The following is a 57086-nucleotide window of genomic DNA, read 5'->3' on the forward strand; positions in this document are numbered from 1 at the left end:
GGGTCCGGGGCGCAGCCCCACGGGGTCCGGGGCGCAGCCCGGGGTCCGGGGCGCAGCCCCACGGGGTCCGGGGCGCAGCCCGGTACCCCGCCCAGCCCGTCCGGCGCTTGAGGACCGGGGTCCGGGCAGCGCCCGGGGAACGGTGGAAGGGCGGGTAGGGGAACTCCGCCCCGCAGGGCAACCCACCACCCGGTACCTGCCGCCCGCGCTCGGGAATCTGCCCGCGGGTGGGGGCCGCGGCGCGGAGCCGTCCCCTACCCGCCCTTCCACCGTTCCCCGGGGCTGCGCCCCGGACCCCCGGGGCCCACCCCAGACCAGTTCCGGTCTCACCGGGCCGGCGCCGGGCGGGCTCCGCCCCGTGGCACGGCCGGGAGGCTCCGGTCAGCGGCCGGTCAGCGCCGGGTCAGCGGCCGGTCAGCGCCGGGTCAGCGGCCGGTCAGCGCCGGGTCAGCGCCAGCAGATCGCGCGCGGGGCCCGCCGGGCGTGCGCCGGCGGGCCAGACCGCGCGGAGTTCGCGCTCCAGGCCCGCACCGAGCACCGGTACGGACACCAGCCGGCGCCCCGCCATCTCGTCGCCGACCGCCAGTTCCGACAGCACGCACGGCCCGGCCCCGCTCACCGCCGCCGCCTTCACCGCGGTGGTGGAGGCCAGTTCCAGCAGCGGCTCCGCCAGCCCCCCGCACCCGGCCAGCGCCGCGTCGAGGACCTGCCGGGTCCCCGACCCGCGTTCCCGCAGGATCAGCGGCGTCGCCGCCAGCTCCGCCGGCTCCACCCCGCGCGTGCGCCGGGCCCAGGGGTGCCCGGGGGCCACCGCCACCACGAGGCGGTCCTGGGCGATGACCACCGAGTCCAGGCCGTCCGGCACGGTGAGCCCCTCCACGAAGCCGAGGTCCGCCTCGTGGGCGAGCACCCGCTCCGCCACCGCCGCCGAGTTCCCCGCGTGCAGCGACACCGCCGTGTCCGGGCGCTGCCCGCGCAGGGCGATCAGCCAGCCGGGCAGCAGGTACTCCGCGATGGTCATGCTGGCCGCGACCCGCAGCCGGGAGTCGCGGCGGCCCCGTAGCGCCTGCGCGCCCGCGTCGAAGGCCTCGGCCGCCTCCACCACCCGCCGGGCCCAGTCCGTGACCAGCGCGCCCTCCGCGGTCAGCGTCGACCCGCGCGGGGAGCGGTCCACGAGTGCGACCCCGAGCCGGGTCTCCATCGCCCGGATCCGGCTGCTGGCAGCGGGCTGGGCGATCCCGAGCCGTCGTGCCGCAGCGCTCAGACTGCCCACACGTGCGACCGCGAGCAGCAGTTCCATGGCCCCCAGGTCCGGAACCCGGTGCGCCAGCGGAACCTGCCCCTCGACCCACTCCTCATGACCGCTCCCATTACCCATAACCTCAGTTTATGTCCTCATAGGACAACACCCTCTGCCGTCCGGCCCCGCCCGGCGGGACGCTGGACCCATGGCCACCACCCTCGTACGCCCCGTCCCCACCACCCCCGGGACCCTCGCCACCGCGGCGGCCCACAAGGCCCCCTCCCTGCAGCACCTCGGCCCCAACTGGTACGCCTCCGTCATGGGCACGGCGATCATCGCCAATGCCGGCGCGACCCTCCCGTACCAGCTCCCCGGCCAGCGCGTGGTCTGCCAGATCTTCTGGGTGCTGGCCGCCACCGCCCTCGCGGTCCTGCTGACCGCCCGCGCCGGACACTGGCTCCACCACCGCGACCAGGCCCGCGCCCACCTCCTGGACCCCGCCGTGGCCCCCTTCTACGGCTGCCTCTCGATGGCCCTGCTGGCCGTCGGCGGCGGCGCGCTCATCGTCGGCAAGGACCTCATCGGCCTGCCCGCCGCCATCGCCGTGGACACCGTCCTGTTCACCGCGGGCACCGCGATCGGCCTCCTCGCGGCCGTGGCCGTCCCCTACCTGATGGTGGTCCGCCACAAGGTCGAGGCCCACCAGGCCACCCCCGTCTGGCTGCTCCCCGTGGTCGCCCCCATGGTCTCCGCCGCGCTGGGCCCCCTGCTCATCCCCCACCTCCCCGCCGGCCAGGCCCGCGAGGCCATGCTGCTCGGCTGCTACGCGATGTTCGGCCTCAGCCTGCTCGCCACCCTGCTGCTGCTCCCCCTGATCCTCGGCCGGCTGATCGTCAGCGGCCCCCTGCCCCTGGTCCTCACCCCGACCCTGTTCCTGGTCCTGGGCCCCCTCGGCCAGTCGACCACCGCGGTGAACTCCCTCGCGGACATGGCACCCCGGTCGATGGCGGGCCCCTACACCGGCGCCTTCTCCGCCTTCGCGGTCGTCTACGGGGTCCCCGTGATGGGATTCGCCCTGCTGTGGCTGGCGCTGGCCGCGGCGATGCTGCTGCGGGCCGCCCGGGGCGGCATGGGGTTCGCCATGACCTGGTGGGCACTGACCTTCCCCGTCGGCACCTGTGTCACCGGAGCCGCCGGCCTGGCCCGCCACACCGGCCTCGCCGCCTTCTCCTGGCTGGCCGCGGCCCTCTTCCTGGCCCTGCTGACCGCCTGGCTCCTGGCCGCCGCGCACACCCTGCACGGCCTCTGGTCCGGCCGCCTGCTGGCCGCGCCCCGCTAGGTCGCCGCCCGCAGGGCCGCCCCCAGCACCTGAGGGGCCGCCACCAGCGAGGGCCCGTACCAGGTCAGGTGGCGGCCGTCGACGAACGCCGCCGGGATGCCGGGGAAGGCCTCGGGGCCGTCCCCGGGCCCGAAGCGGTACGGCTCGTCCGGGAACACCACCAGATCGCAGCCCGCGGCGGCCGGGCCGGGCGCCCCGATCCGCGGGTAGCGCTCCGCGTGCCCGGCGCAGACGTTGCGCACACCGAGGCGGGCCAGCAGGTCCCCCGCGAAGGTGTCGCGGCCCAGCACCATCCAGGGCCGGCGCCAGACCGGCACGAGGGCCGTCCGCGGCGCTCCGGCCGGCTCCGCGCGGGCCCACGCCGCCTCCGCGTCCGCCAGCCACCCCGGCCGCTCCAGCCCCATGGCCCCCACGAGCACCCGGTCCAGTTCGGCGAAGGCCTGCGGGAGGTCCCGTACCTCGGTGACCAGCACCTCCAGCCCGGCCTCCCGCAGCGCCGCCAGGTCCGGGGCCCGGTTCTCCTCCTCGTTGGCGAGGACCAGATCCGGGCGCAGCTCCGCGATGGCCCGTACGTCGGGGTTCTTCGTCCCCCCGATGCGCGCCACCTCGCCCAGGCCGGCCGGATGCGTGCACCAGTCGGTCACCCCGACGAGCGCACCGGGCGCGCTCACGGCCACCGCCTCGGTCAGGGACGGCACCAGCGAGACGACCCGCACGTCCCCCATCGCGGTCAGTGTCCCGGCGAGGGCGGCTCGGAGGTCGCGTGGATGTGCTCGCCGACCGCGACGATCAGGATCCGGGTGTCCTCGGTGACCGCCCGCCAGCGGTGGCGCACCCCGCCGGACAGGAACAGCGCGTCGCCGTTCTCCAGCCGGTACGCCCGCCCCTCGGCCTCCACCTGGCAGGCGCCCGAGACCACGTACATCAGCTCGTCGTTGCGGTGCTGGTACTCGCGGCCCGCGTCCTGGTCGCCGGTGAACTCCAGCGCGTGCAACTGGTGGTGCCCGCGCACGAGGGGCCGTACGCCGGGAACGGGCGTCAGCGCGGAATCGTCGCCCGCCCGTACGAGGTCCACGGTGCGCGCGGTGTCGGAGGCGGCCAGCAGATCGACGGCCGTGGTCCCCAGCGCGTCGGCGACCCGCTCCAGGGAGCGCATGCTGGGCCGGGCCCGCTCGTTCTCTATCTGGCTCAGGAAGGGGACCGACAGCCCGCTGCGCGCGGACACCGCCGCGAGGGTGAGCTGCAGGGCCCTGCGTCTCTTGCGCACGGCCACGCCCACGCGCAGCGGTTCCTTGGACTCCTTGTCGCGTTCCCGCTCCTTGTCGTCCGCGCCGGTCGTCGCTCCGCGTCCGTTCTTGCCGTCGGTGCCGTCCCTGTCGTCCATGGCGGGGCTGCCCTCCCCTTGTCCCGGTCGGTCCGTCGCACATCGCGCGTCACACATCGCGCACCACACATCGCCCATCGGTGTGCTGTAAGCACCTTACGCAGCAACCGGCCCCGGTTTCGCGCTCACGAGCAGAGCAGGCCGTACCTGCGCCACTTTCCGTTTGCCCTCGGTGCATCATCGTGACCGTGACGACGACACGACGCCTGATGCTCCTGGACACCGCTTCCCTCTACTACCGCGCGTACTTCGGCGTGCCGGATTCCGTGAAGGCCCCCGACGGCACTCCGGTCAACGCCGTCCGCGGCCTGCTCGACTTCATCGGCCGCCTCGTGCAGGACCACCGGCCCGACGACCTGGTCGCCTGCATGGACGCCGACTGGCGTCCCCACTGGCGGGTGGAACTGATCCCGTCCTACAAGGCCCACCGGGTCGCGCAGGAGACCGCGAGCGGCCCGGACGTCGAGGAGACCCCGGACACCCTGGCCCCGCAGGTCCCGATCATCGAGGCGGCGCTGGACGCCTTCGGCATCGCCCGGGTGGGGGTCGCCGGGTACGAGGCCGACGACGTGATCGGCACCCTGACCGGCCGCGCCACCGGCCCGGTGGACATCGTCACGGGCGACCGCGACCTGTACCAGCTGGTCGACGACGCGAAGCGGCGCCGGGTGCTGTACCCGCTCAAGGGCGTGGGCACCCTCCAGGTGACCGACGAGGCCTGGCTCCGCGAGAAGTACGGGGTGGACGGCCCCGGATACGCCGACCTGGCACTGCTGCGCGGGGACCCGAGCGACGGCCTGCCGGGCGTCCCCGGCATCGGCGAGAAGACGGCGGCGAAGCTGCTGGACGCCTACGGGGACCTGGCCGGGATCATCGCCGCGATCGAGGACCCGAAGTCGAAGCTGACCCCCACCCAGCGCAAGCGGCTGGACGAATCCCGGCCCTATCTGGCGGTGGCACCGAAGGTGGTCCAGGTCGCCTCGGACGTTCCGCTTCCGGCGTTCGACCCGGCGCTCCCGGCCGTTCCCGCGCAGCCGGATCTGGTCGCGGCGCTCGCGCAGAGGTGGGGCCTGAGTGGAGCCGTTGAACGTCTGGGCAGCGCACTTCGCCCCTGAGGTGCTAACTTAGGTAATCCTAAGCTTCACGGAGTCAGGGTCGGAGAGTCAGGGAGACGTCGTGGCAGAAGGACGAGCCCGCAAGGTCGGCACCGCAGTGGTCGTGCGGACCGAGCGGTTGAGTCCGCACATGGTGCGGATCGTGCTGGGCGGTGCGGGTCTGGCCGGATTCGGCGCGGGCAGTTACACCGACCACTACGTGAAACTGCTCTTCGCACCGGACGGGGTCACCTACGCCACCCCCTGGGACCTGGAACGGATCAAGGCGGTCCACCCCCGCGAGGAGTGGCCGCGCCAGCGCGCGTACACGGTGCGCGCCTGGGATCCGGCCCACCTGGAACTGACCCTCGACTTCGTGGTCCACGGCGACGAGGGCCTGGCCGGCCCCTGGGCCGCCCGCGTCCAGCCGGGTGAACTCGTACGCTTCCTCGGCCCGGGCGGGGCCTACGCCCCGGACCCGGCCGCCGGCTGGCACCTGCTGGTCGGCGACGAGAGCGCCCTGCCGGCGATCGCCGCGGCGATGGAACGGATGCCCGCCGGAGCCCGGGTGCACGCGCTCGTGGAGGTCGAGGGCCCGCACGACGAGCTGAGGATCGCCACCCCCGACGGCGTCGTCCCGGTCTGGATCCACCGCGGCTCCCGCCCGATCGGTGAAGCCCTGACCGAGGCCGTCCAGGCCCTGGCCTTCCCCTCCGCCGACGTCCACGCGTTCGTGCACGGCGAGGCCGGCTTCGTCAGATCCCTGCGCCACCACCTGCGCATCGAGCGCGGCATCCCGCGCGAGCGCCTGTCGATCTCCGGCTACTGGCGCCAGGGCGTGACGGACGAGGGCTGGCGCGCGATCAAGCGCGACTGGAACGCACAAGTGGAAGCCGAACAGGAACGCCCCCTGGCGGCCGCCGCCTCCTGACCGGCCGGCGAGCGGCTCCCGGCCCACCCCGGGAGCCGAGCCCCGGCGCGGGAGCCCTACACCGGCCCGGGAGCCCGGCCCGGGAGCCCGACACCGGCCCGGGAGCCCAGCCCCGACCCAGGAGCCCGGCCCGGGAGCCCGACACCCGCCCGGGAGCCCGACACCGGCCCGCGGAAGAGCTGCCGGGCGGGATCACCCGTTCGGCGGCACAATGGGCCCATGCGTACGCTCCGCGCATTCACGGCGGCCGGAGCAGCCGTTCTCCTGGCCTCGGCCGGGACCGCGACCGCCGCGCCGAGTCCGCCGCCCGCGCCCACCGCCCAGCTCACCGACGCCCAGGTCGACACGGCCGTGCGGGGCCTCGACGCCACCGTCGCCGGGATGATGCGCCGCACCGGGGTTCCCGGTGTCTCCGTCGCCGTCGTCCACGGCGACAAGGTCGTCTACCTCAAGGGCTTCGGCGTGCGCCGCGTCGGCGACCCGGCCGCCGTGGGCCCCGACACCGTCTTCCAGGTCGCCTCGCTCTCCAAGCCGATCACCTCCACCGTCGCCGCCGGGGTCCTCCAGGAGCCCGCCGACTTCGACCGGCACACCGATCTCCCCGGCTTCGCCTTCAAGGACCCGTGGGTCACCTCGCACGTCACCGCCGCCGACCTGCTCTCCCACCGCAGCGGTCTGCCCGACCACGCCGGCGACCTCCTCGAAGACCTCGGCTACGACCAGGCGTACATCCTCGACCACCTGCGCCTGGCCCCCCTGAGCCCCTTCCGCGCGAGCTACGCCTACACCAACTACGGGTTCACCGCCGCCGCCGAGGCCCTCGCCCGCTCCCGCGGCGTCACCTGGCAGAAGCTCAGCGCCGACACCCTCTTCAAGCCCGCCGGCATGACGCACACGAGCACCGAGTTCCAGGCCTTCGCCGACGCCCCCGACCACGCCGCGACCCACGTCAAGAACCCGGACGGCACCTGGAGCCCGCGATACGTCCGCGATCCCGACGCCCAGGCCCCGGCCGGCGGGGTCAGCAGCACCGCCCGCGACATGTCCCGCTGGCTGCGGCTCCAGCTCTCCGGCGGCACCCTCGACGGCAAGCGGATCATCCCCGCCGACACCCTCGCCCGCACCCACCTCCCCGAGATCGTCGCGCAGCCGCCCGCCTCGCCCACCGCCCGCACCGGCTTCTACGGGCTGGGCTGGAACGTCAACTACGACGACGCGGGCCGCCTGCGCCTGAGCCACTCCGGCGCCTTCGAACTCGGCGCCAACACCAGCGTCAGCATGCTCCCGCTGGAGCGGCTCGGCATCGTGGTCCTCACCAACGGCGCCCCCGTCGGCCTCCCCGACGCGGTCGCCGCCGAGTTCTTCGACACCGCCGAACACGGCAAGGCGACCACCGACTGGCTGTCCCTGATCGGCGGCCTCTACGACCGGATCAACGCGGAGGGCCGCTCCCCCACCGACTACGCCCACCCGCCCACCGGGGCCGCGCCGGCCGGCGAGGACTCCGCGTACACCGGCACCTACCGGAACCCCTACTACGGCAAGGCCACCGTGGCCGCCACCGGCACGGGCGGGCTGACCCTGTCCCTCGGCCCGGAGCCGATGGTCTTCCCCCTCACCCACTACGACGGGGACACCTTCAGCTACGAGACCGCCGGGGAGAACGCCGTCGGCCGCACCGGAGTGTTCTTCTCCCCCGCCGACCACACGGTCCGCATCGAGTACCTGGACGCCGACCACCTGGGCACCTTCACCGGCGGCTAGGCCGTCCTTCCCGGATCCTGCCGGGCCCGGGCCGCATAGCCTGTACCCGGTGAAGCGCAGATCCCACATCCCCGACGCGCCCCTGCCCCAGGTCTCCGGCATCGACCCGGTCCGCATGCGGCTGCCCCCCGACCCGGACGGGACCTGGCCGGACCTCGGCTCCTACCTCACGGCACGCTACGAGGGCACGCGCGGCGCCGAGTCCATGGCCCGCCTGCTGCGCGACGGCCGGGTGCTGGGCCCGGGCGGCCGGGTGCTGCGGCCCGAGGACCCGTACGAGCCCGGCGGCTTCCTGTGGTTCCACCGGGACATGCCGCCCGAGCCCGTGGTGCCCTTCCCCATCGGGGTCGTGTACCGCGACGAGCACCTGCTGGTGGCCGACAAGCCGCACTTCCTGGCCACCACCCCGCGCGGCAGCCACGTCTTCCAGACGGCCCTGGCCCGGCTCCGGGTGGAGCTCGGCCTGCCCGAGCTGAGCCCGGCGCACCGGCTGGACCGGATGACCGCAGGGCTGGTGCTGTTCAGCATCCGCCCCGAGGACCGGGGCGCCTACCAGCTGATGTTCCAGGAGCGGCGGATCCGCAAGGAGTACGAGGCGCTCGCGCCCCACGACCCGGCGGTGGAGTTCCCCCGGACCCTGCGCAGCCACATCGAGAAGGTCCGCGGGGTGATGGCGGCGACGGAGGTCGAGGGCGCCGAGCCCAACGCCGAGACCCTGGCCGAACTCCTCGGGGTCAAGGGCGGCACCGGGCGCTACCGGCTGACCCCGCACACTGGCCGCACCCACCAGCTGCGGGTCCACATGAACAGCCTGGGCCTGCCGATCCTGGGCGACCCGGTCTACCCGGTGGTCCGCGATCCCGCGCCCGACGACTACCGCCGTCCGCTCCAGCTCCTGGCCCGCACCCTGGAGTTCACCGACCCCGTCACCGGGCTCGCGCACCGCATCGAGAGCGCCCGCACCCTGCGGGCCTGGGGGGACCGGCCCGGCTGGGAAACGGGATCCGGGGACGGACACTGAAGGGACGGGCGGTCTAGCGGCCGACGTCCGCGATGCGCAGCGCCGCATCGGCGGTGGCCTCCGCGAAGGCGGCCACCGGGCGCCCCGGATCGGAGCGGTGGATCAGCATCACGCCTTCGATGAGCCCGAAGACGAGGTCGTTGCGGAGCACCAGTCCGGCCTTGTCGCCGGCGAGTTCGGCCCCGGCCCGGGTCCCGTCGAGCAACTCCCGGTAGATGCCCTTGAGTTCCTGACGCATCCGGCGGAAACGGGCGAAGCGCGCACCGGCGACCTCCGGCAACAGGTAGAGCGCGCCCAGGTTGTACGGCCCGCCGCACAGCAGCATCACGTCCGAGCGGCACAGTTCCCAGAGCCGGCGGCCGGCCGGCCGGTCCGCTTCCCCGGCCAGCCTGCGGGCCAGCTCCAGGGAGGGCGCGACCGTGGACTCCAGGAGTTCGGCGAGGAGTTCCTCCTTGCCGCCGAAGTAGTGGTACATCGTGGCCTGGCGCATTCCGGCCCGTTCGGCCACGGCCCGGGTGGTCGTGGCCGCGTACCCCTTCACCGTGAACAATTCGGCCGCCGCGTAGAGGAGTTCCTCGCGCGGCGGCCGCCCGCTCGCCGGTCTCAGCTGATCGGCGCGTGGCCGACCGACCCGTCTCGGCCCGTCATCCGTTCCACCAGTCATGGCCCGATTTTCCCACGGGACACGCCGAAGCGATCATGGCAAGAGGTGAGATCCGGCCATGACCGCTTCTGGAGGAACCTACGAATCCGGCTATCCCACCGAGCTGTAGGCCACCACACCTCGCAGCAGCGCGTCCACCGCCTTGCGCGCATTGCGGGCCACGGTGCTGCCACCCCCCGAGGAGCCCGAGGAGCCCGAAGACGCCGCAGCCGAGGAAGAGGGCGCCGCGGCGGCCACCTGCCCCAGCACGTCGATGACCTGCTTGCACCAGCGCACGAAGTCACCGGCCGGCATCTCCGCCTCGCGCAGCACCTCGTCCAGGCTCTTGTCGGAGGCCCACTGGTACACCGCCCACGCGAAGCCGAGGTCCGGCTCGCGCTGGCCCACGCCCTCCGCCTGGTTGATGCCGTGCTCCTCCTCCAGCGCGTCGAGCCGGCCCCAGATGCGGACCATCTCGCCGAGCGCGGCCTTCGCCGCACCGCCCGGCACCTTCGGCGCGACCGCGTCGTCGGACTGCCGCGCCTCGAAGACCAGCGCCGAGATGCAGGCGGCCAGTTCGGCCGGGCTCAGCCCCTCCCAGACACCGGCCCGCAGGCACTCGGACGCCAGCAGGTCGAGCTCTCCGTAGAGCCGCGCCAGCCGCCGCCCGTGCGGGGTCACCTCGTCCTCGCGCAGGTAGTCCAGATCCGTCAGCAGCGCGTGGATCCGGTCGAAGGTGCGGGCGATGGTGTTCGTCCGGCCCTCGATGCGCTGCTCCAGCTGCCGCGTGTCCCGCTGCAGCCGGTGGTAGCGCTCCGCCCAGCGGGCGTGGTCCTCGCGCTCGTCGCAGCCGTGGCACGGATGCGCCCGCAGCGCGGTGCGCAGCCGCGTGATCTCCCGGTCGTCGGCCGCGGCCGCCCGGCCCCGGGGGGCCCGGCCCGGCCTGAAGTCACCGGCCTTGGTCCTCAGTTGCGAGGCCAGGTCCCGACGGGACTGAGGGGAGCGGGCGTTGAAGGTCTTGGGGATCCGCATCCGGTCGAGGGGCTCCACGGGCACCGGGAAGTCGATCGCGGCGAGCCGCTTGACCTGCCGCTCCGCGGTGAGCACCAGCGGGCGCGGGCCCTCTGTGTACTCGTGCCCCCGGTGCCCGTTGGACCGCCCGGCCGGCACGCCCGGGTCCAGCACCAGGGCGAGCCCGGCGAACTTGCCCGTCGGCACGTGGATGATGTCGCCCGGCTTCAGCTTCTCCAGCGAGGTCGCCGCCTGCGCCCGCCGCTGGGCGGCGCCCTGCTTGGCCAGGTCGTTCTCGCGGTCCTTGAGGTCACGGCGCAGCCGCGCGTACTCCTCGAAGTTCCCCAGGTGGCAGGTCATGCCCTCCCGGTAGCCGTCCAGGCCCTCCTCGTTGCGCTGCACCTGCCGGGAGATCCCGACGACCGAGCGGTCGGCCTGGAACTGCGCGAAGGAGGTCTCCAGCAGCTCGCGCGAACGGTGCCGCCCGAACTGCTGGACCAGGTTGACGGCCATGTTGTACGAGGGCTTGAAGCTGGAACGCAGCGGATACGTACGGGTACCCGCGAGCCCGGCCAGGCCCGCCGGGTCCATGCCCCGCTGCCACAGCACCACCGCGTGGCCCTCGACATCGATGCCGCGCCGCCCGGCCCGCCCCGTCAACTGCGTGTACTCGCCCGGGGTGATGTCGGCGTGCTGCTCGCCGTTCCACTTGACGAGTTTCTCCAGGATGACCGTGCGCGCCGGCATGTTGATGCCCAGCGCCAGGGTCTCGGTGGCGAAGACGGCCTTCACCAGGCCCCGTACGAACAGCTCCTCGACGACCTCTTTGAAGGTGGGCAGCATGCCCGCGTGGTGCGCGGCGATGCCCCGCTCCAGGCCTTCGAGCCATTCGTAGTAGCCCAGGACGTGCAGGTCCTCGGTGGGGATGGAAGCGGTCCGCTCCTCCACGATCTCGCGGACCTTCAGGCGCGCGGTGTCGTCGTTGAGCCGCAGCCCCGCGTACAGGCACTGCTGGACGGCGGCCTCGCAGCCGGCCCGGCTGAAGATGAAGTTGATGGCGGGCAGCAGCCCGTCGCCGTCGAGCCGTGCGATGACCTCGGGACGCGAGGGGGTCCAGATCCGGCCGCGGGAGCGCCGCTCGCGCTCGCGGTCGGCCTCGCGGACCATCTTCCCGCGCCGCCGGTCCTTCGGGTTGTACCGGCTGCTGTTCTCCTCGCGCGCCATCCGCAGCAGATCGGGGTTGACCTCGCGGCGCGCGGAGCCGCGGCCGCCGTGGTCGGACCCCTCCTCGAAGAGGTCGTAGATCCGCCGGCCGGCCATGACGTGCTGCCACAGCGGTACGGGCCGCTCCTCGGAGACGATCACCTGGGTGTCGCCGCGCACGGTGTCGAGCCAGTCGCCGAACTCCTCGGCGTTGGAGACGGTGGCGGAGAGCGAGACCAGGGTCACCGACGCGGGGAGGTGAATGATCACTTCCTCCCAGACGGCTCCGCGGAACCGGTCGGAGAGGTAGTGCACCTCGTCCATCACCACGTGGCCCAGCCCGTTCAGCGCCTGCGAGCCCGCGTACAGCATGTTGCGGAGCACCTCGGTGGTCATGACCACGATCGGCGCGTCGGAGTTGACGCTGTTGTCGCCCGTGAGCAGACCGACCTTGTCGGCGCCGTAGCGCTTGGCGAGGTCGGCGTACTTCTGGTTCGACAGGGCCTTGATGGGCGTGGTGTAGAAGCACTTGCGGCCCTGCTGGAGGGCCAGGTGCACGGCGAACTCGCCGACGATCGTCTTGCCCGAGCCGGTCGGGGCGGCCACCAGGACGCCCTTGCCGGCCTCCAGTGCCTTGCAGGCCTCGATCTGGTAGGGATCCAGGTCGAATTCGTACATCTCACGGAAGGGCGCCAGGGCCGAGGCCTCTTCGGCGGCGCGGATCCGGGCAGCGGCGTACCGCTCGGCGGGAGAAAGTTCTTCGGTCATCTTGTCTTCGAGCCTACCCGTCGCCCCTGACAACAGTCGCGATCTTTTGCGCGGTCCCCCACCGGGCCCAAACCGGGCCCGCACCGGGCCCGGACCGCCTACGCCAGGAGCCGCAGGGCCGCCGGGACGCACTCGGCGCTCACCGGGAGCGGCCCCAGCGGCTCGCCGTCCGCGTAGGCCGTGATCCCGGCGGCCTCCAGGGTCACCTTCGAGGCCCGGTGGACGGTGACCTTCGGATGGTCGAGGTGGGTGCCCTTGTAGACGCGGGGAAAGACCTTCAGCAGGGTGGTGCGGCTGCAGTCGCCGACGACCGTGACGTCGAAGAGCCCGTCGTCGGGCACGGCGTCCGCGCAGATCCGCATGCCGCCGCCGTAGGAGGAGCCGTTGCCCACCGCCACCAGCGTGGCCTCGGTCTCCAGGACCGGGCCCCCGTCCAGGGTGATCCGGTACGGGAAGGGCCGGAAGGCGGCCAGTTCCAGGGCCATCGCCAGGTCGTACTTGAACCGCCCGGCCGGCAGCCGCATCCGGTTGCCCCGGTCGTTGACCCGCGAATCGAAACCGGAGCACAGCACGGTCCCGTACCAGGTGCCCCCGGTTCCGGCCCCGACGCCGGCCCCGCCCACCCGGCCGAGGTCGATCTCCCGGATCCGGCCCTCCTTGAGCGCCTCGGCGGCCAGCCGGCCCGCCCGCGCGGGTTCCCGTACGGGCAGTCCCATCGCGCGCGCGAAATCGTTCCCGGTGCCCACCGCGACCACCCCGAGCGGCACCTCGGTGCCCGCGAGCGCCTGCAGCGCGAGGGAGACCAGCCCGTCGCCGCCGACCGCGATCACCGCCCCGGTGCCCTCGCGCACGGCGGCCCGCAGCCGGGACAGGGCGTCGGCCCCGTCACCGCCGACGACGCTGCGCACCGAGAAACCGGCGTCGCGAAGCGCGGAAGCGGCCGGCTGCGCGGCGTGCGCGGCCCGGCCGCTTCCGGCGGTGGGATTGACGAAGAGGGTGATCTCGGCGCTCACCCGCGGGAATGTACCCGGCGGGGGCTCCCGCGTCGATCAGGTGGCGTCGTCGTAGCCGTTGATCCGCTGGCGTCCGCCGTCGGCCTGCCCGGGCAGGGCGCCCGGAGCCGCGACCGGTTCGACCGCACCCACCGCGGCGGGGGTCAGGTCCACCGCGGAGGCCTCGTCGTCGTCCAGGCCCGCGTCCGGGTTGTTCCGGAGGCGGCGGCGGTCGTTGAGGTAGCAGACCAGCAGCGCGATGAAGTACAGGGCGACGATCGGCGCGGCCAGCGCCAGCATCGTCAGCGGGTCACCGGTGGGCGTCGCGAACGCCGCGAAGATCGTGATGCCCAGCACCATCGCCCGCCACCAGCTCGCGAGCCGCTTCGCGGTCAGCACCCCGGTGACGTTGAGCAGGATCAGCAGCAGCGGCAGCTCGAAGGCCAGGCCGAAGACCACGATCATGCGCGTGATCAGGTCGAGGTAGTCGTCGACCGGCAGCAGGTTGCTCGCGTTCTCGGGGGTGAACTCCAGCAGGATCACCGCGGTCTGCGGCAGCACCATGTACGCGAGGACCGCACCGGCGCCGAACAGCGGTGCGCCGACCGCCACGAAGCCCACGGCGTACTTGCGCTCGTGGTTGTGCAGCCCCGGGGCCACGAAGGCCCACAGCTGGTACAGCCACACCGGCGCGGAGAGCACCACACCGGCGGTGAGGGAGACCTTCAGGGCGATGGAGAACGGCGCGATGAGGCCGTTGACCGTCATGGCGGCGCAGGGCTTCCCGTTGCGCTGCGCGACCACGCCGTTGGCACAGCCGACGGAGTCCAGGATCGGCTTCATCATGAAGTCGATGAGGTCCTTGTAGAAGAACGCGGCCACGATCGTGATCACGAGGATTCCAAGGACGGCCTTCAGCAGCCGGTTTCTCAGCTCACGCAGGTGCTCGACAAGAGGCATCCGCCCTTCGGCGTCCTTGGCCTTCTTGTCCTGCTTCTCCTGCTTGCGGGCAGACTTGAGCAACCCACGTCCCTTGTCTCGTTGCAGTTGACTGGTGCGAGCGCGGCCGGCGGACCGGCCGCCGTCAGCCCTGCGTGGTGTGGTTGGGCTCGTTCACGGGGCGGGCGCTGGTGACGTCACCGGGCGAAGCCTGGATCGTGCGCGGAGCCGCGGTCTGCTGCTGGGGCGCCGGGTCGGCGACGGAAGCGGCGGTGGCGGCGTCCTCCGCCTCCCCCTCCTTCTTCATCGCCTTCGCCTCGCTCTTGAGGATGCGGGCGGACTTGCCGAGCGAGCGGGCCATGTCGGGAAGCTTCTTGGCACCGAACAGCAGGAAGATCACGGCGACGATCAGGAGGATCTCGAGGGGCTTCAGGTTGCCGATCATGTGTGTCTTCCTTCTCACCGAAACGGCTGGTTGTGGTAGTCAAGACGGCTCTGACCGAGATCGGTGAGCCGTTCTGACATGGATCGTAACCCCCGGGGGTTAACGGCAGGCAATGCCCTGGGGTATCACCGCTTGCGTGGTCAGACAGTACGACGGTTGACCTGCGATGGCTATGGCCGCACGGAACGCCCGGCCCTGGCCAGCCCCGCGGCGGCCTTTTCCAGGTCCGCGGAGGCGTCCGCGATGCGCCGCCCGGCGTCCGCGACCTGGGCGGAGAGCCGGCGCACCTCCACGAAGACCCGCACGGCGAGCACGGCGAGGACGGCGAGCCCGAGGAAGCTCAGAGCGATTGCGAACATCGGCCACAGCATGTGACGAGCCTAGGCCACCGCGCGCCTCATACGCTGCGCAGGGTGCTCACGCCGCCACCGGTCAGCAGCTCCACGATCCGCTCACCGGCCGGTTTGCGGACCGCGGCCGCGCACTCGGGGCAGGTGAAGGAGTAGAAGGTCGTACGCCGGCTGCCGCCGATGGCCAGCCGCAGGGCGCCCGCGTCCAGCTCGAAGCGGGCCCGGCAGTCGGGGCAGGACGCCTTGAACGCGATCGACACCGCGCGGATCCCCCCTCGGCCCCTCAGCCCTGTTCCCCGTCGGCGCCGCTCCCGGCCGCCACGTCCGCGGCCGCCACGTCCGCGGGCGCGACGTCCGCCGGCGCCACCTCCCCGGCCGCCCCGCCCTCATAGGCGGCGAGTGCCTCGCGCGCCGCCCGGCGGGCGCTGTCCGCCAGCTCCACGGGGGCCACGATCCGCCCCTCCCGGCCCAGCCGCAGCGCCAGGCGGCGCAGCGAGCCCGGGTCAGGGGTGCGCAGCGTGATCCGCAGACCCCCTTCGGGCAGCTCCTCCGCACTGTCGTGCGGGTAGTACTCCGCCACCCAGCGCCCGCCGGGACCGACCTCGATCACGACCTCCGGGTCCTCGGCCGCCGGCTGCACCAGCCCCTCGGACAGATCGCGGGGCTCAATGGCCGGCGGATCGGCCCGCTCGTCGAGCAGCCGGATCTCCGCCACCCGGTCCAGCCGGAAGGTCCGTCGGGCCTCCGAGAGGTGGCACCACCCCTCCATGTAGGTGTGCCCCACGGCGAACAGCCTGATCGGGTCCACCGTGCGCTCGGTCAGCTCGTCGCGCGCGGGCGAGTAGTAGCGCAGCCACAGGCGGCGCCGCTCCGCGATGGCCCGGTCCACGTCGGCGAAGACCCCGCCCTCGGACTCGAAGGTCACCGACAGCCGGGAACTCGCACCGGCCACCTCGCCCGCGGCCGCCTCCAGCTTCGCGGTGGCCCGCAGCAGGGCCTGGCGGTCCCCCTCGCGCAGCCCCGGCAGCGTGGCCACGGCCCGGGCGGCCACCAGCAGCGCCGTCGCCTCGTCCGCGGCCAGCCGCAGCGGCTCCGCGGTGGACTCCCCCGAGGCGTCGGGGTTGCGCCACCAGATGCGCTCCCCGTCGGTGTCGATGTCGAGCAGGTCCCCGCCCCGGAAGCTGGTCCCGCACATGGGCAGCACGTCGAGGTCCGAGATCAGCTCGTCCTCGGTGATCCCGAAGGCCCGGGCCACGTCCGCGACGTGCGCACCCGGGCGCTCGCGCAGGTACGTCACCAGGGACAGCATCCGGCGCGTCTGGTCGATGGCGTTGGCAGCCATGCTGGTACGTCTCCCCCTCAGGGCGTTGCTCACTGATCTTCCCCGGTCCACCCGGCCCACCGGTCCGCACCGCTCCCGCGCACCCGCGCGCGGGACGGGTCAGCCCTTGGCCACGGCCCGCAGCCGGTCCACCACGTCCGCCCGCAGGTCGGCCGGCTCCAGCACCACCACATCGGGGCCGAACTCCACCAGCCAGGCGTCCAGCCCGTGCCCGTACGGGATCTCCAGCTCGTCCCAGCCCTCGCCGCCGGCCCCCTCGCGCACCGCCGCGGCCTTGGCCCGCAGCGGATAGCCCGCCCCCGCCCGCAGCCGGATCACCGCGGAGCGCTCCGCGCTCTCCCCGGCCCAGCTCGCCACGGTCTCCCGCACCGTCACCACGTCCGGGACCTCGGCGGTGTACCTGGCGGCCCGCGAGCGGACCTTGCCCGTGATCCGGGAGAGCCGGAACACCCGCTCCGCCCCGCGGTCGCGGTCGAAGCCCGCCAGGTACCAGTGGCCGCGCCAGCACTCCAGCGCCCACGGCTCGACCTGCCGGGTCTCGGGACGCGCCGCGGTGGACTTGCGGTAGTCGAAGACCACCGGCCGCCGGTCGCGGCAGGCCAGCATCAGCGGCTCGAAGGCCGCCTCGTGCACCGGGATCCGCGGTTCGATGGCACTGTGCTGGCCCTCGTACGGATCCGAGGCCTCCGGCATGCCGCCGGCGCGCAGCTTCTGCAGCGCCCCACTGGCCGCACCGGCCAGCCGGGCCTGCTGCCACACCTTGGCCGCGAGCCCCAGGGCCGCGGCCTCCTCGGCGTCCAGCGCCACGGGCGGCAGCCGGTTCGAGTCACGACGGGCCAGATAGCCGGTGTCGCCCTCCAGGTTCTCCACGGTCTCGATGACCAGCCCGAGCTCCCGCAGATCGTCCTTGTCCCGCTCGAACATGCGGTTGAAGGACTCGTCGTTCCCGGCTTCCATGTAGGCCTCGATGGAACCGCGCAGTTCCCGCTTGCTGAGCGGCCGGCGCGTCCCCAGCAGACACAGCGCCAGATTCATCAGCCGCTCGGCCTTGGCAATCGCCATCGACGCCCATCCGCCCTTCCAGACCTTCGAGTCGTGTCCCCGGTACACCCTCGTGACCGCTGACCGTACCGCCCCGGCGGCCCGGGGCAAAAGCGAGGGCCCCCGCCTTCACGGCAGGGGCCCCGCACGCCTCACGGCGCCGCTTCACAGCAGGACGATCAGGCGCCCATCAGGTCGCACACGAAGATCAGCGTCTCGCCCGGCTTGATCGCGCCACCGGCGCCACGGTCGCCGTAGGCCAGGTGGGCCGGGATGACCAGCTTGCGGCGGCCGCCGACCTTCATGCCCTGGATGCCCGTGTCCCAGCCGGAGATGACCTGGCCGACACCGAGCTGGAACTGCAGCGGCGCGCCGCGGCCCCAGGAGGCGTCGAACTCCTCACCGGTCGAGTAGGCCACGCCCACGTAGTGGACGGAGACCCGGGAACCGGCCTTGGCCTCGGCGCCCTCGCCCTCCCAGATGTCCTCGATCACAAGGTCCGCCGGGACCGGGAAATCGGGGAAGTCGATCTCGGGCTTCTCGAGCTTGTCGCTCACGGAACTGCTCCTCAAAACTTACGAACAGGGGTACAACCTGGACAGTCTTACACCACGGCGAGGATGTCGAGGCTGAAGACCAGCGTCGAATTGGCCGGGATGGTCTCACCCTGCTGCTTGTCGCCGAAACCCTGGTCCGGCGGGATGACCAGCAGGATGCGGCTACCGGCCTTCTTGCCGACGATCCCGTCCTTCAACCCCTTGACCTGCAGCTCCGCCAGCGGCCACGTCACGGACGTCCCGGAGGCGTACGTGCTCTCGAAGGTCTTGTCGTCCTTCCACGTCTTGCCGTGGAACTTGACCACCACGCTGTCGGTGTCCTTCACGACCGCGCCGTCGCCCTCCAGGACGTAGTTCGACACGAGCTTCGCCGGCGGCGTGCCGTCCTTCGGAAGGGTCACGGCGACTTCCTTGCCGTCCGTGTTCGTCCCCACCTTCGGCAGCGCCGCGTCCGTCTGCGGAACCTCCTTGCCCGTGGCCGAAGCCGGGATGGAGGTGCCCTTGACGATGTCCACGACGAAGACCAGCGTGGCGTTCGGCTTGATCTTCTCGCCCGAGCCCTGGTCGCCGTAACCGAGGTCCGGCGGGATCACGAGCTCCAGCCGGCTGCCGACCTTCTTGCCCAGCAGACCCTGGTCCCAGCCCTTGATGACCTGGCCCTCGCCGACGGTCACGTCGAACGGCTTGCCCTTGCCGAAGCTCTGGTCGAACGGCTCCTTGCCGTCCCAGACCTGGCCGAGGTAGTTGACCTGGGCGATGTCGCCCTTCTTCAGCGCCGGGCCGTCACCCTCGCTGATGGTCACCACCTTCAGTTCCTTCGGCGGGGTCCCCTTCCCCGTCGACAGGGTGGGGGTCTCCCCGAACTTGGCACCCTTCGTGATCGCGGGCGCCCCGTTCTTCATCTCGGCGGAGGTGGAGTCGGAGCCGCTGTCGCCACAGGCCGCTGTCGACAGCAGCAGAAGGGGTACGACAAGCAGGCCGGCAAGTCGGCGCACGTGTTCCTCAGATCTCAGACGGCACATAGGTCGTCGCCACTCTAAGGCGTGGACAGGGCCCCGTACGAGATCCGTACGAGGCCCTGGCCGAGATCGGCGCGATGCGCGCGGCACCGCCCCGTGCGCTACATCCCCGCGATCAGCTTCTCCACCCGGTCGTCCACCGAACGGAACGGGTCCTTGCACAGCACCGTGCGCTGCGCCTGGTCGTTCAGCTTCAGATGCACCCAGTCGACCGTGAAGTCCCGCCGCTGCTCCTGCGCACGACGGATGAAATCACCCCGCAGCCTCGCGCGCGTCGTCTGCGGAGGCACCGACTTGCCCTCGAAGATCTTGAGGTCGTTGCAGATCCGCGCCGCCTGCCCCTTGCGCTCCAGCAGGTAGTACAGCCCGCGCCTGCGGTGGATGTCGTGATACGCGAGGTCTATCTGAGCCACCCGCGGATTCGACATCGTCATGTTGTGCTTCGCCCGGTACCGCTCGATCAGCTGGTACTTCATCACCCAGTCGATCTCGGTCCCGATCCGGTCCAGATCCTCCGCGTCGATCGCGTCCAGCGTCCGGCCCCACAGCTCCAGCACCTGGTCCACGACACCCGTACGGATACCCCGCCGCTCCGCGAAGTCCACCGCCTTGTCGTAGTACTCCCGCTGGATCTCCAGCGCCGAAGCCTCCCGGCCGCTCGCCAGCCGCACCTTGCGCTGACCCGTGATGTCGTGACTGACCTCCCGGATCGCCCGGATCGGGTTCTCCAGCGTCAGGTCCCGCATCACCGTGCCCGCCTCGATCATGCGCAGCACCAGATCGGTCGCCCCGACCTTCAGCAGCATGGTCGTCTCGGACATGTTCGAGTCGCCCACGATCACGTGCAGACGCCGGTAACGCTCCGCGTCCGCGTGCGGCTCGTCCCTGGTGTTGATGATCGGCCGCGAACGCGTCGTGGCCGAGCTGACACCCTCCCAGATGTGCTCGGCCCGCTGGCTCACGCAGTACACCGCACCCCGGGGCGTCTGCAGCACCTTGCCCGCACCACAGATCAGCTGCCGCGTGACCAGGAACGGGATCAGAATGTCCGCCAGCCGGGAGAATTCCCCGTGCCGGGCCACCAGGTAGTTCTCATGGCAGCCGTACGAGTTTCCCGCCGAGTCGGTGTTGTTCTTGAACAGATAGACGTCGCCCGCGATTCCCTCCTCGTGCAGGCGGCGTTCGGCGTCGACGAGCAGGCCCTCGAGAATGCGCTCGCCGGCCTTGTCGTGGGTGACCAGTTCGATCAGGTTGTCGCATTCGGGAGTTGCATACTCCGGATGCGAACCCACGTCGAGGTAGAGGCGGGCGCCGTTCCGCAGGAAGACATTGCTACTGCGGCCCCATGACACAACACGGCGGAAGAGGTAGCGCGCCACTTCGTCAGGAGACAGTCGGCGCTGTCCCCTGAACGTGCACGTGACGCCGTACTCGTTCTCCAGCCCGAAAATGCGGCGGTCCATGACTGAACATTACGCCTTCTGCTCTGTTCTGAAACCGAGTTCGCAGGCGCCGTTTCGATCATTTTCCCGAGCGGCCACCCCACCGGCCGCCCACCGCACACCCACCGGCCCCCTAAGGCCCCGTCACCGAAGCCTCCGCAGAGCCCTCCAACGGCCCCGCCGGACCGGCCGGACCCCCAGCCGGCACCCCCGCCACCGAACCCGCCACCGCACGACTCGCACCCGGACGCGCCAGCACCCGCTGAGTCACCGTCAGCACCAGCAGCGCCGCGAACCCCGCCACACCCGCCACCGCGAACCCCGCCGCCGTACCCCCCGCCTCCACCGAAGGACCCGCCGCCGCCGTACCGATCGCCGCACCCACCCCGAAGAACGTCACCAGCCACGAGAACGCCTCCGTCACCGTCCCCACCGGAGCATGCCGGTCCACCACGATGAACGCACACGCCAGAGCCGGAGCCAGGAACACCCCCGCCAACGCCGCGAACCCCGTCATCGCCACCACACCCGGCACCAGCATCAACGGCAGATAACACACCGCCAGCAACGCCACCAGCACCCGCAGCCGCCGCTCCGGCGCCCCCGCCCACTGCCGCGCCCCGTACAGCACCCCACCGAACAGCGCGCCCAGACCCAGCGCCGCCATCAGCCAGCCGTACACCGCCTGACCACCGTACTCATCCGCGTACGCCACACCCGCCACCGTGATCGAACCCAGCGCCGTCCCCACGAAGAAGAACGCCCCCAGCAACGCCAGCAGACCCGGCGACCGCAGCGCCCCCAGCCAGTGCGCCTCCCGCGGCTCCGAACGCCACCTGCGCGAAGGCTCCGACACCACGACCGACAGCGCCCCCAGCACCCCGATCCCGTTCAGCACCAGCAGCGCCACCGCCGGATCCCACAACGCCACGCACAGCGTCACCAGCAGCGGCCCCACCGTGAACATGACCTCCTGGGCCACCGCGTCCATCGCGTACGCCGCGTGGACCCGCTCCTCCTTGCCGCCCAGCACGCTAGGCCACAGCGCCCGCAGCCCGCCCTCCAGCGGCGGCGTGAACACCCCCGCCACCAGCACCGCCGCGTACGCCACCGCCACCGACCCGGTACCGGCCAGCGCCAGCCACACCATGCCCAGCGCCGACACCACCGCCGCCGGCAACTGCACCCGCGGCTGCCCGAACAGGTCCACCGCCCGCCCCAGCAACGGCTGACCCACCGCGTTCGACACCCCGTACGCGGCCGCGAGCGCCCCCGCCAGGCTGTAGCTGCCACCCTCCGACCGGGTGAACAGCACGATCGCGATCGGCCCCGTCCCGTTCGGCAGCCGGCCTATGAGCGTGCCCACCAGCAGCCTCGCGGCATGCCGGGTCCTGAGCAGCTCCGCGTAACCCGCGGCCATGTCCGCCCCCTTCTGCCCGGACCCAGCCCGGGGATCAACCAAGTAATACGTATAACGTAACCGGTCATACGTACCATGACCACAGTCGGACGGTCCACCCACCCGACCACCCACACCCCCCGTGACCTCGCACTACAGGAGCACCGTGTGACGAGACCCACCAGCCGCGACGTGGCCACCGCCGCCGGGGTCTCCCAGGCCACCGTCTCCCTCGTCCTCGGCGACAAATGGCGCGGCCGCGTCTCCGAACGCACCGCCGGCCTGGTCCGCGAAGCCGCCACGACCCTCGGCTACCGCCCCAACCTCGCCGCCCGCAACCTCCGCCTCGGCTCCACCCGCACCGCCCTCCTCGTCGTCCCCGCCCTCACCAACGAATTCTTCGCCCGCGTCTACACCGGCGCCGCCCGCATCGCCGCCGAACACGGCTTCGGCGTCGTCCTCTACCCCTCCCCCGACGGCACCGGCCCCGCCCGCGACCCCTTCGCCTCCGCCCGCGCCGCCCTCGACGGAGTCATCGCCTCCTCCATGGCCGCCGACGCCCTCCACGCCCTCGGCGGCGACGGACTCCCCCTCGTCATGCTCGACAGCGACCCCACCGCCGACACCGCCCACGCCCACGTCAACCTCGCCATCGCCGACGGCATGCGCCAAACCGCCGAACACCTCCTCACCCACGGCCACCACCGCTTCCTCCACCTCGCCTCCGCCATCGACTCCTGGACCTTCGACATCCGCGCGAACGCCCTGGCCGCCCTCCTGCCGCCCCCCGCCGAGCTGCGCACCGTACGGGCCCACCTCAGCGTGGAAGCCGCCCGTACGGCCATGGAGACCGCCCTGGACACCCCCGCGGACCGCCGCCCCACCGCCATCGTCTGCGACGACGACATCCTGGCCGCCGGCGCCTGCAAAGCCGCCCGCCGCCTCGGCCTGCGCATCCCCGAGGACCTCTCCGTCACCGGCTTCGACGACCTCGCCCTCGCCACCGCCGTCGAACCGGAACTCACCACCGTCCACCTCCCCGCCGAACGCGTCGGCGAACAGGGCATGACCGCCCTCCTCGCCGTCCTCGAAGGCACCCCCTGGACCCCGGTCGACATCCCGGTCCACCTCGTCGTCCGCGACTCCACGGGCCCGGCCCCCACGCCCTGAGCCCCGAGCCCCGAGCCCCCGGACACGCGAAAGCGCCCCCGACCCGAAGGCCAGGGGCGCTCACACTCGCTACGGCTCGCTCTACTCGGCTTCCTCTTCGGGAGCCTCGTCGTTCGACACGGCATCCGCCTGAGCGGCCGCCGGAACGTCCGCCTCCAGCAGCCGCGACAGCTGCCGCCCACGGATCCGCTTGAACTTGCGCTGCTGGGCCCGCGTACGGTCCAGCACCGCCACCTCCAGCCGCTCCGCCGGAATCGACTTGTCCGTACCGTTCGCCTGACTCGACAGCGCCTGCACCGCCAGCTTCAGCGCCTCGGACAGGGTCATCCCGTCCTGGTGCCGCTGATCGAGGTAGGTACTGATCTGCTCGGCGTTGCCGCCCACGGCGACGGACCCGTGCTCGTCGACGATCGACCCGTCGTGCGGCAGCCGGTAGATCTGATCGCTCGCGGCGGTCGCGCCGACCTCCGCCACCACCAGCTCCACCTCGTACGGCTTCTCCCCCGCACTGGAGAAGATCGTGCCGAGCGTCTGCGCGTAGACGTTCGCCAGCCCACGGGCCGTCACATCGTCACGGTCGTAGGTGTATCCGCGCAGATCCGCGTACCGCACACCGCCGATGCGCAGGTTCTCGTACTCGTTGTACTTGCCGGCGGCCGCGAAGCCGATCCGGTCGTAGATCTCGCTGAACTTGTGCAGCGCACGGGACGGGTTCTCACCGACGAACACGATGCCGTCGGCGTACTGGATCACAACAAGGCTGCGACCGCGGGCGATGCCCTTGCGGGCGTATTCCGCCCGGTCGGCCATGGCCTGCTGGGGTGACACGTAGAACGGAGTCGACACCGGCTTTCCGTCCCTTTCTTCTGGACGACGAGGAAGTCAGAGCGGGCTGGTCAGAGCAGTGCGGCGCGCGGACCGTCGGGCTGCTCCAGCCGGCGGTTCGTGATCTTGCGGGCCAGCTCCGAGGACTCCTCGTCGGTCAGCCTGCGGAATCCCTCGTCGGTCATGACGGTGACGATGGGGTAGATGTGGCGGTAGAGGTCCGGACCGCCCGTGGCCGAGTCGTCGTCGGCGGCGTCGTACAACGCCTGCACGACGAGCGTCGTGGCCTCCTCCTCCGTCAGCTTGGAGTGGTACAGCTTCTTCATCGAGCCGCGGGCGAAGATCGAGCCCGACCCGGTCGCGGCGTAGCCGTGCTCCTCGGAGCGGCCGCCGGTGACGTCGTAGGAGAAGATCCGCCCCTTCTCCTTGGCCTCGTCGTACCCCGCGAAGAGCGGCACGACGGCCAGGCCCTGCATGGCCATCCCCAGATTGCTCCGGATCATGGTCGAGAGGCGGTTGGCCTTGCCTTCGAGGGAGAGGGTCGTCCCCTCCACCTTCTCGAAGTGCTCCAGCTCCAGCTGGAACAGCTTCACCATCTCCACGGCCAGACCGGCGGTGCCGGCGATGCCGACGGCGGAGTACTCGTCCGCCGGGAACACCTTCTCGATGTCCCGCTGCGCGATCATGTTCCCCATGGTCGCCCTGCGGTCACCGGCGAGGACCACCCCGCCGGGGAACGTGGCGGCCACGATGGTCGTCCCGTGCGGCGCCTCGATGACCCCGTCGGGCAGCTTCCGGTTGCCCGGGAGCATCTCGGGCTGGTGCGCGCCCAAGAAGTCCATGAAGGACGACGACCCCGGCGTCAGGAAGGCTGCCGGCAGACGCCCTGTGCTACGAGTGTTGGGTTCCACAGGTTTCCTTCCACGTAGGCGGCTGCACGCCTCAAGACGTCCGGCCGATCCTTGAGTTGCCCGATTCCTGCGTTGCAGCCGAAGCAAAGTACACCTCGGACCTTACCCGTCTGATGATCGTGATCAACGTGTTCCGCCGGAGCCTCCTGACAGATCACGCAAACCCCGCCCTGGGCGGCGATCATCTCGTCACGCTCGGCCTCGGTGAGGCCGTAAGCCCGCTTGAGATGACCCGCTCGGCCAAGGACGGCACGGCAGGCCTTGCAGCGAGTGGACAGCCCGTCAGAAGCGCTTGCGTTCTTGTGCCATTCGCTGTGCGGCTTGACCTCCCCGCACAGCCGGCAGAGCTTGTGCCCCGCCGGCACTTCCACATGTTCTTTGACTACCTTGCCCTTGGCCGCCTGACGGCGCCGATAGTGCTCGGCGCCGTACGCTGCCACACACTCACGACATCTGGGCTGAAGCCCGTCGCGCCGGTTTCGATCTGAAGCGAATCCGCTCAGTGGTATGTCACGGGCACACCCGCGACACCACTTCGTTCCATGGGACATGGAGCACACACTGGCGGATTCACCTTAGATTCGAAGGCTATTCGCCGCCTTTTTGTACGAAGCTCCGAACGAAATCCTCCGCGTTTTCTTCAAGTACATCGTCAATCTCGTCAAGTACCGAGTCGACGTCGTCGGAGAGCTTTTCCTGTCGCTCCTTGAGGTCGGTCGATTCTTCGACCGCCGCCTCCTCGACCTCCTCGGTCGAGCGCTGCGCCTTCTGCTGTCCGCCGCCGGTGTCCTTGGTCGCCATGTCTAGCTCACCCCGCTCGGTTCGCACGCTCACGTGAAAGACCCCGCGAATTCGGGATCCCTCAAGATCAGACTCTACGTCGGACCCTACAAGGAGGGCCCGACATCCGTCCCGGTACTTTCATAACGTCCGGATGTCTTCATGATTCCCGGGCCGGGGGCCTTTCAGCCCCCGCCCCGGGGACCGGAAAGCCTTACCGCCCCGACAGCACCCGGACCAGGTCCTCCGCCGTGCGACAGCGGTCCAGGAGCTCCTTCACGTGGGCACGGGTGCCCCGCAGGGGTTCCAGGGTCGGCACTCGCTGGAGGGAGTCGTGGCCCGGGAGGTCGAAGATCACGGAGTCCCACGAGGCCGCCGCCACGTCGTCCGCGTACTGCTCCAGGCACCGCCCCCGGAAGTACGCCCGGGTGTCCTCCGGCGGCTTGCTCTGCGCCCGTTCCACCGCCGTCTCGTCCAGCAGCCGCTTCATCTTTCCGCGGGCCACCAGGCGGTTGTACAGCCCCTTCTCGGGCCGTACGTCCGCGTACTGGAGGTCCACCAGGTGGAGCCGGGCCGCGTCCCATTCGAGGCCGTCCCGGCGCCGGTAGCCCTCCAGGATCTCCCGCTTCGCGATCCAGTCGAGCTCTCCCGACAGGCTCATCGGGTCGGTTTCCAGCCGGCCCAGTACGTCCTCCCAGCGGGCCAGCACATCCTTGGTCTGCTCGTCCGCGTCGGAGCCGAAACGCTCCTCCACGTACTTCCTGGCCAGCTCGTAGTACTCCATCTGGAGCTGTACGGCGGTCAGCGTGCGCCCGCTGCGCAGCGTGATCAGGTGCTGCAGGTCGGGGTCGTGGGAGACCTGGTGGAGGGTGCGTACGGGCTGGTCCACGGCGAGGTCGACGTTGATGTAGCCGTCTTCGATCATGGACAGGACCAGCGCGGTGGTGCCGAGCTTGAGGTAGGTGGAGATCTCGGAGAGGTTGGCGTCGCCGATGATCACGTGGAGGCGGCGGTACTTCTCCGCGTCCGAGTGGGGCTCGTCCCTGGTGTTGATGATGGGGCGCTTGAGGGTGGTCTCCAGGCCGACCTCGACTTCGAAGTAGTCGGCGCGCTGGCTGATCTGGAAGCCGTGTTCGCGGCCGTCCTGGCCGATGCCGACGCGGCCGGCGCCGGTGAAGACGAGGCGGGAGACGAAGAAGGGGGTGAGGTGGCGCACGATGTCCGAGAAGGGGGTTTCCCGCTTCATCAGGTAGTTCTCGTGCGTGCCGTAGGAGGCGCCCTTGTTGTCGGTGTTGTTCTTGTAGAGGTGGATCGGCTGGGCCCCGGGGAGCTGGGCGGCCCTGACGGCCGCTTCGGCCATGATCCGCTCGCCGGCCTTGTCCCAGAGGACGGCGTCGAGCGGGTTGGTGATCTCCGGGGAGCTGTATTCGGGGTGTGCGTGGTCCACGTAGAGGCGTGCGCCGTTGGTGAGGATGACATTGGCGAGGCCGATGTCCTCGTCGGTGAGCTGGCTGTTGTCGGCGGCCTCGCGGGCGAGGTCGAAGCCGCGGGCGTCCCGCAGCGGGTTCTCCTCCTCGAAGTCCCAGCGGGCGCGTCGCGCCCGGTGCATCGCCGCCGCGTAGGCGTTGACGATCTGGGACGAGGTGAGCATGGCATTGGCGTTCGGGTGCCCCGGAACGGAGATCCCGTACTCCGTCTCGATCCCCATTACTCGCCGTACGGTCATGCGGCCCTCCTTGCCCGGCGGCGCTCCCGTTCGGGAGCGGCGCTCAAGTACCGCTGGTGCTCCGGTGCGTCGTGTGCGGTGCCCGTCCCCGCACTGCGCGACCTGCGGTATGGAAGAGCCTAGAACCACTCCGCGCCGGTGGGGAGATCATTTCTGTCATTGACTTTGCCCTGTCACCGGCTGAAAAGAGCAGTCGGTAAAGCAGTCGGCTGCGGGTGCCCTTGCCGGGCACCCGCAGCCGGCCCGCTTTGTCAGAGGTACTGACCGGTGTTGGCCACCGTGTCGATGGAGCGTCCGGTGTCCGCGCCTTGCTTTCCGGTGACGAGGGTGCGGATGAATACGATCCGCTCGCCCTTCTTTCCGGAGATTCGGGCCCAGTCGTCGGGGTTGGTGGTGTTGGGCAGGTCTTCGTTCTCCTTGAACTCGTCCACGCAAGCCTGGAGGAGATGGGCGACGCGAAGGCCCTTCTGGTTGTGCTCGAGGAAGGCCTTGATGGCCATCTTCTTCGCACGGTCCACGATGTTCTGGATCATCGCGCCCGAGTTGAAGTCCTTGAAGTAGAGGACTTCCTTGTCGCCGTTGGCGTACGTGACCTCGAGGAAGCGGTTCTCCTCGGTTTCGGCGTACATCTGCTCGACGACGGTCTGGATCATGCTGTGGACGGTTTCGGCGGTGGAGCCCTGGTGCTCGCCGAGGTCGTCGGTGTGCAGGGGCAGGGTGGCCTTGAGGTACTTCGCGAAGATGTCCTTGGCGGCCTCTGCGCCGGGGCGCTCGATCTTGATCTTCACGTCGAGCCGGCCGGGGCGCAGGATGGCCGGGTCGATCATGTCCTCGCGGTTGGAGGCGCCGATGACGATGACGTTCTCCAGGCCTTCCACGCCGTCGATCTCGGCGAGCAGCTGGGGGACGATGGTGTTCTCCACGTCCGAGCTGACTCCGGATCCGCGGGTGCGGAAGAGGGATTCCATCTCGTCGAAGAAGACGATGACGGGGGTGCCCTCGCTCGCCTTCTCCCTCGCACGCTGGAAGACGAGGCGGATGTGCCGCTCGGTCTCGCCGACGTACTTGTTGAGGAGTTCGGGGCCCTTGATGTTGAGGAAGTAGGACTTCCCGGTGGGCTGGCCGGTGACCTCGGCGACCTTCTTGGCAAGGGAGTTGGCCACGGCCTTGGCGATGAGCGTCTTGCCACAGCCGGGAGGGCCGTAGAGCAGGATGCCCTTCGGGGGCCGCAGTTCGTGTTCCTTGAAGAGGTCGGGGTAGAGGTAGGGGAGCTCGACTGCGTCGCGGATCAGTTCGATCTGGTCGCCCAGGCCGCCGATCTTGTCGTAGTCGATGTCCGGGACCTCTTCGAGGACGAGGTCTTCGACCTCGCTCTTGGGGACGATCTCGTAGACGTAGCCGGAGCGGGGTTCGAGCAGCAGGGAGTCGCCGGGGCGGATGGTGACGTCCAGGAGCGGCTCGGCGAGCCTCACCACCCTTTCCTCGTCGGTGTGCCCGACCACCAGGGCGCGCTCGCCGTCCTCGAGGATTTCCTTGAGGGTGACGATGTCCCCGGCCCGTTCGAACTCCATGGCCTCGACCACGTTGAGGGCCTCGTTGAGCATGACCTCCTGGCCGCGCCGGAGGTCTTCCGGTTCGACGCTGGGGCTCACGTTCACGCGGAGCTTTCGGCCGCCGGTGAAGATGTCGACGGTTCCGTCTTCGTTCGACTGCAGGAAGACTCCGAAGCCGGCCGGCGGCTGTGCGAGCCGGTCGACTTCTTCCTTGAGGGCCACGATCTGGTCGCGGGCCTCGCGCAGGGTGTTCGCCAGCCGCTCGTTCTGTGCGGAGACGCCTGCCAGGTTTGTCTGGAGCTCGACGATCCGCTCTTCGAGAATCCTCGTGTGTCGCGGAGAGTCGGCGAGCTTACGTCGCAGGACGGCGATTTCCTGCTCGAGATAGGCAACCTGGCCGGCGGGGTCCTCAGACCCTCGCCCGGGCCGGATGCCGCGGTTGATGTCGTCGTCGTGGGCTGCCACGGTCCTCACCTCCTCCAAGGGGAGCTGGACGCTTTCTGACCCTACCTGGGCTGGTGGTGATTGAAACCCCTAGATCACAAAGACGGTAGGGGTGTGTCCGATCTTCACCCTTGCGTACTCCCTCCCGTCAAGGAAATACCCACCCATCAACATCGGAAAGCAGCCGGTTGTAAGGTCGAACTGTTCAACACCCGTCAGAGCTCGTGCGACTTGCCTCGCGTTGTGACCGGGATGGATCACTCAGAGCAGGGAACGGCAGGAGATATGACCGTGCAGCAGGAGGCGGCCGCCGAGCAGAACGCGGGTGTCGCGGGCGTGGCCGGAGAGCCGCTGGAGGTCTGGATCGACCAGGACCTCTGCACTGGCGACGGCATCTGTGTGCAGTACGCACCGGAGGTGTTCGAGCTGGACATCGATGGTCTGGCGTACGTGAAGAGCCCTGCGGACGAGTTGCTCGTGGAGGCGGGGGCGACGACTCCGGTTCCGCTGGTGCTGCTCCAGGACGTGGTGGATTCCGCCAAGGAATGTCCCGGGGACTGCATCCATGTAAGGCGGGTTTCGGACAGGGTGGAAGTCTTCGGTCCGGACGCCCAGTAAAGGTTCCCGTGAGGGTTCAAACACCTGTGGGGGTCGAGTCCGTAAGCTCCTGGCGGAATTTTCCGCCGGTCCAGCGCCACTTGGCGAGCTGCTTGGTGTCGGGGCTGTAACGGGGCACTTCGGGCGAGGAGTAACCGAGGAGGCTCGCGGTGACGAAGCCGTCGCGGATGGTGAGGTCGGTCGCGGTCTGCTTGCGGGCGGCTTCGAGGAGTGTGGCGACGACGCGGGGTCGGGCGGTGTTCGCCGGGTCCTGCGCGAGGACGTAGAGGGCGTGCGGCGGGGTGCCCGAGCCGGCGTCGCAGCGGACGGCGGCGACGGTTTCGGGGCGGCCGTCGCCGTCGAGGTCTCCTTGGGCGGTGGCGGTGACGGCCTGTGGGGCGCCCTTGCATTCCAGGGGGTACGTGACTGCGTGCGCGTCGGGAGCGGTCGCTCCGGGGCCGCTGCGGGGGCTGGTGGAGGTCGTGCCGCTGGTGGTGCGTACCGGGTCCGCGGAGGCTCCGGTGGCGGGGTCGGGCTGCAGGATTCCGGCTGCGGCCACGACGGCGGCGAGGGCGGAGGCGGTGGCCAGCCAGTGGACGGGCCGGGCCCGGTGGTGCGCCGGGGCGTGGGTGCTCGGCGCCGGCTCGGCGGGGCTGTGCGGCACGCGGGGTGTCTCCTGTGCGAAGGGTGACGGGGAGCCAGCATCGTGCCACACCTGACAGCGGGGTGGAACGGCTGGGTCCGGACCGGCCGGGGCGCTTGCGCGGGGCCTTCTCGTAGGGCAACGAAAAGACGCTGTGCCGCAGTTCCCGGAAGGATCCGGGAACTGCGGCACAGCGTCTTCGTGTTGGTGGCGTGGGTCGCCCCGCCGGGTGGCGGGGCGGTCCTGGGGACGTCGGTCGCTCAGGCGCCGTCGCCGGTGGCGGCGGTGGTGTCGGCCGGGGCCGTGGCCGCGGTCTCCGCGGTCTTGGCGGCGGACTGGCTGCCGGGGCCCTCGTAGTCCTCGCCGTAGGCGCCCTTGGAGGGGCGGCGGCGGCGCATGGGGGGCTCGACGCCGTCCGCGAGGCGGCGGGCGGTGACGAGGAAGCCGGTGTGGCCGATCATGCGGTGGTCGGGGCGGACGGCCAGGCCCTCTACGTGCCAGTTGCGGATCATCGATTCCCAGGGCTGCGGTTCGGCGTAGCAGCCGAACTCGCGGATGGATTCGACGGTCCGGGAGAGCTGGGTGGTGGTGGCCACGTAGCAGCAGAGGATGCCGCCGGGGACCAGCGCCTTGGAGACGGCCTCCAGGCACTCCCAGGGGGCGAGCATGTCGAGGATCACGCGGTCGACGTCCGTGTCGGACAGGTTGTCCTGGAGGTCGCCCACGGTCAGCTGCCACGCGGGGTGCGGGCCGCCGAAGTAGCGCTCGACGTTGGCGGTGGCGATCTCGGCGAAGTCGGCTCGGCGCTCGTAGCTGTGGAGCATGCCCTGGTCGCCGATGGCGCGCAGCAGGAAGCTGCTCAGGGAGCCGGAGCCGACGCCTGCCTCCACGACGCGGGCGCCGGGGAAGATGTCGGCGAAGGCCAGGATCTGGCCTGCGTCCTTGGGGTAGACCACGGCGGCACCGCGGGGCATGGAAAGGACATAGTCGGGGAGCAGGGGACGCAGCGCGAGGTAGGCGACGTTGCCCGTGGTACGGACAACGCTTCCCTCGGGGGAGCCGATCAGCTCGTCGTGCGGGAAGGAACCCTTGTGGGTGTGGAAATTCTTCCCGGCTTCGAGCGTGAACGTGTAGTGGCGGCCCTTGGGGTCGGTGAGCTGTACCTGGTCCCCGACCTCGAAGGGCCCGCGTCGGCGGGCGGCACCGGTCGGTTCGGACATGTGACCAGTGTATTGGCTTCAGGACTGGGGCCGCGCCATGGCCTTCACGAAGGCCTTTTCCACGTCGAGGGTGGACAGGACGCCGTAGATGGATCCGTCGGGCTGGAGGACGAGGTATTCGGTGGCGGGGGTGGTGCGGAGGTGGTCGAGGAGTTCTTCGCCGGTGAGGTCCGCTGAAACCTTCATGCCGTCGGTGAGGTCCTGGGCGAGGGTGCCGGCGGCGACCCAGGGGCGGCGGTGTTCGGGGACGGAGGCGATGGCGCTTTCGCGGACGATGCCGGTGGGGTCTCCGAGTCCGTCGACGACGACGAGGGCGCGGGCGCCGGCTTCGTTGGCGCGGCGGAGGGCTTCGGAGAGGGGGGTGGCGTTCTCGACGGGGATGGCGCGGCGGGTGAGTTTGCGGGCGTGGAGTTCCGGGAGGTGTTCGCGCAGGCGGGCTACGCGCAGGCTGTTGCCGGCTCCGGTCCAGATGATGCCGGCGAGGATCGCGGCGAGGAGGGCGTCCATGACGGTGTCCATGCCGCCGATGTCGTCGGTGGGGTTGCCGAGGGTCCCGGTGGAGTTCAGGAGGGGCAGGCCGAGGAGGACGGCGACGGCGAGGGCGCGGCCGGCCCAGGCGGCGGCGATGGTGCCGGTCATGGGTTTGCCGGTGATGCCCCAGATGACGGCGCGGAGCATGCGGCCGCCGTCGAGGGGGAGGCCGGGGAGGAGGTTGAAGGCGGCGACGAGGAGGTTGGAGATCATGAGGCCGGCGAGGAGGACGCCGGGGACGCTGGCGGGTTCGACGGTTTTCATGCCGAGGTAGAAGGCGCCGGCGAGGAGGAGGGAGAGGAGGGGGCCGACGAAGGCGAGGACGAATTCGCGGCCGGGGGTTTCGGATTCCTTCTCGATCTCGGAGACGCCGCCGAAGAACTGGAGCTGGATGCGGCGTACGGGGAGTTTGAAGCGGAGGGCGGCGATGGTGTGGGCGAGTTCGTGGACGAGGACCGAGGCGTAGAAGGCGACGGCGAAGAAGAGGGCCACGAGGTAGCGCAGGATGCCGAGGTCGGGCAGGATCCGGTCGAGCTGGTCGCCGAAGACCCAGGTGATGAGGGCGGCGACGAGGAACCAGCTGGGCGAGACGTAGACGGGTACGCCGAAGGGGCGGCCCATGAGGAGTCCGCCGCCCGGTCCTGAGCGGCGGCCCGCGCGCTCGCCGGTTTCGTCGGTGTCTGCCACGGTTGTCCTTCGTTCGCTGCTGTCCGGTGCGGTGGTGCGCCGGTGGTTCCGGTGTCTTTTTCCCGTGGTGCCGGGGTGCGCCGTTGCGCGGTGTGATGCTCCGATCATGCAGTGCGAGGGGGGTCGGCGTCGATGGTATGCGCCTGCTGTCGGTGGCGGGTCGTAGGGTTTTGTCCATGACGACGAGCCCCGGCAGCGGTCCGGACGACGCAGTGATCAGTTCCGTGCCCGGTCCGGCGGCCGGTTCGGTGCCCGGTTCGGGGCCGGGTGCGGTGCCCGGTTCCGTTGCGGTGCCCGCGCAGGCGGTGGCCGTGGCGCCTTCTTCGCTGTCGCCTTCGCGGGCGAGCGATTTCATGCGGTGTCCGTTGCTGTACCGGTTCCGGGTGATCGACAAGTTGCCGGAGAAGCCGAGTGCGGCGGCGACGCGGGGGACGCTGGTGCACGCGGTGCTGGAGCGGCTTTTCGATCATCCGGCGGCGGAGCGGACGGCGCCGCGGGCGAAGGCGTTGATTCCCGGGCAGTGGGACCGGCTGCTGGAGTCGAAGCCGGAGCTGTCGGAGCTGTTCCCGGGGGGTGACGAGGGGGCGGGGCTGTCGCGCTGGCTCACGGAGGCCGAGGCGTTGGTGGACCGGTGGTTCACGCTGGAGGACCCGACGCGGCTGGAGCCGGTGGAGCGGGAGTTCTTCGTGGAGACGGAGCTGGAGTCGGGGCTGCGGCTGCGCGGGATCATCGACCGGGTGGACGTGGCGCCGACGGGTGAGGTGCGGATCGTCGACTACAAGACGGGGAAGGCGCCGCGGCCGGAGTACGCCGAGGGTGCGCTGTTCCAGATGAAGTTCTACGCGCTGGTGGTGTGGCGGCTGAAGCGGGTGGTGCCGCGGCGGCTGCAGCTGGTGTATCTGGGCAGCGGGGACGTGGTGACGTACGACCCGGTGATCGAGGATCTGGAGCGGATGGAGCGCAAGCTGCTGGCGCTGTGGGAGGCGATCCGGGAGGCGACGGAGACGGGTGACTGGCGGCCGCGGCAGTCGAAGCTGTGCGGCTGGTGTGATCATCAGGCGGTGTGTCCGGAGTTCGGTGGCACTCCCCCGGTGTATCCGCTGGCGCTGCCGTCCGCCGGGCGGGGCGAGTCCTGATCTTGGGGTCAGGGCAGAATGGGCCGGGTTCCGCGTTCGTGTCCGGATGGACCCGATGATCCGATGACCCTTCTGGACCCTCCGACCCTACGAATATGAGGTGGACCCCGTGGCGATCCGCGTACTGCTGGTCGATGATCAGCCGCTGCTGCGCACCGGTTTCCGGATGATCCTGGAGGCCGAGCAGGATGTGGCGGTGGTCGGTGAGGCCGGGGACGGTCTGCAGGCGCTGGACCAGGTGCGGGCGTTGCAGCCCGATGTGGTGCTGATGGACATCCGGATGCCGCGGATGGACGGGGTGGAGGCGACGCGGCAGATCACGGGTCCGGGCCGGGACGGTCCGGCGAAGGTGCTGGTGCTGACGACGTTCGATCTGGACGAGTACGTGGTGGAGGCGCTGCGGGCGGGGGCCAGTGGGTTCTTGCTGAAGGATGCGCCGGCGGCGGAGCTGGTGCAGGCGATCCGGGTGGTGGCGGGTGGCGAGGCGATGCTGGCGCCGAGCATCACGCGGCGGTTGCTGGACAAGTACGCGGGGCATCTGCCGTCGGGTGAGGACACGGTTCCGGACATGATCGCTTCGTTGACGGAGCGTGAGGTCGAGGTGCTGAAGCTGGTGGCCCGGGGGTTGTCGAACGCGGAGATCGCGGCGGATCTGTTCGTGAGCGAGACGACGGTGAAGACGCATGTGGGTCATGTGCTGACGAAGCTGGGTCTGCGTGACCGGGTGCAGGCGGCGGTGTACGCGTACGAGAGCGGTCTGGTGCGTCCGGGGGCCGGTCAGTAGGCGTCCCGGGGGGCGCTGTCGCGCCGGTAGGGGTTCTACGGGTACGGGTACGGGCCCGCTTCCGCTGCGTGCGGAGGCGGGCCCGTTGCCGTGCGCGGGGGCGGGGTGGCTCAGCCCTTGCTGATCTCCCAGAAGCGGAAGACGGTGGAGGCGTCCAGGGACCACTGCAGGCCGGTCACGTTCTGGCGGGTGACGGCGTACTGCTTGCTCTGCCAGAGCGGGAGCAGGGGGATCTCGTCGGCGACGATGTCCTGGAGGCGTGCGTAGTCGGCGCTGGCGGTCCCGCGGTCGGACTTGGCGGAGGTCGCCGGGATGATGGTCCCGGTGATCTCCTTGTTGTCGTAGTTGTTGTGCAGCACGTTGTCGGGGCCGAAGAAGGGCTGCGTGAAGTTGTCGGCGTCGGGGTAGTCGGGGACCCAGCCCTTGACGTAGACGCCGTACTTGCCGGCCTGGATGTCCTTCTCGTACTGCTCGAACTCGATGGACTTGACGTCGGCTTCGAAGAGGCCGCTCGCGTTGAGCTGCTTGGCGATGAGCTGGAATTCCTGGTCCGTCGAGGGGCCGTAGCGGCTGGGCGTCGAGTACAGGGTGATCTTCACCTTGTCCTTGATGCCGGCGGCGCGGAGGGCCGCCTTGGCCTTCTCGGGCTGGGGGGCGCCGCCGTAGCGGTCGAAGAAGGCGGTGGTGTGGGAGGCGATGCCGGCCGGGACGACGGAGTAGAGGGGGGTGGCGGTGCCGTCGTAGACCTCGCGGACGAGGGCTTCGCGGTCGACGAGGTAGGCGATGGCCTTGCGGACGGGGAGCTTGCCCGCGACGGGGTCGGCCGTGTTGAAGACGAGGTGTTCGACTTCGGCGCCGGCGCCCTGGACGACCTCGACCTTCTGGTCGCCGGTCTGGGAGGCGAGGCCGGCGATGTCCTTGGCGGCGAGGCCGCGGAAGGCGAAGTCGACGTCTCCGCTTTCGAGGACCTTGCGCAGGGCGGCCTGGTCCTCGTTGAAGAACTTCATGGTGACGCCGCTGTTCTTCGGCTTGGCCTTGCCGGTGTAGCTGTCGTTGACGGAGAAGGAGGCGCTCTTCTCGTTGATGGAGTCCAGCTTGTAGACGCCGGAGCCGAAGGCCTTGCCGTCGGTGCGGAGTTTGTCGGCGGGGTACTGGGTGTGGTCGACGATGGAGCCGGCGCCGGACGCGATCTTGCTGGGGAAGGTCGCGTCGGGGGCCTTGAGGTGGAAGACGATGCTCTTGTCGTCGGGGGTGTCGATGCTGCCGATCGACGCGAGCATGACGGCGGGGCCGTTCTCGTCGTTGATCTTGAGGGTGCGCTCGAAGGAGTACTTGACGTCCTTGGAGGTGAGGCTGTTGCCGTTGCTGAACTTCAGGCCGCCGCGCAGGGTGCACGCGTAGGTCTTGCTCTCGCTGCCCTCGAAGCCGCAGGACTGGGCGGCGTCGGGTTCGGGGTTGGTGCCGCCCTTGGGGAAGCTGAGCAGGGACTGGAAGACGTTGTTGAAGAGCAGCCAGGAGCCGGGGTCGTAGCCCGAGGCGGGGTCGGTGGCCTTCACCTTGTCGGATATGCCCATGACGACGCCCTTGCCGCCGCCTGCGGCGCTGGAGCCGTCCGTCGCACCGCAGCCGCTCAGCAGTGCGGCGGCGGTGGCCGCTCCGAGGGGGGCGGCCAACCACTGGTTCCGTGTCTTCACGCGAACATCCTTCTCAGTCTTGCCGGCTCGTCCGGTTCTGGTGCCGGGGGTGTGGCACCGGGGCCCGGTGCCGAGGGCTTGGTGCCGGGGTGTCAGCCGCTGACGCCGCGGCCGAGTTCCCACAGCTGGAGGTCGGAGATGGCGTTGACCGACCATTCCACTCCGGTGATCCCGTCGCGTGCGGCGGCGTACTGCTTGCCCTGCCACAGGGGCAGGACGGGTACGTCCTCGGCGACGATGTCCTGCATCTCCGCGATCGCGGGTCCGGCGACGGCCCGGTCGACGGCGCGGCGCGATTCGGGGATGAGCTTGGTGCGCACCGTGGTGTTGGCGTACGGCGTGCCCAGGAAGTTGTCCTGCTCCAGGAAGGGGGCGAGGAAGTTGTCGGCGTCGGGGTAGTCGGGGAACCAGCCGAGCCCGTAGGCGGCGTATTCGCCCTTCTTCTGGGCGGGGCGGAACGCGGCCCAGTCGGTGCCCTGGACGGTGATGTCGAAGAGCTGGGTGGAGTTCAGCTGGGCCTTGAGGGCTTCGAACTCGGCCGCGGTGCCGTCGCCGTAGTGGTCGTTGGTGTAGTGGAGGGTGAGCTTGACCGGGGTTTTGATCCCGGCGGCCTTCAGCAGGTCGGCGGCCTTGGCGGTGTTGGCTTCGCCGTACTTGTTGAAGAAGGAGTTGACGTGGCCGGTCACGGTGGTGGGGACCAGTGAGTACAGGGGCTGCGCGGACTTGCCGTAGACCTTGGTGATGAGGGCGTTGCGGTCGACGGCGGCGGCGAGGGCCTGGCGTACGGCCTTGTCCTTGACTCCGGGGGCGTCGGTGTTGAAGCCGATGTAGCGGATCTCCAGGCCGGGCATGGGGACGAGCTTGATGCCCTTGGGTGCCTTGGCGGAGAGTGTGGTGATCTGGGCGGGCGACAGGGTGCGGGAGACCATGTGGACGGTGCCGTTCTCCAGTGCCTTGCCCATGGCTTCGGAGTCGTCGAAGGTGCGCAGTTCGGCCTTGTCGTTCTGGAGCTTGATGTCGCCCTGGTAGTGGGGGTTCTTGCTGAAGACGGCGCGGACGAGGCGGTTGTCCTTGACTTCGGCCTTCATCGTGTAGGGGCCGGAGCCGTCGACGGTGAAGCCGGGGCGGAGCTTTTTGGCGTCGTACTTCTTGGCGCTGACGATGCCCGCGGCGGGGGTGGAGAGCTTCTGCGGGAAGGTGGCGTCGGCGGTCTTGAGGTGGAAGACGACGGTGTCGGTGCCCTTGGTCTCGACGGTGTCGATGGTGGAGAGCAGCGAGGAGGGGCCGTTCTCGTCCTTGATGGCGAGGACGCGTTCGATGGAGAACTTGACGTCCTGTGCGGTGAGGGGGCTGCCGTCGGCGAAGGTGAGGCCGGTGCGCAGGACGCAGCGGTAGCTCTCGTTGCCGGTGTCGGTGAAGCGGCAGTCGCTGGCCGCTTCGGGGACGGGGCTGCCGCCGCCGCGGGGGGTGTGCATCAGCGTCTGGACGGTCTGGCGCAGGATGTTCCAGGCGCCGGCGTCGTAGGCGTAGGCGGGGTCGAGCGGGGCGGGGGCGTATTCGGCTGCCTCGAACCGGTCGGTGGTGCCGACGACGATCGCTCCGGATCCCGCTCCTGCGCCGCTGGTGCTGCCGCAGGCGGTCAGCGCGGGGGTGAGCAGTCCGGCGGCTGCCGTCAGCGCCATGGTCTTGCGGTTCATGCTGGAAGTACTCCCTCGACCCGGCACTTTGTTCAAAGCTGGCGTGGAGGGCATAGCGGCGGTCGCCCGTTCTGGGCGGAACGATCGGGCCGGTGGTGTGACGATCGGTCCACGCGATTCCGGAGACAGGGGTGTGTGTCCGGGACGGCTGAGGTGCGGCGCAGTGCCCGGATCGACATTAGTGGCCTGCGGAGGGATGGCTTGAACCGTGTGGCGCGGGGGCGTTGTCGCTGTGTTGCGGGAGTTGACCGGGGGTGTGCGCGGGGGCGTGTGCAGATTCGGTCAGGTGCTGATCAATGGGGACACAAGGGGTGGTGCGTGGGGGCGCGCAGTGGTGCGAAGGGGGCTTTGCGGGTGACAAAGGTCACCCGGGACAACTCCCCCGGTAGGGCTGGAATTTCGGCCTCCGGGGAAGTGCGCGGGAGATCCGCCCGCGGGACCTTGGTCCCGCGGGCTGATCGTCCGGTACGGAGCGTGCGCGCTCAGTTCAGCGGAGTGATGAGGGAGCGCAGGAAGGGCAGGTCGACGTCTTCGAGGGAGCCGACGATGGTGCGGCCCGGGGCCGGCGCGATCGCGCCCACGGAGGGGATGGCGACGACCCTGCATCCGGCGGCTTCGGCGGCGGCGACGCCGGTGGCGGTGTCCTCGATGACGGCGCAGCGCGAGGGGTGGGCGCCGAGGGTGCGGGCGGCGAGGAGGTAGGGGTCGGGGTGCGGCTTGGTGCGCTCGACCTCGTCTCCGGCGACGGTCATGGTGAAGCGGTCGCGGCCGAGGGTGAGGAGGACCTGGTCGATGACGCGCCGGTGGGAGGCGGATACCAGGGCGGTGGGGACGTTGTGGCGGGCGAGTTCGGCGAGGAGGCGTTCGGCGCCGGGCATGAGGGGGACGCGGTCGGCGATGCAGGCTTCGAAGCGCTCGTTGAGCAGGACGCTGAGTTCGGCGAGGCCGATGTCGGCGCCGGTGGCTTCGATGAGGAAGCCGCCGCTGCGGGTCATGGGGCCGCCGACGACGATGTCGCGCCAGGATTCGTCGAGGCGGTGGCCGAGCTCGCCGAAGACGCCGACCTCGATCTCCCACCAGAAGCCCTCGGTGTCCACGAGGGTGCCGTCCATGTCGAGCAGCACCGCCTGCAGGGCGTGTCCGTCGGCCGTACGGGCGACGGGGGCGGGGACTGTGCTCGTCATGCGCGCACCTTTCCGGGGGTCCGTTGGGGACGAGAAGGCCGGTCACCTCGCCTCCGGGGGCGTGCCCGGGGGGAACAGGTGACCGGCCTGTATGGGACCGACTAGTGTACGCCGGTCCGTCGTGATGTGCGTTGTTTTACGTCGCTGCGTGCGCGGGGGTGCGCCGCGGCGGGCTCGGCGGGCCTAGCGGGCGTTGAAGTACTTGGCTTCGGGGTGGTGGATGACGATGGCGTCGGTGGACTGCTCGGGGTGGAGCTGGAACTCCTCGGAGAGGTGGACGCCGATGCGCTCGGGCTGGAGGAGGTCGGCGATCTTGGCGCGGTCCTCCAGGTCGGGGCAGGCGCCGTAGCCGAGCGAGAAGCGGGCGCCGCGGTACTTCAGGTCGAACATGTCCTCGACCTTGGCGGGGTCCTCGCCGCCGAAGCCGAGCTCGGCGCGGACGCGGGCGTGCCAGTACTCGGCCATGGCCTCGGCGAGCTGGACGGAGAGGCCGTGGAGTTCCAGGTAGTCGCGGTAGGAGTCGGACTCGAACAGCTTGGCGGTGGCCTCGCCGATCTTGGAGCCGACGGTGACGACCTGGAGGCCGACGACGTCGGTCTCGCCGGATTCCTCGGGGCGGAAGAAGTCGGCGAGGCACAGGCGGCGGCCGCGGCGCTGGCGGGGGAAGGTGAAGCGGGTCCGCTCGTTGCCGGCTTCGTCGAGGATGATCAGGTCCTCGCCCTTGGAGACGCAGGGGAAGTAGCCGTAGACGACCGCGGCTTCGAGGAGGTTCTCGGTGTGCAGCTTGTCGAGGAGGCCGCGCAGGCGCGGGCGGCCCTCGGACTCCACGAGCTCCTCGTAGGTGGCGCCGCCGGCGCGGGCCTGCTTGAGGCCCCACTGGCCCTTGAAGAGGGCGCCCTCGTCGAGCCAGGAGGCGTAGTCCTTGAGCGGGATGCCCTTGACGACGCGGGTGCCCCAGAACGGCGGGGTGGGGACGGGGTTGTCGGTGGAGGTGTCGGAGCGGCCGCCGGGCTCTTCGGCCTCCTCGGCCTGGAGCGGGGTGTCGCGCTTGGCGACGCGGCGCTGCTTGAGTTCGGGGAGGGTGGCGCCGGGGACTCCGCGCTTGACGGCGATGAGGGCGTCCATGAGGCGCAGGCCTTCGAAGGCGTCGCGGGCGTAGCGGACCTCGCCCTCGTAGATTTCGTGGAGGTCCTGTTCGACGTAGGCGCGGGTGAGGGCGGCGCCGCCGAGGATGACCGGGTAGTCGGCCGCCAGCTTGCGCTGGTTGAGCTCCTCCAGGTTCTCCTTCATGATCACCGTGGACTTGACGAGCAGGCCGGACATGCCGATGACGTCGGCCTTGTGTTCCTGGGCGGCTTCGAGGATCGCGGAGACCGGCTGCTTGATGCCGATGTTGACGACGTTGTAGCCGTTGTTGGTCAGGATGATGTCGACGAGGTTCTTGCCGATGTCGTGGACGTCGCCGCGGACGGTGGCCAGGACGATGGTGCCCTTGCCCTCGTCGTCGCTCTTCTCCATGTGGGGTTCCAGGTGGGCCACCGCGGTCTTCATGACCTCGGCGGACTGGAGGACGAAGGGGAGCTGCATCTGGCCGGAACCGAACAGTTCACCGACGACCTTCATGCCCTCCAGGAGGGTGTCGTTGACGATGTCGAGGGCGGGGCGGGTCTCCAGGGCCTCGTCGAGGTCGGCGTCCAGGCCGTTCTTCTCGCCGTCGATGATGCGGCGCTGCAGGCGCTCGTCCAGCGGCAGGGCGAGGAGTTCCTCGGCGCGGCCGGCCTTCATCGACTTGGTGTTGACGCCCTCGAAGAGGGCCATCAGCTTCTGCAGGGGGTCGTAGCCCTCGGCGCGCCGGTCGTAGATCAGGTCGAGGGCGGTGGTGACCTGCTCCTCGTCGAACCGGGCGATCGGCAGGATCTTGGAGGCGTGGACGATCGCGGAGTCGAGGCCGGCCTTGACGCACTCGTCGAGGAAGACGGAGTTCAGCAGGACGCGGGCGGCCGGGTTGAGGCCGAAGGAGATGTTGGAGAGGCCCAGCGTGGTCTGGACGTCGGGGTGGCGGCGCTTGAGCTCGCGGATCGATTCGATCGTGGCGATGCCGTCGCCCCGGGACTCCTCCTGGCCGGTGCAGATGGTGAAGGTCAGGGTGTCGATGAGGATGTCCGACTCCAGGATGCCCCAGTTCCCGGTGAGGTCCTCGATGAGGCGCTCGGCGATGGCGACCTTGTGCTCGACGGTGCGGGCCTGGCCCTCCTCGTCGATGGTCAGCGCGATCAGCGCGGCGCCGTGCTCCTGAGCCAGGCGGGTGACCTTCGCGAAGCGGGACTCGGGGCCGTCGCCGTCCTCGTAGTTCACCGAGTTGATCACGGCGCGGCCGCCGAGCTTCTCCAGGCCGGCCTGCAGGACGGGAACCTCGGTGGAGTCCAGGACGATCGGCAGCGTGGAGGCGGTCGCGAAACGGCCGGCCAGCTCCCGCATGTCGGCGACGCCGTCGCGGCCCACGTAGTCGACGCACAGGTCGAGCATGTGCGCGCCTTCGCGGATCTGGTCGCGGACCATCTCCACACAGTCGTCCCAGCGGGCCTCGAGCATGGCCTCGCGGAACTTCTTCGAGCCGTTGGCGTTGGTCCGCTCGCCGATCGCCATGTACGAGATGTCCTGGCGGAAGGGGACCGTCTGGTAGAGGGAGGACGCGCCCGGCTCGGGGCGCGGGTCGCGGACGGCCGGGTTCAGGCCGCGGACGCGCTCGACGACCTGGCGCAGGTGCTCGGGAGTGGTGCCGCAGCAGCCGCCGACCAGGGAGAGGCCGTACTCGCGGACGAAGGTCTCCTGTGCGTCGGCGAGCTCGCTCGCGGACAGCGGGTAGTGGGCGCCGTTCTTGCCGAGGACCGGCAGGCCCGCGTTGGGCATGCAGGACAGCGGGATGCGGGAGTTGCGCGCGAGGTAGCGCAGGTGCTCGCTCATCTCGGCGGGGCCGGTGGCGCAGTTCAGGCCGATCATGTCGATGCCCAACGGCTCCAGCGCGGTGAGCGCGGCGCCGATCTCCGAGCCGAGGAGCATCGTGCCGGTCGTTTCCACGGTCACGGAGCAGATCAGCGGGACGGACACGCCGAGGGCCTCCATGGCGCGGCGGGCGCCGACGATGGAGGACTTGGTCTGCAGGAGGTCCTGGGTGGTTTCCACCAGGAGCGCGTCGGCGCCGCCGGTGATCAGGCCTTCGGCGTTGATCTGGTAGGCGTCGCGGATGGTTCCGTAGTCGATGTGGCCCAGGGTGGGCAGCTTGGTGCCGGGGCCCATCGAGCCCAGGACCCAGCGCTGCTGTCCGGTGGAGGCGGTGAACTCGTCGGCGATCTCGCGGGCGATCCGGGCGCCGGCGAGCGACAGCTCGTGGTTGCGCCCGGCGATGTCGTACTCGGCGAGGGCGGCGTAGTTGGTGCCGAAGGTGTTGGTCTCGACGCAGTCGACGCCGGCCTCGAAGTACTCGCGGTGCACGTTGGCCACGATGTCGGGGCGGGTGACGTTGAGGACCTCGTTGCAGCCTTCGAGCTGCTGGAAGTCTTCCAGGGTGGGGTCCTGGGCCTGGAGCATGGTTCCCATCGCTCCGTCGGCGACGACCACGCGGGTCGCCAGCGCCTGGCGGAGGGCATCGGCCCGGGTCTGGGTGTCTGCGGGCGGGTTCGGCAACGAGGCCATGGGTGAGCTCCCTGGGATGCGACGGCTGTCGGCTTTGCACCCCCTCGGTGTCAAGGGTGCACGCGGCCAGGGTAGCGGTGCACACCCGGCCCCGGTGAGGTCGTCCCACGTGGCGGACTGCATTCTGTGCCAGGGAGCGGCGACTTCCGGCCGGGGTGTCCTGGGCCACTCGTATCGGTGGACTCTGCCCTCATCATGCACAAAGTCGGCATCGACCGATAGTGTTCAGCATTGTCGAACTACGTCAGCAGGAGGCTGCGCGATGGCACGGAACATCCAGTCGCTCGAACGAGCCGCTGCGATGCTGCGGCTCCTGGCGGGCGGCGAGCGCCGGCTGGGTCTCTCGGACGTCGCCTCCTCCCTTGGCCTGGCCAAGGGCACGGCGCACGGGATCCTGCGCACGCTGCAGGCCGAGGGTTTCGTGGAACAGGACCCGGCCTCGGGCCGCTACCAGCTCGGCGCGGAGCTGCTGCGCCTGGGCAACAGCTATCTGGACGTCCACGAGCTGCGGGCGCGCGCCCTGGTGTGGACGGACGATCTGGCCCGCGCGAGCGGGGAGAGCGTGTACGTGGGGGTGCTGCACAAGAGCGGGGTGCTGATCATGCACCACGTCTTCCGGCCCGACGACAGCCGTCAGGTACTGGAGGTGGGGGCCATGCAGCCGCTGCACTCCACGGCCCTGGGCAAGGTGCTGTCGGCGTACGACCCGGTGGCGCACACGCAGGTCCTGGAGGTGGAGCGGGAGTCCTTCACGCCCCGGACGATCACCGACGGCACCGGCTTCGAGGAGGTCCTGGGCATGATCCGGGCGCGCGGCTGGGCCAGTGACATCGAGGAGACCTGGGACGGGATCGCCTCGGTGGCGGCCCCGATCCACGACCGCCGCAGGATGCCGGTCGGCGCGGTGGCCGTCGCGGGGGCCGTGGAGCGGGTCTGCGGGGACTCCGGGGAGCCCCGGGCCTCGCTGGTGGCCTCCGTACGGGACTGCGCGCGGTCGGTTTCGCGCGATCTCGGGGCGGGCCGGTTCTGACCTTGGCATGACCTCATCGCTCCGCCCGAACCACCCAACGGCCGCGTCAAAGTGGCATTTGGGTGGTTTTTGGCGTTTGATGATCAACGAATGGCCTAATTTGTTCGATCGCACCGACCGGTAACGATCCGGCTCATTGGCCTGGTCAACTCTTGACGCCCGCTTCACCTGGGCGGAAAACTGCCGTTCATCGGTCGGCAATGCCGAACACCTACCGGCAATACGCGTTAGGGTGGGGCAAGGCCAAGGACCGGTGCAGCACTCACCGAGTGCGTGGACCGCCGGAGGGACCCGGCGGCCACCACCCCTGAACGACAAAGGAGTCGCGGGTGTCCAGCTCCGACATCTTCATCGGCGAGACCATCGGTACCGCCCTGCTCACCCTGCTCGGTGGCGGCGTCTGCGCCGCACTGACGCTCAAGAGCTCCAAGGCCCGCGGCGCCGGCTGGCTCGCGATCACCTTCGGCTGGGGTTTCGCCGTCCTGATCGCCGCCTACGTCTCCGCACCGCTCTCCGGTGCGCACCTCAACCCGGCGGTCACCGTCGGCATCGCGATCAAGGACGGCGCCTGGGGCGACGTCCCGGTCTACTTCGCCGGACAGCTCCTCGGCGCCATGATCGGCGCGGTGCTGATGTGGCTCGCCTACTACGGCCAGTTCCGGGCGCACCTGTCCGACCCGGAGCACATCCGTGACGCCAAGCTCGGCCCCGAGGACCCGCACCCGCACGACGTGGCCGGCCCGGTGCTCGGCATCTTCTCCACGGGCCCCGAGATCCGCAACGTCGTCCAGAACCTCACCACCGAGATCATCGGCACCGCCGTCCTGGTCCTGGCCATCCTGACCCAGGGCCTCCAGGACGACGGCAAGGGCCTCGGCGTGATCGGCGTCCTGATCACCTCGCTGGTCGTGGTCGGCATCGGCCTCTCGCTGGGCGGCCCGACCGGCTACGCCATCAACCCGGTCCGCGACCTCGGCCCCCGCATCGTCCACTCCCTGCTGCCGCTGCCCAACAAGGGCGGCTCGGACTGGGGCTACTCCTGGATCCCGGTGCTCGGCCCCCTCGCGGGTGCCGCGCTCGCCGGCGGTCTGTACAACATCGCGTTCGCCTGATCAGCATCGGCACCACGGCACCACCCGCACCGCCATCCTGATTCCGCCTACTTCGACACCTGCCAGGAGCAGCCACCATGACCACCAGCACCGGCCCCTTCATCGCCGCGATCGACCAGGGCACCACCTCCTCCCGCTGCATCGTCTTCGACCGCGACGGCCGCATCGTCGCCGTCGACCAGAAGGAGCACGAGCAGATCTTCCCGAAGCCGGGCTGGGTCGAGCACGACGCCACCGAGATCTGGACCAACGTCCAGGAGGTCGTCGCCGGAGCCATCGCCAAGGCCGAGATCACGGCCGCGGACGTCAAGGCCGTCGGCATCACCAACCAGCGCGAGACCACCCTGCTGTGGGACCGCCACACCGGCGAGCCGGTCCACAACGCACTGGTCTGGCAGGACACCCGCACCGACGCCCTGTGCAAGGAGCTCGGCCGCAACGTCGGCCAGGACCGCTTCCGCCGCGAGACCGGCCTGCCGCTGGCGAGCTACTTCGCCGGCCCCAAGGTCCGCTGGCTGCTCGACAACGTCGAGGGCCTGCGCGAGCGCGCCGAGGCCGGGGACATCCTCTTCGGCACCATGGACTCCTGGGTCATCTGGAACCTCACCGGCGGCCCCCAGGGTGGCGTGCACGTCACCGACGTCACCAACGCCTCGCGCACCATGCTGATGAACCTGCACACCCTGGCCTGGGACGAGAAGATCGCCGAGTCCATGGACGTGCCGCTCAACGTCCTCCCGGAGATCAAGTCCTCCGCCGAGGTCTACGGCCACGTCAAGGAGGGCGTCCTGGCCGGCGTCCCGGTCGCCTCGGCGCTCGGTGACCAGCAGGCCGCGCTGTTCGGCCAGACCTGTTTCGCCGAGGGCGAGGCGAAGTCCACGTACGGCACCGGAACGTTCATGCTGATGAACACCGGCGACAAGATCATCAACTCCTACAGCGGCCTGCTGACCACGGTCGGCTACCAGATCGGCGACCAGCAGCCGGTCTACGCGCTGGAGGGCTCCATCGCCGTCACCGGCTCGCTCGTCCAGTGGATGCGCGACCAGATGGGCATGATCAAGACCGCGGCCGAGATCGAGACGCTGGCCTCCTCCGTCGAGGACAACGGCGGCGCCTACTTCGTGCCCGCCTTCTCCGGCCTGTTCGCCCCGTACTGGCGCTCCGACGCCCGCGGTGTGATCGCCGGCCTCACCCGGTACGTCACCAAGGCGCACATCGCCCGTGCCGTCCTGGAGGCCACCGCCTGGCAGACCCGCGAGATCACCGACGCCATGACCAAGGACTCGGGCGTCGAGCTCGCCGCCCTCAAGGTCGACGGCGGCATGACCTCCAACAACCTGCTGATGCAGACCCTCTCCGACTTCGTGGACGCCCCCGTGGTGCGCCCGATGGTCGCCGAGACCACCTGCCTCGGCGCCGCCTACGCCGCCGGTCTGGCCGTCGGCTTCTGGCCCGACACCGACGCCCTGCGCGCCAACTGGCGCCGCGCGGCGGAGTGGACCCCGCGGATGCCCGCCGAGCAGCGGGAGCGCGAGTACAAGAGCTGGCTCAAGGCCGTGGAGCGGTCCATGGGCTGGGTCGATGACGAAAACGCCAGCTGACCGCACAGCGGCGCAATCGACGAGCAAGTAGGAGTCAAGGGATATGAGCAGCCTGCAGAGCGTTCCCACGCTGGGTACGCACCCGACCGCCGGTTCGAACGCGAGCCGTGCCGAGACCCGTGAGCAGCTGGCGAAGGCCACGTACGACCTGCTGGTCATCGGCGGTGGAATCCTGGGCACCTCGGTGGCCTGGCACGCCGCGCAGTCGGGTCTGCGGGTCGCCATGGTGGACGCCGGCGACTTCGCCGGCGCCACCTCCTCGGCCTCCTCCAAGCTCGTCCACGGCGGCCTGCGCTACCTGCAGACCGGTTCGGTCAAGCTGGTCGCCGAGAACCACCACGAGCGCCGGGTGCTGGCCAAGGACGTGGCCCCGCACCTGGTCAACCCGCTCACCTTCTACCTCCCGGTGTACAAGGGCGGTCCGGTGGGCGCGGCGAAGCTGGGCGCGGGCGTGTTCGCGTACTCGGCGCTGTCGGCGTTCGGCGACGGCATGGGCAAGATCATTTCTCCGGCCCGCGCCGCCGCCGACAACCCGGGTCTGAAGACGGACGACCTGAAGGCCGTCGCGGTCTACTACGACCACCAGATGAACGATTCGCGCGTCGCCGTGATGACGGTCCGCGCGGCCGTGGAATCGGGCGCCGTCGTCCTGAACCACGCCGAGGTCACCGGTCTGCGCATGACGCGCGGCCGCGTCTCGGGCGCCGAGCTCAAGGACCGCCTGGACGGCACCGAGTTCGGTGTCGACGCCCGCGTGGTGCTCAACGCCACCGGCCCGTGGGTGGACCACCTGCGGCGCATGGAGGACAAGCACTCGATGCCGTCCATCCGCCTCTCCAAGGGCGCGCACATCGTGATGAAGCGCAAGTCGCCGTGGAAGGCCGCCATGGCCACCCCGATCGACAAGTACCGCATCACCTTCGCCCTGCCGTGGGAGGACCAGCTGCTGCTGGGCACCACCGACGAGGTGTACGAGGGCGACCCGGCGGACGTGCGCGCCACCGAGGGCGACATCCAGCAGATCCTGGACGAGGCGGCCTTCTCGGTGAAGGACGCCGATCTGGACCGCTCGCTGATGACGTACGCCTTCGCGGGCCTGCGCGTGCTGCCCGGCGGCCCGGGCGGGGTGGAGAAGGCCAAGCGCGAGACGGTCGTCTCCGAGGGCGCGGGCGGCATGCTGTCGGTGGCCGGCGGCAAGTGGACCACGTACCGGCACATCGGCCGCGTGGTCATGGACAAGCTGGCCAAGCTCCCGGGCAGCCCGCTGACCGATGACATGGAGCCGGTGAAGTCCCTCGTACGACGGATCGCGCTGCCCGGTGTCGCCAACCCGAACGCGGTGGCGCACCGGCTGCTCGTGGACCGCGAGCCGGGCTCGCGGATGGACCCGCTGACCGCGCGGCACCTGGCCTCGCACTACGGCTCGCTGGCCTTCGACATCGCGCGCCTGGCGAACGAGGACCCGGCGCTGGCCGAGCGGATCCACCCGGACGGGCCGGAGATCTGGGCGCAGGTCGCCTACGCCCGGGACAACGAGTGGGCCGAGACGGCGGACGACGTGCTGCGCCGCCGTACGACGGTGACGGTCCGCGGTCTGGACACCGCCGAAGTGCGCGGCCGGGTCGAGGAGATGCTGGCCCACGAGGCATAGCCGGTGGCGTGAGTGGGCAGAGGGGCGGTTCCAGGGGGAACCGCCCCTCTGTCGTGGGCTGTGGCCGGTGCCTCATCAAGGCTTAGGCTGACCCACGTACACAAGGGAACTTCGGAAGGAGACCTGGGTGATCGAGCTTGAGGGCGTGCCCGAGCTGATCGACCCGGTCATGGTGGCCGCGTTCGAGGGCTGGAACGACGCGGGTGACGCCGCCTCCGGGGCGGTCGCACACCTGGACCGGGAGTGGAAGGGCGAGGTCTTCGCGGCTCTGGACGCCGAGGACTACTACGACTTCCAGGTCAACCGGCCGACGGTGTGGCTGGACAACGGGGTGCGGAAGATCACCTGGCCGACGACGCGGCTGTCGGTGGTCCGCATCGGCGGGACCAAGCCGCGCGACCTGGTGCTGGTGCGGGGCATCGAACCGTCCATGCGGTGGCGTTCGTTCTGCAACGAGATCCTGGGCTTCGCCCACGAGCTGGGCGTGGAGATGGTCGTCATCCTGGGCGCGCTGCTCGGCGACACCCCGCACACGCGGCCGGTGCCGGTCAGCGGGGTGACCTCGGACGCGGATCTGGCGCGGACGATGGACCTGGAGGAGACCAAATACGAGGGCCCGACCGGGATCGTGGGCATCCTCCAGGAGGCCTGCACCCATGCCGGGGTGCCGGCGGTGTCCCTGTGGGCGGCGGTGCCGCACTACGTGTCGCAGCCGCCGAACCCGAAGGCGACGCTGGCCCTGCTGAACCGGCTGGAGGATCTGATCGACATCCGGATCCCGCTGGGCGAACTCCCCGAGGACGCGCGGGCGTGGCAGTTGGGCGTGGACCAACTGGCGGCCGAGGACAGCGAGGTGGCGGAGTACGTCCAGACGCTGGAGGAGGCGCGGGACACCGCGGATCTGCCGGAGGCGTCCGGGGACGCGATCGCGCGGGAGTTCGAGCGGTACCTGCGGCGGCGGGATCCGTCCGCGGCGGCGGAGCCGGGGGACGGGTCGTACCTGAGGGACACCTCGGGTGGGATGCCGCGGCCGCCGAAGCGGAAGCCTTCGGGGACCGAGGAGGAACCCCCGGCCCCTCCGGCGGCCTCGCCGGACGAGGACGGGACGCCTCCGGAGGCGTAGCCCGGCGCGGGGGCGGGGCGGGGCGGGGCGGGGGGATTTTCTCCCCGCCCCGCCCTTTCGCCGTTTCCCGGGGCGCCGGCCCCGGACCCGGCTCCTCACAACGCCGGAGGGGCTGGATGCGCCCGCAGGGCACGTCCAGCCCCTCCGGGGGGTGCTTACAGGGCCACGCCCAGCAGGGCGTCGACCGTGCGCGAGACCAGGCCGGGGGCGGACTCGTCGTCGCCGCCCGTGGCGAGCTGGCGCTCGACCCACTGGTCCACCGCCGCGAGGGCGGCCGGGGCGTTCAGGTCGTTGGCGAGGGCCTCGCGGACCTCCTCGACCAGGGCGTCGGCCGGGGTGCCGTCGGGGCGGGAGACGGCCGCGCGCCAGCGCTCGAGGCGGGCCACCGCCTCCGCGAGGACCTCGTCGGTCCATTCCCAGTCCGCGCGGTAGTGGTGCGAGAGCAGGGCCAGGCGGATCGCCGCCGGGTCCACGCCCGCGCGCCGCAGGGCCGATACGAAGACCAGGTTGCCCTTGGACTTCGACATCTTCTCGCCGTGCAGCGCGACCATCCCGGCGTGCACGTACGCCTTGGCCATCGGGAACTCGCCCGTCAGCACCTGGGCGTGCGAGGCGCCCATCTCGTGGTGCGGGAAGGCCAGGTCGGAGCCGCCGCCCTGGATGTCGAAGGTCATGCCCAGGTGGTCCAGGGCGATGGCCACGCACTCGATGTGCCAGCCGGGCCGGCCGCGGCCCAGCGAGCCGCCGTCCCAGCTCGGCTCGCCCGGGCGGGCGGCCATCCACAGCATCGGGTCGAGCGGATTCTTCTTGCCCACCCGGTCGGGGTCGCCGCCGCGCTCGGCCGACAGCAGCCGCATCGCCTCGGCGTCCAGGTGGGAGACCTTGCCGAAGTTCGGGTCGGACTCCACGGAGAAGTAGACGTCGCCGTCCAGCTCGTAGGCCGCGCCCGCGTCCCGCAGCCGCTCGACGAGCGGCACGATGCCGGGTATGGCCTCGACTGCGCCGATGTAGTGCTGCGGGGGCAGCATCCGCAGGGCGGTCATGTCCTCGCGGAACAGGGCCGTCTCGCGCTCGGCGAGCTCGGTCCAGTCCTGGTTGTCGCGCAGGGCCCGCTCCAGCAGTGGATCGTCGACGTCCGTGACGTTCTGGACGTAGATGACCTGCCGCTTGGTGTCGAGCCACACGCGCTGCACGAGGTCGAACGCGTTGTAGGTCGCCGCGTGACCGATGTGCGTCGCGTCGTACGGGGTGATCCCGCAGACGTAGATACGGGCGACGGGACCGGGGGCGAGGGTGATCGTCCCTTGGGTCGCGGTGTCGTGGATCTGGAGGTCGCGGCCCTTGCCAGGCAGGGCGGGGACCTCAGAAGCGGGCCAGGCATGCATGCTTCGAGACTAACCGGACGGGTGTTCCGAAAACTAACCGGACCTGCACTGTTGTCTTGATCGGCGCTCTTGCGCCATGGCCGGTTCTATGCGTGCGGGCCCGTACGGGCCGCCGCCCGCTCAGAGTGGGCAGCGGCCCGCTCAGACGGGCGGCCAGGGGATCGCGGGCCACTGCCCCGAGGGCTGCGGATGCCTCCCGGTGCGCAGCAGCAGGGCCGTACGGGCCCGTACGGCGGCCAGCTCGGCGGTGGTGACCAGTTCGGCCAGTCGGGTGGCGAGGGGCTCTCCGGGGGCCAGTGCGGCCTCCAGGGCGGTCAGGACGGCGCTCGCTTCCTCCGTCAGCGGCTCCCCCGCCCAGCCCCAGATCAGGGTGCGCAGTTTGTCCTCGGTGTGGAAGGTCACTCCGTGGTCGATGCCGTAGAGCCGTCCGCCGGGTGCGGGGAGCAGGTGGCCGCCCTTGCGGTCGCCGTTGTTGATCACGGCGTCGAGGACGGACATCCGGCGCAGCCGTTCGTCGTCGGCGTGCACGAGGAGCGCGGTGCGGCCCTCGCCGACCTCGGCGAAGGCGACGGGCTTCCAGCCCTCCCCCGCCTCCTCGCCGTCGACGAGCGCGAGCAGCTCCGCCTCCGGGGACTCCCCCGTCTCGATCCACTGCTGGACCATGCCCTCGCCGTACGGTCCGTCGCGCAGCACGGTCGGGGGCACCAGCCCCCAGCCGGTGGCCTCGGAGACCAGGTACGCGGCGACCTCGCGCTGGGCGAGGTTGCCGTCGGGGAAGTCCCACAGCGGGCGCTCGCCCTTGACGGGCTTGTACACGCAGTCGGTGCTCACGCCCCCGTGCGTGACGGTGCACAGCAGGACGGCGTTGGACGCCTCCCGGATCCGGCCGACGACGGTGAGTTCGCCGTGCGCCAGCAGCTCTTCCACTTCCGCCGTTCCCCCCGTCGCGTTCACGCCTGGCGCCGGTAGCCGTTCTGGCGCGGGCAGACGTGCCCTTCGGGGTCCAGCGGCAGGCTGCACAGCGGGCACGGCGGCCGGCCGGCGTTGACCACGTCCAGGGCCCGCTTGGTGAAGGCCCGGGCCTGGGCGCCGGTGAGGCGCACGCGCAGCATCGGCGGGCCGTTCTCCTCGTCCTGGAGGAGGCGCTCCTCCGCCTCGGCGAGGTCCTCCTCCGAGTCGGCGTCGAGTTCCACCAGGGCCTGCGCCTCGACGATCATGCGCTGGTCCTCGCCGTCCCAGGCCAGGGCCATGGTGCCGACGCGGAACTCCTCCTCGACGGGGACGTCGAGGGGGGCGGTGTCGGTCGCCTCGGCGGGGGCCACGGCGGGGACGGGGGCATTGCCCCCGGTGCGCCGTACGACCTCGTCCAGCAGTTCTTCCATCCGTTCCGCGAGCGCCGCCACCTGGGTCTTCTCCAGGGACACGGAGGTGACGCGGGGGCCGGTGGAGGCCTGCAGGAAGAACGTACGGCGTCCAGGCAGGCCGACCGTGCCGGCCACGAAACGGTCCGGCGGGTCGTAGAGGAACACCTGACGGGGCACGTCCAGTCTCCAAGCGTCCGGGGGGACCCCCGGACGGAGAGTCCGGGGGAAGCAGGGGCAGGGCTGCGCCCATGGGTTGGCCCGTCCACCCTACTGCGCCGTTCGATCACACCGCGCCCGCACCACCCCCTACGACCGCCTCGCCGCCCGCTTCCGCGTCGTCCGCGGCCGCCGCGTCGTCCGGCGCGGCCTTTTCGCGGGGCGCGAAGGAGGCGAAGTCGCCGGTGTCGCCGAGCCGGAGCAGGAAGGGCCGGGTCGGCGTGTAGCGGATCGCGGTGACCGAGCAGGGGTCGACGTGGATCCGCTGGAAGAGGTCCAGGTGCATGCCGAGGGCGTCCGCGACAAGGGACTTGATGATGTCGCCGTGCGAGCACATCAGGTACACGGCGTCGGCGCCGTGTTCCTCCTCGATCCGCGCGTTCCAGTCGCGTACGGCGTCCACGGCGCGGGCCTGCATGGCGCGCATGGACTCGCCGCCGGGGAAGGCGGCGGCCGAGGGGTGCTGCTGGACGATGCGCATCAGGGGTTCTTCGGAGAGTTCGGAGAGTTTGCGGCCCGACCAGTCGCCGTAGTGGCACTCGCCGATCCGCTCGTCGGTGTGCAGCGCGAGACCGGGCCGGGCCGCCAGCAGCGGGGCCAGGGTCTCGGCGCACCGCTCCAGGGGACTGCTGACGGCGGCGGCCAGCGGCACGGCGGCGAGCCGCCCGGGCAGCGCGGCGGCCTGTTCGGCTCCGTGCTCGTCGAGAGTCACCCCCGGGGTCCATCCGGCGAGCAGCCCTGCGGTGTTGGCGGTGGACCGCCCGTGTCGTACGAGGATCAGCGTGGCCATGGCAGAAGGGTAAGCGGTGACGCCGGCGTGCGGCCGGGGTCCGGGCAGGGAACAATGCGCGAGTGATTGTGGACTGCGCCATGTACCGCGACGGCCGCCGCTCCGAGGCGCCCGACGACTTCTCCGATGCCCTCGACGAGGCGCGGGCCACCGGTGACTCCTTCCTCTGGGTCGGCATGTACGAGCCGACGGAGAAGGAGTTCGAGCACGTCAGCCATGAGTTCGGGCTGCACCCGCTGGCGGTGGAGGACGCGCTGACCGCGCACCAGCGGCCGAAGATGGAGGTCTACGACGATTCGCTGTTCGTGGTCCTCAAGCCGGTGATGTACGACGACGCGTCCGACACGGTGAGCACGGGCGAGCTGATGGTGTTCATCGGCGACTCCTTCGTCGTCACGGTCCGGCACGGCGAGGGGGCGGCGCTGGCCGCCGTGCGCCACCGGCTGGAGCAGGATCCCGAGGTGCTCAAGCACGGGCCGACGGCGGTGCTGTACGCGGTCTCGGACGCGGTGGTGGACCACTACATCGAGGTGGCCGCCGAGCTCCAGGCGGATCTGGAGGAGCTGGAGGCGGAGGTCTTCTCGCCGAACCCCTCGGACAGCAAGAACACCGCGGCCCGGATCTACGGGTTCAAGCGGCAGGTGCTGGAGTTCCGCCGGGCCACGAGTCCGCTGCTCCAGCCGATGGACCGGCTGGCCTTCGGGGACGTGCCCTTCGTCCACGAGCACGCCCAGCCGTTCTTCCGCGACGTCGCGGACCATCTGACGAAGGCGAACGAGTACGTCGAGGGCCTGGACCGGCTGCTCTCGGACGCGCTGGCCGCGCACCTGGCGCAGATGGGCGTCCGGCAGAACGACGACATGCGCAAGATCTCGGCCTGGGCGGCCATGGCGGCGGTCCCGACGATGGTGGCGGGGATCTACGGGATGAACTTCGAGCACATGCCGGAGCTCAAGCACCGCTGGGGCTATCCGCTGGTGGTGCTGGTGATGGTGGCCCTGTGCCTGGGCCTGCACCGGATGTTCAAGCGCCGCGGCTGGCTCTAGAGCCGGGCCTGCCTCCAGAGCGGGTTCAGGCGAACTCGGGGGCGGCGGTCGGGGCCCCGCCCAGGGGGTTGCTGCGCTCCGGCTGGCGCAGGTCCACCATCCTGCGCCAGCCGCTGAAGCGCTCGTACGCGTACGTCCCGCGGATCCCGGCGGCCAGGACGGCCGCCTTCGGCGCGGGCCAGCCCAGCAGCCGCCCCATGTGGCCCATGACGGCGAGGCTCACGTCGCGGTAGACGGCGATCTCGGCGAGGGCGCACTCGCGCAGCACCCGGTGGATGGTGCGGGCATGGCCGGCCCGGGCCAGGCGCAGCAGTTCCTCGTGGCAGTAGGCCAGGTGGTTGTCCTCGTCGGCGCCGATCATGCGGATGGCCCTGCCGAGCTCGGGGTCGTCCCCGAAGTGCCGTACGAGCATGATCATCTGGTCGGCGGCGCGCTGTTCGGTGACCCGGCTGTGGGCGAGGTAGACGACGATGTCCTCCTCGCTCAGGGCCCGCTCGCCGCGCAGCTTCTCGTGGCTCAGGCCGATGCCGCGCCGCTCCAGCAGCATCGTGTAGTCGGTCTCCGGGGGGACGGGCACGGGGGGCAGGCCGCGCTTGCGGAGCAGCGCGTTGAAGATCCGGCCGTGCTTGTCCTCGTCGGCGCCGTGCCGGGTGATCTTGGGCGCGAGCTCGCGCAGGGAATCGGGGACCAGCGCCGCGATCCGGGCGTTCTCCCAGCCGCCCTGGGACTCGCCGCCGGCGGCGATGGAGCAGAACAGCTGGAAAGAGGCGTCGTGGTCGACGATCTCCCGGAACAGGCTGCGCGCAGAGAGCATGTACCGAGTCAAGGGCGGTTTCGCGGGCCGGGCAACCGGGTGCGGCGTACGGCTCGGCCGAATGAACGACTGCGACCGGCGGCCCCGGGGGCGTAACCCCGCGGCCGCCCCGCGCGTTGTTGGCTGTGTCGGCCGTGGCGGGGAAGACCCCCCGAGCCCCCACCACGGCCGCAGACTTCCCCCGGGCCCCGGGGGCCCCGGGCCGCTCAGGCCAGGCCGGCGAGCTCCAAGGCCTCGACGCCGGCCCGCAGGGCGGCGGTCCGCTCGTCCAGGGTGAAGCCGGCCGGGGCGAGCGTCAGGGTGGTCACCCCGGCCTCGGCGTAGGCCCGCATCCCGTCGGCGATGCGCTCGACCGGGCCCAGCAGGGTGGTGGAGTCGATCAGCGAGTGCGGGATCGCGGCGGCCGCGCCCTGCTTGTCGCCGGCCAGGTACTTGTCCTGGATCTCGGCGGCCTCCTTCTCGTACCCCATGCGCTGGGCCAGCTGGTTGTAGAAGTTCTGCTTGCGGCTGCCCATGCCGCCCACGTACAGCGCGGTGTACGGACGGAACATGTCGGCGAGCGCGTTCACGTCGTCGCCGAGGGCCAGCGGCACGGTCGGGCAGACGTCGAAGCCGTCCATGGTCAGCCCGGCCTTCTCGCGGCCCGCCCGGATGTGGGTGAGGGCGGTGGCCTCCAGGTGCTCGGCGGCCGGGAAGATCAGCAGGGCGCCGTCGGCGATCTCGCCGGTCTGCTCCAGGTTCTTCGGCCCGATGGCGGCGATGTAGAGCGGGATGTGCTCGCGCTCCGGGTGCACGGTCAGCTTGAGCGGCTTGCCCGGCCCGCCGGGCAGCGGCAGGGTCCAGTGCTCCCCCTCGTAGCTGAGCCGTTCGCGGGTCATCGCCTTGCGGACGATCTCCACGTACTCGCGGGTCCGCGCGAGCGGCTTGTCGAACTTCACGCCGTACCAGCCCTCGGACACCTGCGGTCCGGACACGCCGAGGCCGAGCCGGAAGCGGCCCTTGGTGAGCGAGTCGAGGGTGGCGGCCGTCATGGCCGTCATGGCGGGCTGGCGGGCCGGGATCTGCAGGATCGCGGAGCCCACGTCGATGCGCTCGGTCTGGGCGGCGACCCAGGCGAGCACGGTCGGCGCGTCGGAGCCGTAGGCCTCCGCGGCCCAGCAGACGTCGTAGCCGAGACGGTCGGCTTCCTGGGCCACGGCCAGGTTGTCGGCGTCCATGCCAGCGCCCCAGTAGCCGAGATTGATGCCGAGCCGCATAAGTCGTCCCCTTACCGGTTTACCGATCAGTAACGTAGGTCTGCGGGGACTGTAGCGCGCCCGGCCGTCCCGCGTCAGTGCGGCAGTAGTCTCAGCCCTCATGGAGCAGAGGCATCTCGGCCGCACCGGACTGCGCGTCTCCCGGATCGGTCTCGGCACACTGACCTGGGGCCGGTCGGCGGACGGACCGGACGAGGCGGAAGCGGCCGCGCAGTTGAAGACGTTCTGGAACGCCGGCGGCACGCTCGTGGACACCGCCGACGTGTACGGGGGCGGGGAGGCGGAGTACCTCCTCGGGCAGTTGATCGGTTCCGTGGTCCCGCGGCGGGATCTGGTGATCGCGACGAAGGCCGGCGGGGTCGCGGATCCGGACCGCCGCTTCGACGCCTCGCGCGGCCATCTGCTCGCCGCGCTGGACGATTCCCTGGCCCGTCTGGACACGGACTACGTCGACCTCTGGCAGGTCCACGCCTTCGACCCCTGGACCCCGCTG

51 protein-coding genes (1 of these 51 running past the window's edge) are annotated in these 57086 nt (G+C 70.7%); 16 read left to right on the forward strand and 35 right to left on the reverse strand.

Annotation, left to right across the window (positions count from 1 at the left end):
- Positions 1-436: 436 nt before the first annotated feature.
- On the reverse strand, positions 437-1378 hold the full coding sequence (locus ACWCP2_RS11505; protein WP_450908376.1) for a LysR family transcriptional regulator: 942 nt from the start codon (positions 1376-1378) through the stop codon (positions 437-439).
- A 70-nt stretch (positions 1379-1448) separates the two neighbouring features.
- Between ACWCP2_RS11505 and ACWCP2_RS11510 the strand changes: the two genes are divergently transcribed.
- Positions 1449-2582: a TDT family transporter gene (locus tag ACWCP2_RS11510; protein WP_450908377.1), complete on the forward strand. Its 1134-nt coding sequence runs from the start codon at positions 1449-1451 to the stop codon at positions 2580-2582.
- Here the strand turns inward: ACWCP2_RS11510 and ACWCP2_RS11515 are convergent.
- The gene (locus ACWCP2_RS11515; RefSeq protein WP_450908378.1) at positions 2579-3307 is read right to left on the reverse strand and encodes a helical backbone metal receptor; all 729 of its coding nucleotides are present in this window, start codon (positions 3305-3307) and stop codon (positions 2579-2581) included. The two genes, ACWCP2_RS11510 and ACWCP2_RS11515, sit on opposite strands and share 4 nt — an antisense overlap.
- Positions 3308-3312: 5 nt before the next feature.
- Complete coding sequence (locus ACWCP2_RS11520) at positions 3313-3966, reverse strand: helix-turn-helix domain-containing protein (RefSeq protein ID WP_450908379.1); 654 nt, start codon at positions 3964-3966, stop codon at positions 3313-3315.
- A 209-nt stretch (positions 3967-4175) separates the two neighbouring features.
- On the opposite strand from ACWCP2_RS11520, the gene ACWCP2_RS11525 reads away from it, so the two are divergent.
- The 4 genes from ACWCP2_RS11525 to ACWCP2_RS11540 all read left to right on the forward strand — a co-directional run bounded on the left by ACWCP2_RS11525 (position 4176) and on the right by ACWCP2_RS11540 (position 8776).
- Positions 4176-5081 (forward strand): 5'-3' exonuclease, encoded by a 906-nt coding sequence (locus ACWCP2_RS11525; RefSeq protein ID WP_450908511.1) that lies wholly within the window; start codon positions 4176-4178, stop codon positions 5079-5081.
- 61 nt (positions 5082-5142) lie between these two features.
- On the forward strand, positions 5143-5991 hold the full coding sequence (locus tag ACWCP2_RS11530; RefSeq protein ID WP_450908380.1) for a siderophore-interacting protein: 849 nt from the start codon (positions 5143-5145) through the stop codon (positions 5989-5991).
- Positions 5992-6210: 219 nt separating this feature from the next.
- On the forward strand, positions 6211-7755 hold the full coding sequence (locus tag ACWCP2_RS11535) for a serine hydrolase (protein ID WP_450908381.1): 1545 nt from the start codon (positions 6211-6213) through the stop codon (positions 7753-7755).
- A 49-nt stretch (positions 7756-7804) separates the two neighbouring features.
- A complete protein-coding gene (locus ACWCP2_RS11540) occupies positions 7805-8776 on the forward strand; it encodes an RluA family pseudouridine synthase (protein WP_450908382.1) in 972 nt (323 codons plus the stop codon).
- Between the two features lie 13 nt (positions 8777-8789).
- On the opposite strand, the gene ACWCP2_RS11545 is transcribed toward ACWCP2_RS11540, so the two are convergent.
- From ACWCP2_RS11545 to ACWCP2_RS11605, 13 genes are all read right to left on the reverse strand, one after another.
- Positions 8790-9440 carry a helix-turn-helix domain-containing protein gene (locus ACWCP2_RS11545; protein WP_450908383.1) on the reverse strand — a complete coding sequence of 217 codons (651 nt, stop codon included), beginning with the start codon at positions 9438-9440 and terminating at the stop codon, positions 8790-8792.
- 90 nt (positions 9441-9530) lie between these two features.
- The gene (locus ACWCP2_RS11550) at positions 9531-12401 is read right to left on the reverse strand and encodes a DEAD/DEAH box helicase (RefSeq protein ID WP_450908384.1); all 2871 of its coding nucleotides are present in this window, start codon (positions 12399-12401) and stop codon (positions 9531-9533) included.
- A gap of 98 nt (positions 12402-12499) precedes the next feature.
- Positions 12500-13414, reverse strand: coding sequence for a diacylglycerol kinase (locus ACWCP2_RS11555; RefSeq protein WP_450908385.1), 915 nt, complete (start codon positions 13412-13414; stop codon positions 12500-12502).
- Between the two features lie 36 nt (positions 13415-13450).
- The gene (gene tatC, locus ACWCP2_RS11560; protein ID WP_450908386.1) at positions 13451-14416 is read right to left on the reverse strand and encodes a twin-arginine translocase subunit TatC; all 966 of its coding nucleotides are present in this window, start codon (positions 14414-14416) and stop codon (positions 13451-13453) included.
- A gap of 61 nt (positions 14417-14477) precedes the next feature.
- Entirely contained in the window at positions 14478-14777 is a 300-nt protein-coding gene (gene tatA, locus ACWCP2_RS11565) for a Sec-independent protein translocase subunit TatA (protein WP_450908387.1), read from the reverse strand.
- Positions 14778-14947: 170 nt separating this feature from the next.
- A complete protein-coding gene (locus ACWCP2_RS11570) occupies positions 14948-15148 on the reverse strand; it encodes a hypothetical protein (protein ID WP_450908388.1) in 201 nt (66 codons plus the stop codon).
- 26 nt (positions 15149-15174) lie between these two features.
- On the reverse strand, positions 15175-15414 hold the full coding sequence (locus ACWCP2_RS11575; protein WP_450908512.1) for a hypothetical protein: 240 nt from the start codon (positions 15412-15414) through the stop codon (positions 15175-15177).
- Positions 15411-16469, reverse strand: a complete 1059-nt coding sequence (locus ACWCP2_RS11580) for a helix-turn-helix transcriptional regulator (protein WP_450908389.1) — start codon at positions 16467-16469, stop codon at positions 15411-15413. Before ACWCP2_RS11580 ends, ACWCP2_RS11575 begins: the two co-directional genes overlap by 4 nt.
- A 99-nt stretch (positions 16470-16568) precedes the next feature.
- A complete protein-coding gene (locus ACWCP2_RS11585; protein WP_450908390.1) occupies positions 16569-17531 on the reverse strand; it encodes a helix-turn-helix transcriptional regulator in 963 nt (320 codons plus the stop codon).
- A gap of 158 nt (positions 17532-17689) precedes the next feature.
- Positions 17690-18067: an FKBP-type peptidyl-prolyl cis-trans isomerase gene (locus ACWCP2_RS11590; protein WP_250740366.1), complete on the reverse strand. Its 378-nt coding sequence runs from the start codon at positions 18065-18067 to the stop codon at positions 17690-17692.
- A gap of 47 nt (positions 18068-18114) precedes the next feature.
- On the reverse strand, positions 18115-19062 hold the full coding sequence (locus ACWCP2_RS11595) for an FKBP-type peptidyl-prolyl cis-trans isomerase (protein ID WP_450908391.1): 948 nt from the start codon (positions 19060-19062) through the stop codon (positions 18115-18117).
- A 125-nt stretch (positions 19063-19187) separates the two neighbouring features.
- Positions 19188-20549 carry a Pup--protein ligase gene (pafA, locus tag ACWCP2_RS11600; RefSeq protein WP_053678744.1) on the reverse strand — a complete coding sequence of 454 codons (1362 nt, stop codon included), beginning with the start codon at positions 20547-20549 and terminating at the stop codon, positions 19188-19190.
- A 112-nt stretch (positions 20550-20661) separates the two neighbouring features.
- Positions 20662-21948: an MFS transporter gene (locus ACWCP2_RS11605; RefSeq protein ID WP_450908392.1), complete on the reverse strand. Its 1287-nt coding sequence runs from the start codon at positions 21946-21948 to the stop codon at positions 20662-20664.
- Between the two features lie 147 nt (positions 21949-22095).
- On the opposite strand from ACWCP2_RS11605, the gene ACWCP2_RS11610 reads away from it, so the two are divergent.
- Positions 22096-23097, forward strand: coding sequence for a LacI family DNA-binding transcriptional regulator (locus tag ACWCP2_RS11610; RefSeq protein WP_450908393.1), 1002 nt, complete (start codon positions 22096-22098; stop codon positions 23095-23097).
- A gap of 81 nt (positions 23098-23178) precedes the next feature.
- Here ACWCP2_RS11610 and prcA read toward each other — a convergent pair whose 3' ends face one another.
- The 6 genes from prcA to arc all read right to left on the reverse strand — a co-directional run bounded on the left by prcA (position 23179) and on the right by arc (position 29357).
- Positions 23179-23943, reverse strand: coding sequence for a proteasome subunit alpha (gene prcA / locus ACWCP2_RS11615; protein WP_450908394.1), 765 nt, complete (start codon positions 23941-23943; stop codon positions 23179-23181).
- 50 nt (positions 23944-23993) lie between these two features.
- Entirely contained in the window at positions 23994-24833 is an 840-nt protein-coding gene (prcB, locus tag ACWCP2_RS11620; protein ID WP_450908395.1) for a proteasome subunit beta, read from the reverse strand.
- Positions 24785-25384 (reverse strand): endonuclease VII domain-containing protein, encoded by a 600-nt coding sequence (locus ACWCP2_RS11625; protein WP_450908396.1) that lies wholly within the window; start codon positions 25382-25384, stop codon positions 24785-24787. Before ACWCP2_RS11625 ends, prcB begins: the two co-directional genes overlap by 49 nt.
- A 37-nt stretch (positions 25385-25421) precedes the next feature.
- Positions 25422-25634 carry a ubiquitin-like protein Pup gene (locus ACWCP2_RS11630; RefSeq protein ID WP_030294332.1) on the reverse strand — a complete coding sequence of 71 codons (213 nt, stop codon included), beginning with the start codon at positions 25632-25634 and terminating at the stop codon, positions 25422-25424.
- 193 nt (positions 25635-25827) lie between these two features.
- On the reverse strand, positions 25828-27339 hold the full coding sequence (dop, locus tag ACWCP2_RS11635) for a depupylase/deamidase Dop (RefSeq protein ID WP_403713296.1): 1512 nt from the start codon (positions 27337-27339) through the stop codon (positions 25828-25830).
- Between the two features lie 251 nt (positions 27340-27590).
- Positions 27591-29357: a proteasome ATPase gene (arc, locus tag ACWCP2_RS11640; RefSeq protein WP_250740357.1), complete on the reverse strand. Its 1767-nt coding sequence runs from the start codon at positions 29355-29357 to the stop codon at positions 27591-27593.
- A 264-nt stretch (positions 29358-29621) separates the two neighbouring features.
- On the opposite strand from arc, the gene ACWCP2_RS11645 reads away from it, so the two are divergent.
- Positions 29622-29954 (forward strand): ferredoxin, encoded by a 333-nt coding sequence (locus ACWCP2_RS11645; protein ID WP_450908397.1) that lies wholly within the window; start codon positions 29622-29624, stop codon positions 29952-29954.
- Between the two features lie 16 nt (positions 29955-29970).
- Here ACWCP2_RS11645 and ACWCP2_RS11650 read toward each other — a convergent pair whose 3' ends face one another.
- The 3 genes from ACWCP2_RS11650 to ACWCP2_RS11660 form a co-directional block, all read right to left on the reverse strand.
- Complete coding sequence (locus ACWCP2_RS11650) at positions 29971-30597, reverse strand: hypothetical protein (protein WP_450908398.1); 627 nt, start codon at positions 30595-30597, stop codon at positions 29971-29973.
- 239 nt (positions 30598-30836) lie between these two features.
- Entirely contained in the window at positions 30837-31796 is a 960-nt protein-coding gene (locus ACWCP2_RS11655; RefSeq protein ID WP_450908399.1) for a tRNA (adenine-N1)-methyltransferase, read from the reverse strand.
- Between the two features lie 18 nt (positions 31797-31814).
- On the reverse strand, positions 31815-32948 hold the full coding sequence (locus ACWCP2_RS11660) for a site-2 protease family protein (protein WP_450908513.1): 1134 nt from the start codon (positions 32946-32948) through the stop codon (positions 31815-31817).
- Between the two features lie 203 nt (positions 32949-33151).
- Between ACWCP2_RS11660 and ACWCP2_RS11665 the strand changes: the two genes are divergently transcribed.
- Positions 33152-34150: a RecB family exonuclease gene (locus ACWCP2_RS11665; RefSeq protein WP_450908400.1), complete on the forward strand. Its 999-nt coding sequence runs from the start codon at positions 33152-33154 to the stop codon at positions 34148-34150.
- A 109-nt stretch (positions 34151-34259) separates the two neighbouring features.
- Entirely contained in the window at positions 34260-34934 is a 675-nt protein-coding gene (locus tag ACWCP2_RS11670; RefSeq protein WP_450908401.1) for a response regulator, read from the forward strand.
- Positions 34935-35044: 110 nt separating this feature from the next.
- On the opposite strand, the gene ACWCP2_RS11675 is transcribed toward ACWCP2_RS11670, so the two are convergent.
- The 4 genes from ACWCP2_RS11675 to metH form a co-directional block, all read right to left on the reverse strand.
- A complete protein-coding gene (locus ACWCP2_RS11675) occupies positions 35045-36628 on the reverse strand; it encodes an ABC transporter substrate-binding protein (RefSeq protein WP_450908402.1) in 1584 nt (527 codons plus the stop codon).
- 92 nt (positions 36629-36720) lie between these two features.
- Positions 36721-38325: an ABC transporter substrate-binding protein gene (locus tag ACWCP2_RS11680; RefSeq protein ID WP_450908403.1), complete on the reverse strand. Its 1605-nt coding sequence runs from the start codon at positions 38323-38325 to the stop codon at positions 36721-36723.
- Between the two features lie 482 nt (positions 38326-38807).
- Positions 38808-39509 (reverse strand): HAD family hydrolase, encoded by a 702-nt coding sequence (locus tag ACWCP2_RS11685; protein WP_450908404.1) that lies wholly within the window; start codon positions 39507-39509, stop codon positions 38808-38810.
- 183 nt (positions 39510-39692) lie between these two features.
- Positions 39693-43202 carry a methionine synthase gene (gene metH, locus ACWCP2_RS11690; RefSeq protein ID WP_450908405.1) on the reverse strand — a complete coding sequence of 1170 codons (3510 nt, stop codon included), beginning with the start codon at positions 43200-43202 and terminating at the stop codon, positions 39693-39695.
- 262 nt (positions 43203-43464) lie between these two features.
- Here metH and ACWCP2_RS11695 point away from each other — a divergent pair, with 262 nt between their 5' ends.
- The 5 genes from ACWCP2_RS11695 (at position 43465) to ACWCP2_RS11715 (ending at position 49722) form a co-directional block, all read left to right on the forward strand.
- The gene (locus tag ACWCP2_RS11695) at positions 43465-44232 is read left to right on the forward strand and encodes an IclR family transcriptional regulator (RefSeq protein WP_450908406.1); all 768 of its coding nucleotides are present in this window, start codon (positions 43465-43467) and stop codon (positions 44230-44232) included.
- A gap of 329 nt (positions 44233-44561) precedes the next feature.
- Positions 44562-45344 carry an MIP/aquaporin family protein gene (locus tag ACWCP2_RS11700; protein ID WP_450908407.1) on the forward strand — a complete coding sequence of 261 codons (783 nt, stop codon included), beginning with the start codon at positions 44562-44564 and terminating at the stop codon, positions 45342-45344.
- Positions 45345-45421: 77 nt separating this feature from the next.
- Positions 45422-46948 (forward strand): glycerol kinase GlpK, encoded by a 1527-nt coding sequence (glpK, locus tag ACWCP2_RS11705; RefSeq protein ID WP_450908408.1) that lies wholly within the window; start codon positions 45422-45424, stop codon positions 46946-46948.
- 43 nt (positions 46949-46991) lie between these two features.
- On the forward strand, positions 46992-48599 hold the full coding sequence (locus tag ACWCP2_RS11710) for an FAD-dependent oxidoreductase (protein WP_450908409.1): 1608 nt from the start codon (positions 46992-46994) through the stop codon (positions 48597-48599).
- Positions 48600-48726: 127 nt separating this feature from the next.
- Complete coding sequence (locus tag ACWCP2_RS11715) at positions 48727-49722, forward strand: PAC2 family protein (protein WP_450908410.1); 996 nt, start codon at positions 48727-48729, stop codon at positions 49720-49722.
- A gap of 155 nt (positions 49723-49877) precedes the next feature.
- Here the strand turns inward: ACWCP2_RS11715 and mshC are convergent, their stop codons facing one another.
- The 4 genes from mshC to ACWCP2_RS11735 all read right to left on the reverse strand — a co-directional run bounded on the left by mshC (position 49878) and on the right by ACWCP2_RS11735 (position 53477).
- Entirely contained in the window at positions 49878-51107 is a 1230-nt protein-coding gene (gene mshC / locus ACWCP2_RS11720; protein WP_450908411.1) for a cysteine--1-D-myo-inosityl 2-amino-2-deoxy-alpha-D-glucopyranoside ligase, read from the reverse strand.
- Between the two features lie 141 nt (positions 51108-51248).
- Positions 51249-52094: an SCO1664 family protein gene (locus ACWCP2_RS11725; RefSeq protein ID WP_450908514.1), complete on the reverse strand. Its 846-nt coding sequence runs from the start codon at positions 52092-52094 to the stop codon at positions 51249-51251.
- Positions 52058-52648 (reverse strand): DUF3090 domain-containing protein, encoded by a 591-nt coding sequence (locus tag ACWCP2_RS11730; RefSeq protein WP_243333987.1) that lies wholly within the window; start codon positions 52646-52648, stop codon positions 52058-52060. The genes ACWCP2_RS11725 and ACWCP2_RS11730 overlap by 37 nt, the downstream gene beginning before the upstream one ends.
- A gap of 106 nt (positions 52649-52754) precedes the next feature.
- Positions 52755-53477, reverse strand: a complete 723-nt coding sequence (locus ACWCP2_RS11735) for a histidine phosphatase family protein (RefSeq protein ID WP_450908412.1) — start codon at positions 53475-53477, stop codon at positions 52755-52757.
- A gap of 62 nt (positions 53478-53539) precedes the next feature.
- On the opposite strand from ACWCP2_RS11735, the gene corA reads away from it, so the two are divergent.
- Positions 53540-54523: a magnesium/cobalt transporter CorA gene (gene corA / locus ACWCP2_RS11740; protein ID WP_450908413.1), complete on the forward strand. Its 984-nt coding sequence runs from the start codon at positions 53540-53542 to the stop codon at positions 54521-54523.
- Between the two features lie 25 nt (positions 54524-54548).
- Here corA and ACWCP2_RS11745 read toward each other — a convergent pair whose 3' ends face one another.
- Positions 54549-55337: a ferritin-like domain-containing protein gene (locus ACWCP2_RS11745; RefSeq protein WP_450908414.1), complete on the reverse strand. Its 789-nt coding sequence runs from the start codon at positions 55335-55337 to the stop codon at positions 54549-54551.
- Between the two features lie 206 nt (positions 55338-55543).
- Entirely contained in the window at positions 55544-56593 is a 1050-nt protein-coding gene (locus ACWCP2_RS11750) for an LLM class F420-dependent oxidoreductase (RefSeq protein ID WP_450908415.1), read from the reverse strand.
- A gap of 100 nt (positions 56594-56693) precedes the next feature.
- Between ACWCP2_RS11750 and ACWCP2_RS11755 the strand changes: the two genes are divergently transcribed.
- Positions 56694-57086 carry the 5' end (the start) of an aldo/keto reductase gene (locus ACWCP2_RS11755; RefSeq protein ID WP_450908416.1) on the forward strand. The gene runs 600 nt beyond the window's last position, so only the first 393 of its 993 coding nucleotides appear in the window; it begins with the start codon at positions 56694-56696; its stop codon lies off the right edge, out of view.

Source organism: Streptomyces sp. NPDC002104 (assembly GCF_053593795.1).

What these genes read in the sequence shown, in the direction of transcription:
- ACWCP2_RS11505 (WP_450908376.1), bottom strand. Translation starts at nt 1,378, where the DNA reads ATGGGTAATGGGAGCGGTCATGAGGAGTGGGTCGAGGGGCAGGTTCCG.
- ACWCP2_RS11510 (WP_450908377.1), top strand. Translation starts at nt 1,449, where the DNA reads ATGGCCACCACCCTCGTACGCCCCGTCCCCACCACCCCCGGGACCCTC.
- ACWCP2_RS11515 (WP_450908378.1), bottom strand. Translation starts at nt 3,307, where the DNA reads ATGGGGGACGTGCGGGTCGTCTCGCTGGTGCCGTCCCTGACCGAGGCG.
- ACWCP2_RS11520 (WP_450908379.1), bottom strand. Translation starts at nt 3,966, where the DNA reads ATGGACGACAGGGACGGCACCGACGGCAAGAACGGACGCGGAGCGACG.
- ACWCP2_RS11525 (WP_450908511.1), top strand. Translation starts at nt 4,176, where the DNA reads ATGCTCCTGGACACCGCTTCCCTCTACTACCGCGCGTACTTCGGCGTG.
- ACWCP2_RS11535 (WP_450908381.1), top strand. Translation starts at nt 6,211, where the DNA reads ATGCGTACGCTCCGCGCATTCACGGCGGCCGGAGCAGCCGTTCTCCTG.
- ACWCP2_RS11545 (WP_450908383.1), bottom strand. Translation starts at nt 9,440, where the DNA reads ATGACTGGTGGAACGGATGACGGGCCGAGACGGGTCGGTCGGCCACGC.
- ACWCP2_RS11550 (WP_450908384.1), bottom strand. Translation starts at nt 12,401, where the DNA reads ATGACCGAAGAACTTTCTCCCGCCGAGCGGTACGCCGCTGCCCGGATC.
- tatA (WP_450908387.1), bottom strand. Translation starts at nt 14,777, where the DNA reads ATGATCGGCAACCTGAAGCCCCTCGAGATCCTCCTGATCGTCGCCGTG.
- ACWCP2_RS11570 (WP_450908388.1), bottom strand. Translation starts at nt 15,148, where the DNA reads ATGCTGTGGCCGATGTTCGCAATCGCTCTGAGCTTCCTCGGGCTCGCC.
- ACWCP2_RS11580 (WP_450908389.1), bottom strand. Translation starts at nt 16,469, where the DNA reads ATGGCTGCCAACGCCATCGACCAGACGCGCCGGATGCTGTCCCTGGTG.
- ACWCP2_RS11585 (WP_450908390.1), bottom strand. Translation starts at nt 17,531, where the DNA reads ATGGCGATTGCCAAGGCCGAGCGGCTGATGAATCTGGCGCTGTGTCTG.
- pafA (WP_053678744.1), bottom strand. Translation starts at nt 20,549, where the DNA reads ATGGACCGCCGCATTTTCGGGCTGGAGAACGAGTACGGCGTCACGTGC.
- ACWCP2_RS11605 (WP_450908392.1), bottom strand. Translation starts at nt 21,948, where the DNA reads ATGGCCGCGGGTTACGCGGAGCTGCTCAGGACCCGGCATGCCGCGAGG.
- ACWCP2_RS11625 (WP_450908396.1), bottom strand. Translation starts at nt 25,384, where the DNA reads ATGTCCCATGGAACGAAGTGGTGTCGCGGGTGTGCCCGTGACATACCA.
- ACWCP2_RS11630 (WP_030294332.1), bottom strand. Translation starts at nt 25,634, where the DNA reads ATGGCGACCAAGGACACCGGCGGCGGACAGCAGAAGGCGCAGCGCTCG.
- dop (WP_403713296.1), bottom strand. Translation starts at nt 27,339, where the DNA reads ATGACCGTACGGCGAGTAATGGGGATCGAGACGGAGTACGGGATCTCC.
- ACWCP2_RS11645 (WP_450908397.1), top strand. Translation starts at nt 29,622, where the DNA reads ATGACCGTGCAGCAGGAGGCGGCCGCCGAGCAGAACGCGGGTGTCGCG.
- ACWCP2_RS11655 (WP_450908399.1), bottom strand. Translation starts at nt 31,796, where the DNA reads ATGTCCGAACCGACCGGTGCCGCCCGCCGACGCGGGCCCTTCGAGGTC.
- ACWCP2_RS11660 (WP_450908513.1), bottom strand. Translation starts at nt 32,948, where the DNA reads ATGGGCCGCCCCTTCGGCGTACCCGTCTACGTCTCGCCCAGCTGGTTC.
- ACWCP2_RS11665 (WP_450908400.1), top strand. Translation starts at nt 33,152, where the DNA reads ATGCGCCTGCTGTCGGTGGCGGGTCGTAGGGTTTTGTCCATGACGACG.
- ACWCP2_RS11680 (WP_450908403.1), bottom strand. Translation starts at nt 38,325, where the DNA reads ATGAACCGCAAGACCATGGCGCTGACGGCAGCCGCCGGACTGCTCACC.
- ACWCP2_RS11685 (WP_450908404.1), bottom strand. Translation starts at nt 39,509, where the DNA reads ATGACGAGCACAGTCCCCGCCCCCGTCGCCCGTACGGCCGACGGACAC.
- metH (WP_450908405.1), bottom strand. Translation starts at nt 43,202, where the DNA reads ATGGCCTCGTTGCCGAACCCGCCCGCAGACACCCAGACCCGGGCCGAT.
- ACWCP2_RS11695 (WP_450908406.1), top strand. Translation starts at nt 43,465, where the DNA reads ATGGCACGGAACATCCAGTCGCTCGAACGAGCCGCTGCGATGCTGCGG.
- glpK (WP_450908408.1), top strand. Translation starts at nt 45,422, where the DNA reads ATGACCACCAGCACCGGCCCCTTCATCGCCGCGATCGACCAGGGCACC.
- ACWCP2_RS11710 (WP_450908409.1), top strand. Translation starts at nt 46,992, where the DNA reads ATGAGCAGCCTGCAGAGCGTTCCCACGCTGGGTACGCACCCGACCGCC.
- mshC (WP_450908411.1), bottom strand. Translation starts at nt 51,107, where the DNA reads ATGCATGCCTGGCCCGCTTCTGAGGTCCCCGCCCTGCCTGGCAAGGGC.
- ACWCP2_RS11735 (WP_450908412.1), bottom strand. Translation starts at nt 53,477, where the DNA reads ATGGCCACGCTGATCCTCGTACGACACGGGCGGTCCACCGCCAACACC.
- ACWCP2_RS11745 (WP_450908414.1), bottom strand. Translation starts at nt 55,337, where the DNA reads ATGCTCTCTGCGCGCAGCCTGTTCCGGGAGATCGTCGACCACGACGCC.
- ACWCP2_RS11750 (WP_450908415.1), bottom strand. Translation starts at nt 56,593, where the DNA reads ATGCGGCTCGGCATCAATCTCGGCTACTGGGGCGCTGGCATGGACGCC.